Raw genomic sequence first — 57,671 nt, 5'->3', positions numbered from 1 at the left:
TATACGCCGATCGGGCCGCTGGCATTGATGTCGGAAAAAAACCAGCTGTATACGTTCAACATCAAGCTGAACGGCCGGAATCCGGGGCAATGGCAGGCAACGCTCAATGCCATAGCGGAGCAATGGCGCGATTTTTACCCCGCGCATGCATTTGAGTACCGCTTCTATGATGAAGCATTGCAGGCGCTGTACCAGCAGGAACGGCAGATTGCCAAGCTGATCAACCTGGCAACGATGATCGCCATCTTCGTCAGCTGCCTGGGGCTGTTCGGACTGGCAACGCTTACCGCCTTCCAACGCACCAAAGAAATCGGCATCCGCAAGGTTCTGGGCGCGTCCGTGGCAAGTATCGTCCGATTATTTTCCCTGGACTACGTAAAACTTATTGCCATTGCGCTGGTCATCGCTTCACCCATCGCGTGGTGGGCGATGAGTGAATGGCTGGAGGATTTTGCCTACCGAATCGACATCGCGTGGTGGATGTTTGCCTTGGCTGGTTTGTCAGCGGTCGTGATAGCGCTGTTTACCGTAAGCTGGCAGGTGATTCGGGCGGCCGTGGCCAATCCGGTGGATGCACTGCGGGATGAGTAGCGTCATGCAAGGCGGAAATCCTGTTTCTCCTGAGGCGAGACCGGGATAGGATAGTTTGAAAGATGGATGATGAGATGAATTAGTAGATAAAAAATCAGTTTCTTATGAAAACGTTAAGAAAAATCATGACTTGCCTACTAATTGGAATGGCAAGCCATTACGTCGTTGCCCAAGATATCCCCTACGGAAGCAACCCAGAGGCTGGGCACTATCTGAATGTTGGTGATGCCAATATTTATTATGAGGTATATGGCGAAGGACAACCACTCGTGATGCTTCATGGAGGGGTTTATGGCTACATCGATGAATTCACCCCACTTATTGTTAAGTTGGCCGATCATTTTCAGGTTATCTGTATTGGTATCCGGGGCCACGGTAAGTCGGAGATCGGTAATACACCTTATTCCTATCAGCAACGGGCTGACGACGCGTATCAGGTAATCCGTGCGGTAACCCAAGACAGCGTAATCGTAATCGGTTTCAGTGATGGTGGACATAGTGCGCTGAAATTGGCAGCTTTATATCCACAAACCGTAAAAAAAGTTGTAGCTATGGGGATTGGAGACAAACCAAAGGACCGAGAAGAGAATCAATTTAACTATACCGCAGAATCGTTAATGGCTTCCGACTCCACTTTTTTCGCCGGTCGGCTCAAACTGATGCCAGAGCCGGAAAGATGGAACGAATCACTATCCATGCTCTCGGATATGTACAATAACGAATATATGAGTAAAGAGACGTTTGAAAAAATTCAATGCCCGGTATTGCTTATGAATGGGGACAATGATGGGTATAATACCTTGGATGCGTTTATCCAATGCTCCAAGTACCTTTCGCAGGCGCAGGTCGCCGTCATACCCGGATGCCACCATGTTATATTCTTCTGCAATTTCCCAGCGGTCTGGGCCGGTTTGGCGCCCTTTCTGGGTTTACAGCATCCTTGATGAACAAAAAAGCTGCATCGCGAAGGTGCGCTGACACGAAAATAAACGTCATGTTATACAACTTCTTCAAAACCGCCTGGCGCCAGTTATGGCAAAACAAGTCTTTCGGGTTGATCAATGTCGTTGGATTAGCTTTGGCCATGGCATGCTGTCTCATGATTTTGCTCTGGGTACAACACGAACGGAGCATCGACAATTTCCATGACTACATCGGGCAACGCTATACCGTTTACCAAACCATCAAGTCAGGTGAGCAGGTGGAAGGTAACTACAGCAGCCCCATTAAGTTCAATTTCGAGGACAACACCCGCATGTTCCTGTTGGACGAAGCGAAGGAAGACATACCCGTGGTCATCGCTTCCCCCATCGCTTGGTGGGCAATGAACAAATGGTTGCAGGACTTTGCGTATCGCATCGGCATCCAGTGGCAGATGTTCGCCGTGGCGGGACTGGCGGCCGTAGTGATTGCGCTGCTCACGGTTAGCTGGCAAGCGATACGGGCAGCAACAGCCAGTCCGGTGGATTCATTGAGGGATGAGTGATTAATGGAAGTTTTCTAATGGCCAAAACATGATCAAACCATCTGACCGAAAGGGAGGAAAGCTGTAATAAGGATCAAAAACAAATTATAATGTTACAAAACTATTTCAAAACCGCTTGGCGGTATCTGGTAAAACATAAATTCTATTCGGTCATCCATGTACTGTGCCTTGCGCTGGGCATCACCTTTGCTATGGTCATCGGTATTTATGTGCTGAACCAATATGCAGTTAACCGCTCGCTCAAGAGCGTAGACCACCAGTATCTCATCAAGAGCGATTGGGGGGAGGCCGAAGGCGGCGGACTTGACATCACCACGCTGGGTCCGTTGGCCAAGACGGTGTACGAGGAGTACCCGTCTTTGGTGGCCAATTTCTATCGTTACAACCCGGTAACCAATGTCGTTTCGGCTGGGGAAAACCACTTCATGGAAAATATAGCCATCGGCGATACCACGCTTGTAAACATGTATGGGTTTCCGGTATTGTATGGCGACAAACAACACCCGTTTACAGACAACCATTCCGCCGTTATCACCGAATCTGTAGCAATAAAGCTTTTCGGGAAAAAAGATGCCACGGACGAAACCATCAGCATCCACACCACGGTCAATGGGGTCAAGCAAGATTATGTGGTATCGGCAGTGATTGCCGATCTGCCCTACAACTCGGTCACCCGACTGACCGGTGATGTCCTTACCATTTTTGTCCCGGCAGCAGGAAGTTTATATTACGGTTCCGGCGAACCGTTGTCAAATTGGAACAATCCCTTCGAAATCGGTTTAATCCAGCTGCAACCGGGTGTCGTTCCGGCAGATCTAACCCGTCCCTTCCGGCAAATACTTGCCACGCATACCCCGGAAAATATCCAACAGAACTTGACCGTCGAACTGGCAGCCCTGAAAGATTACTACTTGAATGACAATAACGGCGCTGCGCGGAAAATGATCATCATCCTATCTGCATCTGCTCTGTTTATCTTGTTGATGGCTATCATCAACTTCGTCAACATCAGTGTTGGTACCGCAGCAACTCGGCTCAAAGAAATCGGCCTGCGCAAGGTGTTCGGTGGCGCCAAAAAACAGTTGGTGGCCCAGTTCCTCGGTGAAGCACTCTTGCTGACGGCATTTGCCGCGACCCTGTCCCTACCGCTTTACGAGGTTTTACGGCCGGTGTTCGATGAAATCCTGAACACCCAGCTGACATCGGTATTCCACTTCGGCTGGGGGCCGGTGTGCTTCTTGACGGCATTGGTTGCCCTAACGGGACTTGCCGCGGGAATTTACCCTGCATTTGTACTGAGTACGGCCAATATGGTCGTGGCCGTCAAAGGCAAGATCGACACGACCAAGGGAGGCTTGTCGTTGCGGAAATCCATGTTGACGGTACAATTCACGCTAGCCATTGCGGCATTCATCGGAGCTTTGACCGTATCCCGTCAAGTGCGCTTTATTTTCGCCAAAGACATCGGCTACGACAAGGACCAGGTGATGGTCATTACAGCCTTCCCAAAACAGTGGGACGACGAAGGCGTCCATAAGATGATGGCTGTGCAACAAGACCTGTTACAATTGACTTCGGTTAAGGATGCCACACTGTCCTTCGAGGTACCCAATAGGCAACCCCCGAATGCTTTTAGCTTACAGGTGGCTACCGGCGAAGGACCGAAAGCACCTATCATTTCCATGGGAGCTGATGAGCATTATGCGAGCACATTTGGCATGACCATGTTGACGGGTAGCTGCTTTGCGCAATCGGGTGGCTATATCCCCGGCCAGATTGTATTGAACGAATCGGCGGTGAACGCCCTCGGGCTGACCGTTGAGTCGGCCGTAAACCAGAAAATCCGCGATGTAGCATCAGGCAATGAAGTCATTATTGCGGGAGTGGTCAAGGATTTCAACTATTCGAGCCTGCAGGAACAGATCGAGCCGATTGCGTTTTTCCATGTGCGGGACTTCAGGTCATACCGATACCTATCATTGAAACTCAACACGACGGATATGGCCAACACCGTGGCGCTCATCAAAAACCAATGGAACGAATTACTGCCTAACTCGCCGTTCGAGTTTACGTTCATGGATGAGCAGTTTGCCTCATTGTACCGTTCGGAGATGCAACTGAAGCGTGCCGCGGACGTCGCGACCGTGCTGAACTTCGTCATTGTTTTTATGGGAATCTTCGGCATGGTGACCTTCACGTTGAACAAACGGATGAAGGAAATCGCAGTTAGGAAAGTACTGGGTGCGCGGATACGACATATCACCCTCCTGTTCATAAAGGATTATGCATGGCTGATTGTCTTGGCGACTGCAATTGCCTGGCCATTGACCTACCTGGCCGCCGACAAATGGCTTGCAAGCTATGCCTATCGGATAAACCAGGATGCCGGACTTTATATTGCCGTGGCGGTCATTATCTTCGCCGCTGCCTGCTCCTTAATCACAGTGCTGTGCGTGAGGGCCGGCCGGGCCAATCCGGTGGATTCATTGAGGGATGAGTGACTTTTTTGCTATGATCAAGAACTATCTCAAAATCGCATTTCGCAACCTTTGGCGTTACAAAGCATATTCGCTCTTGAATATTTCCGGGCTATCCATCGGTCTGTTATCAAGCATCCTGATACTGCTATGGGTTGCCAACGAACGGAGCTACGACCGTTTCCACGAAAACGCGTCGAAAATCTACCGGATTACAAGCAGTCTATCCGAAGACTTCAGGGCGGCGGTGGCGCCTCCCCCGCTTGCGCCGGAGCTGATCGAAAAGCTGCCCGCTGTCGACAACTACCTGCGGTTTAGCCATCCGGTAAAGTACACGTTTGAACATGAGGGCAATCGCTTTGAGGAAAAAGGGGGCTTTTACGTCGACAGTACATTCTGGGACTTTTTTTCATTCGCATTGGTAGACGGAGAAAAACAACACTCGTTCAACATGCCAAACGCCATCCTGATCACGGAAAGCATGGCCAGGAAGTATTTTGGGCATACCGAGGTCGTTGGCCAATCCTTGATACAGGAAAATAAACGGCCGTTGACCATCACGGCAGTACTCGCCGACCTTCCCAGCAACTCCCATCTGCAATTCGCCTACCTGCTCCCGATGGAACAGATCGAACACGGCAGCTGGATGCACGAAGCGAAACAGGATTGGCGGAATTTCGTCAACTATGCATACCTCAAGATGGATGACTCGTTTGTCCATACTGAAGCTTCCGTTGATCACATCGAGCGGCAAGTACAGGAAATCTTCTGGGCACACGTGGATGGATCGATGCTTAAAACAACGTTCAAACTACAGCCCTTGGGCGACATCCACCTGCACTCCACCAACCTACAGGTAGACTTGGCAGGACGCAGCAACAGCCGGTATGTGGATACTTTGTTCATGGTCGCCGTCTTCATGCTGGTCGTTGCGTGCATCAATTTCATGAATCTCTCCACGGCGCGATCGGCCCGCCGAGCAAAAGAGGTGGGGTTAAGGAAAGTCGTCGGTGCCGAACGGGCACAACTCATCGCCCAATTCATGGGAGAATCGCTTCTGATCACGTTCGCGTCTCTTTTCATTGCAATAGGGTTGGTGTGGTTGGCATTGCCCGGCTTCAATACACTCATCGGCAAGACGTTGGAAATCCGCCTGTTTGATATCAACATATTGGCCGCTATGTTAGGCATCGCGCTGCTCACGGGATTGATATCGGGAAGTTATCCGGCATTGTACCTATCGGGCTTTGTCCCGCGAGCGTACTCAAAGGCGCGCCGACTGCGGGCAAAAATGGTCATATCGTGTTTAGAAACACGTTGGTGGTTGTGCAGTTTGTCGTGTCCATATTCCTCTTGGTTGGAACAATCGTCATCTATAAACAGCTCAGCTTTGTGAAGAACCGAAACCTTGGTTTTGACAAATCCAACTTGGTCTATATAGAAATGAACGGTGAAGTGTGGGGTAAGCAGGCTGCCTATAAAGATGCATTGGCCAACCATCCGCTAACATCGGATTTCACCGTCATTGATATGCTGCCATCGAATCTGAAAAGCGGCACCGTAGACTTTCAATACGAGGGAAAGGATCCCGATTCGGAGCTGATTGTGCCCATGATGGACGTAGGGGAAAACTTTATCGAGGTATTTGATATGGAAATGGTAGCAGGGCGGCCTTTCTCCAAACAGCGTAACGACTCGAGCAATTACATCATCAATGAAAAATTGGCGGGCATTATCGGATATGCTCCTGAAGAGGCGATCGGCAAGCCGTTCGCTTTATGGGGGAACAAAGGGCAGATCATCGGGGTGGTGAAAGACTTCAATTTCAAGCCCGCTACCCAAGCGATCGAACCCCTGATACTTTCTTATAACAATTGGGGCGGAATGTTTGTGGTCAAGGCACAACCGCAGCAACTGGAGGCTACCCTCGGCGCATTGGAGAAAATCAACGCTGATATCAATCCGAGTTTCCCTTTTTCGTACGGGTTTGTTGACCAAGAATTGGATAAACTATACGAAAGTGAACACCGGCTGAGCAACCTGTTTTACCTATTTGCCGCGTTGGGTGTTTTTATTTCCTGCCTTGGCCTGTATGGGTTATCTGCTTTCATGGCCGAAAAACGCATCAAGGAAATCGGTATCCGTAAGGTATTAGGGTCGTCGGTCACTGGCATAGTCTATTTGCTGACAAAAAGTTTCATCGGCTTGTTGGCTTTGGCCGTAGCCATCTCGATTCCCTTGGCATGGTACGGTGCATCCAAATGGTTGGATAGCTTTGCCTATCGGATCGATATCAACTGGACGATTTTCGGTTTAGCAGCTTGCTTGGCTTTCATCGTCGCGCTGGTGACTGTGGGTTATGAATCCATAAAAGCTGCAACGGCCAATCCGGTGGATTCGTTGAGGGATGAGTGATGAAATGGGATAAAGAATAGGAAAACCATCCGCCAAGGCGGATAGCTAAATACCAAAAAATAAACAAAATGCTAACAAACCACTTCAAAATCGCCTGGCGCAACCTCGTGCGGGGCAAGATATTTTCCGCCATCAATATTATGGGCCTAGCCCTTGGGCTAACCGCCTTTCTCTTGCTTGCGCTATACGTAAACGACGAGCTGAATTATGATCGCTTCCATGAAAAGGCCGACCGGATTTACCGGGTGTCCCGGGAGTTCCTGTCCGACGATGGGTCGACAAGCTTGCACCTGGCCCAGCTGGCCCCACCTTATGGGCCGTTAATTGCGCAGGATTTCCCCGAAATAGAACGCGTGGTGCGGACGCTGCAGACGAGTGCAACCATTCGGTACGGCGAAAACGTGTTCAACGAAGATCGGATATTTTTTGCCGAGGATGGCTTCTTTGACGTTTTCACCGTGGATGTAACCCAAGGGGATGCCCGTACCGCCCTGAAAGATCCCTATACCATACTCATGTCGGCTCCCACGGCCAAAAAATATTTCGGCGACACGGATCCTGTAGGTAAGACCGTGCGCGTAAACAATCAGGCGGAATTCATGGTATCGGGGGTCTTCGCCTCCCTGCCGTCCCAGTCGACCATGCACCCTGATATGCTGATATCGTTCGCTACACTGAACGACGAGGCCATCTACGGCACGGAGAACCTTCGGACCAACTGGGGCAATAACGCCTTCAACACCTACCTGCTGCTCCCCGAAGGGTACGACCCCCAGCGATTAGTCGATGCCTTTCCGGCCTTTCAGGACAAACATATGGGCGAACACACGTCGAAGTATTCGCTATTGCACCTGATGAAGCTAACGGACATCCACCTACATTCGCATACCGACTCGGAAATCGAACCGACATCGGATATCCGGTACGTATATTTCTTTTCGGCCATCGCGCTTTTCATCCTCATCATCGCCTGCATTAATTACATGAACCTCACCACGGCCCGTTCGGCCAAGCGGGCCAAAGAGGTGGGCATGCGCAAGGTGGTGGGCGCCCTACGCGGCCAACTAATTCGGCAGTTTCTGGCCGAATCGCTCTTGTACACGATTATTGCCTCTGCGCTGTCGGTTGCGTTGGTGGCGATTGGTTTGCCGTTGCTGAATGACCTTTCGGGGAAGAGCCTTTCCTTTGCCGAGGTGCTGACCCCCACCTTTGCGTTGGTCCTCCTAGGCATCTCGGCGTTTACCGCGCTGGTCGCGGGCAGCTATCCTGCTTTTTTCCTCACGGCTTTCCAGCCGATCAAGGTGTTCAAGGGCAAAGTGGCTACGGATGTCAAGAAAGGCGTGCTGCAGCAGATACTCGTCACCGTTCAGTTTTCCATAGCCGTGCTGCTGATCAGCTGCACCATCATTGTATACCAACAGATGCAACATATACAAGATTTCAAGCTGGGCTACTCCAAGGAACAGGTGGTGCTGATGCCCGCTGCCGGCGACTCGACGTCCTTTGAGTCCTTCAGGCAGCAATTGCTCCAGCATAGCACCGTTATGGATATCGGCCGTTCTTCACGCATCCCCACCGGCAGGTTGCTGGACGGCCAGGGGGCCTCGGTATCGCGGGGCGGCGAGCTGGCGCCGGTAGGTGCCATCATCAAGGGATTGGCCATCGATGAGCGGTTTATTCCCACCTACCGAATCGAGCTGGCGGCTGGGCGCAATTTCTCGGATGCGCGTCCGTCTGATCGAACCGGCGCCTTCCTGCTCAACGAAGCGGCTGTGAAAATGCTGGGATGGGCTACCCCCGAGGAAGCCATTGGGAACACGTTTGTCTATGGCGATGCGAAGGGTACGATTATCGGCGTGACCAAGAATTTCCATTTCGAATCGCTGCACCAGCAGGTGGTGCCGTTAACGATGGGTATGCAAACGGCGGGCTATTCCTGGTGGTCAGTTCGTCTCACGGAGGGTGACGCCAGAACCGCCCTGAGCCATCTGGAAGCCGTCTGGAAGGCCCACTTTCCGGACAACCCCTTCCGCTACGAGTTTCTGGACGACCGGTTCGGCGCGCTGTACGAACGGGAACAGACACAGCAACTGCTTTTCGGTATTTTCGCCGGTATTGCCATCTTTATCTCATGCCTGGGGCTGTTGGGATTATCCATGTACATAGCCGAACTGCGCACCAAGGAAATCGGCATTCGCAAGGTGCTGGGCGCTTCTGTAAGCAGTGTCGTGCAGTTGCTCTCGAAAGATTTCATTAAGCTGGTGCTTTTTGCCATCGGCATAGCGGCCCCTTTGGCTTGGTGGATCATGAGCAACTGGTTGCAAGATTTTGCGTACCGCATCGATATCGAATGGTGGATGTTCGCCGTGGCGGGACTGGCAGCCGTGGCGATTGCGCTGTTCACGGTAAGCTGGCAAGCGATACAGGCAGCAACAGCCAATCCGGTGGATTCGTTGAGGAACGAATAGTTAACGGAAAAAGACGAAAAAAGAACAAAGAGTACGGACAGATTCGCCTGTTATCATATCAAAAAATGTTACAAAACCACCTCAAAACCGCGTGGCGGAACTTATTACGCTACCGAACAACAACGCTGATTAACATATCAGGGTTAGTTATCGGGATGACAGCCGCTTTTTTTGTATTCCTTTGGGTGAAGAATGAGTATGCTTACAACGGCTATCACCAAGACGTGGAACGTGTATACCGCCTGAAAACCTACCTGACAATTGACAAAGACAACACCTGGATATGGGAAAATTCCCCTTACCTGCTGGGCGAGGAGGCAAAAAAACAACTACCCGAGGTGGAGGCGCAAACCCGCATGCGCGCAATGCGATTTGACATGCCGACCATCACCATCAACGGACAGCGGTTGAAGGAGAAGGCGGCCGCACAAGTGGATGACCAATGGTTCAGCCTATTTAATTATGATTTTTCCGAGGGTAGTCCAAGGGCTTTCAACAGCCAACTTCACAGTGTCATCTTGACCGAATCAGGCGCACGCCGGTATTTCGGTAACGGCCCAGCACTTGGGAAAACGTTGCGTATCGACTCGGCCGACTACCAGGTACAAGGCGTGATCAAGGATTACCCGACTAACTCCAGCTTCCGGTACGACATGTACCTCCCCATTGCCGCCCGGCTTGCTGACCCGAAAACCAGCCAAGGCGATATGGGTTGGGGAAACTTCCGTTACCTGACCTTCATCAAGATCGATCCCGCGGCAGACCCTACTCATATTGCTCGTCAATTGCAGGATATCCTCGCTTTCCATCGGAATAAAGAAAAAGACGATACCCGGATCGGACTCGTCGGACTCAAGGACATGCATTTCGAAAACGATCTTCAATCGTCGTCTTTTCCGCACGGCAACCGAAAGACGGCCGGGGCGTTTATGGTGCTGGGCGGTATATTGCTTGCTATCGCTTGCATCAATTATATCAACCTGACTACCGCCCGCGCGTCGTTGCGTGCGAAAGAAGTCGGCATCAAGAAAATCGTAGGCGCCAGCCGCCCTTACCTGCTCACGCAGTTTGCCGTTGAAGCGTTTATGACCAGCTGCTTGGCCTTATGCGGCACCCTTCTGCTATCGTGGATCGGCCTTCCTTTTTTTAATCAGCTCGTCGACAATCATTTCACGATTTCACTCTCCGACGCCACATTATGGCAAATATTAGGCGTTACATTGTTCGCCAGTACATTGCTGACAGGCGTTTACCCCGCCTTGCTCTTGTCGTCATTCCAGCCTGCAGCAATTTTCCGCGGGAAAAATATGTTGGGGATGCAGGATTCGGCTCTCCGCAAATTACTGGTGGTCGTCCAGTTTACTATTTCCATTGCCCTAATAATCGGCACCGTCGTTATTTACAGGCAAATGCAGTACATCCAATCGACACACGCCAGCTATGACCATTCGCAGGTCATGACCTTGAATGTCCACTGGCAGTATTGGACAGCTGATTTCCGTGCAGGACGCTCCGACATCCGGGATGTATTGCGGCAGAAACTGGCTGCTGAAAGCAGTGTTGAGCGCATATCGGTGATCAACGGGGGTTCGGTTGTCAATATGAGCAACAACGCTTCAGGAGGGTTTGACTGGGAAGGGCGTGCTGCGGACTTCAATCCGCCCATTGCGCCTTTCGAGGTAGACACCAACTTTAAGGCTTTGGTCAACCTGCAACTGGTGGAAGGGCGCTGGTTTACCCCGCACAGCCAAGCAGATGAGCAAAATGTGGTCATCAATGAAACCGCCGTACGTGAGCTCGGCATCCGGCAACCTGTCATCGGGCAGCGCTTTGTAAACCGCGGAGATACCGGTGTGATTATCGGCGTGGTTCAGGATTTTGTTTACAAAAGCATGCATGAACCGATAGGGTCGGCGGTGCTTAGCAACAATCCGGGGCATTCCTCCACATTTTTAGTCCGCATAGCCGCCGGAAGGCACATGGAAGCCCTCAAGGCTGCTGAACGCATTTGGAAGGAGTTGATGCCTGATGTTCCCTTTGAATACCAATTTGCAGACGAAGAGTTCGAGGCCTTGTATCGCGCCGACCGGAAAGCGGCTTCATTGATTTTGGTGTTTTCCCTATTGGCTATTTTCGTCGCCTGCCTCGGCCTCTATGGCCTGGCGGCCTTCAATACCGAACGCCGGCACAAAGAAATCGGTATCCGCAAAGTTTTGGGCGCTTCGATAACTGGTGTCGTGCGATTGCTTTCTACGGATTTTGTCAAACTTGTGTTCATTGCCGTGGTGATCGCCTCGCCCATCGCCTGGTGGGCGATGAACAAGTGGCTGGAAGATTTTGCGTACCGCATCGACATCCAGTGGTGGATGTTCGCCGTGGCGGGACTGGCGGCCGTGGTGATTGCGCTGCTCACCGTGAGCTGGCAGGCGATACGGGCGGCAACGGCCAATCCGGTGGATTCGTTGAGGGATGAGTGATATTTCAGCTATTGCGCTCCGCTGCCGTATACTAGGCCGTGTGCGCAAGAGGCGGAACAGTGGTGCAGGAAAATAAAGAAAATGGTTATCGCAACAAGGAACAAAGACTGGTGAGCCTAATGTTTGATGTCTAATATCTCTTATCTAGCGTCTAAAAAATGATCAAGAACCACTTCAAGACCGCGTGGCGGAACCTTTGGCGCAACAAGGCGTTCAGCCTGATAAATGTGATCGGGCTATCTTTCGGATTGGCAAGTATATTATCCTTAACATTACTTGTGAATCAATATTTCACCCGCGACGAGTTTCACGAGCGGAAAGACAGGATGTATTACCTGAAAACATTCTCGCCGGATGGAAGCGGGCACCAGCAGACCACCTTTCCGCTGCTCTACGAAATCGAAGCGGCCTGCCCCGAAGTGGAGGCCATCACCCACTGGCAGAGCGGGTATAACCCGTGGCTGTCGGTTGGCGAACATACGGTCCAGGCGAATGGCACTTTCGTGGATCCAGGTTTTCTACAGCTGTTTTCGTTTGAAGTGATCGAAGGGAAACGGACGAATGCCTTGCAGGGAAAGCAATCGTTGGTGATCTCAAAACGCCTAAAGACCCAGTTATTCGGTGACAAACCGGCACTGGGCGAAACGGTCATCGTATCGGATAGCATTCCGCGTACCGTAACAGGGGTAGTGGAAATTCCGACGGCCTCTTCCTTGCAGGCCGATGTGTTTTTACCCGTTCAGTTTTTATGGGATTACATGGATGACTTTGAGGAAATCGCTAACTGGTACAACGTCTTTGCACCGGGGTATCTGCTGCTCCGGGAGGGGACCGACGTGGAGCTACTGAACGAAAAAATAGCCGGAATCGTCCGGCAGCATTACGTCGAGGAAAAAAAGAGCAGCGTGGTAAAAGCGGTGCCTTTCACGCAGCTGAAGAAGGAGCTGGGCGACACGGTGCACAAAATTATCATCGGAGCCATCGCAGCTGCCATTTTTGTCTTCTTGATTGTACTGGTTAACCTGGTTAACCTCAACATGGCTACCGCATTAACGCGGACAAAGGAGCTTGCGGTGCGGCGTACGATCGGGTCTTCGAAACGGAACATCATCATGCAATTCTGCATAGAGAACGGGTTAGTCATGGCTATATCGCTGATATTCGGATTCGCCATCTTCCGGTTGGTGCTGCACGCCTTGGTCAATGAGGTCGTCGGGCAGCGCCTGGGCGGACTGGACCTGGCACACGGGTATGTGATGGCCGTCTTGGTTCTGGGGATTGCGGCCGGGGTTGTAATCCTTGCCGCGGTCATTCCTGCCGCACGCTTGAACAGCCTCAAGCTGACAAACGCCCTAAAGGGAAAGATCAGCGACAGGATGGCGCTGGGGGGTGTTAGAAGCGCCTTCATTACCGCGCAATTTGTACTGGGCATCACGGTTCTATGCATGGCAATGATCCTGAACAGCCAGATCCGCTACATGAAAACCGCATCACTGGGTTTCAATACCGAAGACGTTGTGGTGGGGATGCTGGATCTCGGCTTCGAGAATCCCGAACAGGCAGACAGCCATTTTGACGTTGTCCTCCAGGCGTTGAAAGCGGATCCTTCCGTAAAAGCCGTTTCCACGACACAGGAGATACCCACCGCCTATTCATATAATTCCAACGGCTTTTCCGACGTTGAAAGCGATAAGGAAGTTCACATACAGTACGCCCGAGCCGATGCGGGCTTTGCCGAGGCCTATCAGATCGCCATTGTTGCAGGGCGCAATTTTGATGACCGCCTTCAGGCAACCGAAAGGGATAAAGTACTGCTTAACGAAACGGCAGCGAGCGCATTTGGCTGGACTGATCCCGTTGGGAAAAGGCTCCGGCAAAAAGGATCGGATCAGGTAGTGACCGTCATCGGCGTCATGAAAGATTTCCATTACCACGGTCTGAACCACTCGATAGCCCCTATAATGCATTTTTATGGGAGCGAATCCGGTCTCGCATCCAACAGCTACCTCAGTATTCGCATCGATGCCCGCCACAGGGAACAAGTGATGGCCAAACTGGCAGACTCGTTCGAGCAGTTGCCCTCCAAAAAAGCGTTCAGCTACCAATGGATGGATGAACGCGTGGAAAACCAATATACGCTATTGGATGGGATATTGAAGGTGACCAACTATGTGGCGTTATTGATTCTGCTGATCGCCAGCATGGGGCTGCTTGGGCTCTCCATGATTTTTGCCCAGCAGCGCGTAAAGGAAATCGGTATCCGCAAGGTACTGGGGGCGACCGTAACTAGTATCGTGGCGCTATTGTCTGCAGATTTTGTGAAACTTGTATTGGTGGCCGTTGTCATCGCTTCGCCGATCGCATGGTGGGCGATGGACAGCTGGCTGGCCGATTTCGCTTACCGCATCGATATCCGATGGTGGATGTTTGCCGTGGCCGGCTTGGCTGTGGTGGCGATTGCGCTACTCACCGTGAGCTGGCAGGCGATGCGGGCGGCTGTCGTCAACCCGGTGGAGTCGTTGCGGGATGAGTGATGTGCAAGTTTCAGCCTGTTTCGCCTCGTCTGGATCCAGGGCGCTTCGCTACTGTATCCTAAGCCGCCGTCGCAACAGGCTGAAATGGTTGCGGTGTAAGGAGATTGCAGGATGAATGATTAATGGAATAAAAATAAAAAAGAGCAAGGATAATGATGCATAACCTGAAAATTGCCTTTCGTGCGCTATTGAAAGGAAAGCTGTACACCGCTATAAATATTTTAGGGCTTTCAGTGGGATTGGCGTCTTGCCTTCTGATCGGCGCGGTCGTATTTGACGAACTGTCTTATGATTCCCATTGGAGCCACTCGAAAAACTTATATAGACTGCTTTCCGTCCGGCCAGACGGTGGAGACTACGGCCAAAAGGGCGGAACCGTATTTGCCACACTCGCTCCAACGCTAAAACGCTATTTTCCGGAAGTGGTAGATTACAGCGAAATCTACCCGGCACCTATCCACCTTAAAGTCGATAGAACAGACCCACTACCGCTCAAAGCGACGATGCTCCATGCGGATAGTGCCACCATGCAACTGCTTGACATCCGGGTCTTTTCCCATCATGACCTGACGCCGACCCGGGACATCAAGAAAATCGTCATCTCCGAACAATTCAGCAACACCCATTTTTCGGGCAAGAACCCCTTGGGTAAGCGCATCTATGATGTACCCCAGTATGGCGAGAAGCCCAATGAATATGTCATAGCAGGAGTAATGAAAGACCTGCCGCCGAACACCCACCTACGTGCGGATGCACTTTTGCTGCATGCACGCACGGAGCAGGAACTGACGAACGGCGGCCGCGGTACGCACTATGCGAGGCACTACATCTTGCTGCGCGACGGGACCGATCCTACGGAATTTGAGCGGAAGATCAATGCTTGGTACCGGGGTATCCCCGAGAACGACAAGGGACTGCAGTTCGGATTACAGCCGATGGAAGACATCTACCTGAAAACCGATTTTCCCGCCTACCAATTGGTTAAGGGCAACATCAGGCACAGTTATATCTTTATGGCCGTTGCGGCCATGCTGCTGTTGATTGCCTGTATCAATTACATCAACCTAAGCACGGCACGTGCCAGCAGTCGGCTGAAGACAACGGGCGTCCATAAAATATTGGGTGCATCGCGACGGCAGATCATGGGACAATCATTGATTGAGTCGCTGCTCACCTTCAGTGCAGCGGGGTCAATCGCCTGCTTGTGTTATCAGCTTGCGCTTCCTTCATTGCAACATTTCATTGGACATCCGCTGGCATTCCGTTTTGGTGCGGGCTGGCCCTACCTTAGCGCCGCTTTTTTAGTGTTCTTACTGATTTGCTTATTCAGCGGATTATATCCTGCGTGGCTGGTATCCGGATTCCGCGCAGTGGGTAGCATCAATCAGGTACTGAAAGGACGCAGCACGAACAAAAAGGGGCTGCGCGAAGCATTGGTGGTAACACAGTTTGCCCTATCCGTCGGAATACTGGCAGCCCTGTTTGTGGTACAGCACCAAGTAGACTTCTTGAAAAGCAAGGACGTAGGCTTCGACACGGAAGGATTGATCAGCATCAATCATGTATCGTGGGACAATAAGGCCAGCGCGTTGAAAGCCGAATTTGCGCAACACCCCGACATTCTCTCAACGAGCTTTAGCACGTGGCTCCCTACCGATGGCACCGGCTACATGACCAGGCTCATTGACGACCCGCGCGACCCCGGGAATAAAATTGACCTCTGGTATATTGCAGGCGATCCGGATATGGCTCAAACCCTGGGCCTGCGGCTGAAAGAAGGGCGCTTCCTGAGCGAATCGAAGCCCGGCGATGCCATTGAAGCGACAGACCTGGAAGCCGAGTTCAATAGCATGCGCCCCTGCCTAATGGCGGCCAGCACCGCGCATTTGCTCGGCGCAACACAATTGAACGTACCGCTGCATGAAGCCAGGATCATCCCCGTGGGTATCATTGACGATTTCAACAGCGAGTCGCTGCATAACGCCACGGTGCCCACCGTGATCGTCGGGCAGCGGAGTCCCTCGTACGGCGCGCTGCTCATTCGCACTCGGCCGGGAACATCGCAGCGTGTCATGGAGTCGGTCGCGGCAACATGGAAAAACCTTTACCCCGACAAATTACTCGATATGCAGATCGTCAGGGAAACGCTGGCGAAACAATACAAAGCCGAGGAAAAGCTCCAGAAAATATTTGGCGGATTTAGCCTCCTCACCATGCTATTGGCGGCACTCGGCATATTTGGACTTGTGGTACATGCCACCAGTTTGCGTGTAAAAGAAATCGGTATCCGCAAAGTGCTGGGTGCCTCCATTTCAAGCATCGTGCGGTTGCTCTCGGCTGACTTCGTGAAGTTGGTATTAATCGCCATTGTTATCGCCTCTCCCGTTGTGTGGTGGGCGATGAATAAATGGTTGGAAGACTTCGCTTACCGCATCAGCATCCAGTGGTGGATGTTTGCGGCGGCGGGTGCAGTGGCTGTGGCGGTAGCGTTAGCGACAGTAAGTTGGCAGGCTATCAAGGCGGCTGTGACAAATCCGGTAAGATCATTGCGCGACGAATAAATCGTGAAGTAGCACCATTAATATTTGGTGTGCTGGCCATAGGCATGGCCGTAGCTGCTTCGCTACGGCCAACCGCTTAGCTCCGTTTTAGCAAAAATGCAATATCATCACTGTGGCATCTGCAGGACCCGCCATTCGGCCAATTGGAACAGCCCGCCGCTCACGACTGCGGTTACCGATACCCGATAAAAGTGGTAAGCAGTACTGTTCTCAAACGTGTATGTCTTCGTCAGAAAGCGGCTTTCGAATACCTCGTCTGTCCTTTCATCCAGCAAAACCCAGTTTTGGCCGTCTAAGGAACCCTCTACTCTCCAGTTTTTGGGGTCCCGGTTTGGCGCATCGTTTGCCGACCTAAAGGTATATCCTCCCAAAATCACTGGCTCATAATATTCGAGTTGCCACCAAAGGTCGCCCGCGAAGCCTCCTTGTAAGAACTTGGTCTCCGGGTTATTGTCAATGAGTTTCAACGAACCCTCCCCTGCGAATTTCCCGCCATCGTTGTCACGTGACACGGTGAATTGTCCATGCTGGTCTGTCATATCCCTGACGATGCCCAGATCGGTCAGCAGCCTGCTGATTTCGGAAACAGAACCGTTGGGGGTTTTAATGCGGAGCGTATAGTTTTCAAACTTGCCCGTTCCGACCGCGATGTTCAGCAGCTCATCGTTGCCAAGGAATTCTCCGCCGACGCCCACACCTTTGTACCAGAAGACGCTGTCGATCTCCATGTCACTATCCACTGTCAGGTCAATGCTGCCATCGGCTTTCGGAGAGACAGCTATTTCCATGAGACTATCCGGACGAATATTAATCACAGTTTCGCTTTTCGCCCAAAATCCTTCACTATTTTCTGTATGCAACGTCACCCGGTAATCGCCGGTCCGCAGGAAAGTATGCGAGGGAGAGTCATCCAGTGACACGCTGTCGTCACCGAACTCCCACCGCACTAGCGAGTAGTTCGTGCCTTTGTTGGTAAAAGCATATGAAAACGGATCATTGGCAGCGATCTGTTCATGTTCGAAAATTGCTGTAGGCTTGGGTTCTTCTATTTTGGGCGGGGGCGCATCTTCTTTACTACATGCGCCTGAAGCCAAAATATAACCCGTAATTCCCAAAATCGTGGCGATCTTCGTATATCGTTTGCTTAGTTTCTCAATCATGACTTGTTTTTCCAATTACGATGGTTTCCGTTAATTACCTTGTTATGGATTAAAATCCGCTGGTGGGTACAACAACGATTTCGGCACAACCCGGCGATCTACCCCGGCCGACCGGACTTCGAACTCCAATACAGCTTGCTGGCCACCGACATTCTCGCGGTGGTGTGCCTCAATGGGATACCGCTGACCACGCTCCAAATGGATGGTACCGAAGCGGGACGGTTTATCCCATTCGGTAGTGAAGTCGTCTATGATCCACTCGCCGTCAATTTTTAGGCGAGATCCGTCATCCCATCGGGTTTGGTAAAACGTATACTCGCCCGTTACCGGAGCAAAGAACTCGCCCGTCCATCGCGAAGACCAGTTGTCGCCCACCGGCAAGGGCTGCCAGCCTACGAAATTAATCTGCTCATCAAGGCGGACCAATCCAGGTGCCCGGCCGTCGGAATCCAGAAACTGTCCTTCGAAATATTCAGCCTTCAGGCCGACACCATTGCCTTCGAGGTACGAATTATTATCCAAATTGACCGAGGGGTCGATCTGGATAACTACCACATGGTCCGACGGATGCAATACGTGCCGAGACGGGTTCCGCAATTCCACCACCATTCCTATGGGCGATGAGATATGTCGATCCATAACTGCCCAGGGGATGCTGAGGGAAAGCTCTTTGCTGGTGGTATTGCTGGTAACGTGAACTAACGTATCCAGCGTATACTCGTCGATCGCCAATGTTGCCGTGTTTGCCGGCAAGATGCCATTTTCGGCCAGTGTCGCCACGGCGTCGTTGTTGACCCGGGTTCGTACCGTGAACGCCGGCCCTGGCACACCATTCAACGAGATGCCTAATGGGATGGTTACACCCGCCGAAGTGACCGTGTAATTTTGTCCCTGCGTCAGTGTTAGCATACCTCCGCCGCCGTTGGTGATAGACAGGTAGCGGATTTCAGCCGGATCAAGGATTTCAGCAGTGTTCAACACCACAACGCCACTGTTATTGGCCGGGTCGAGTTCATTGTGCTTGCTCGGATTAAGCAGGCGGTAGGCAAACGCAATGTTACGGCCAAACTGACGCTCTGCAAAACCGAGGTTGACCGATACGGTAAATGTGCTGCTGTCAGCTCCAAACGGCACGGTTACTGCATTGGGTGCAGTAATCTGATCAACAGGTATACCTACGGTATTTTCCAGCGTACCGTTTGCCACCAACTGCGCTATGGTGTCAGGAATAAGCTGCAATTCTACCTGAAATGACTTTCCGGCGGGGTGTGACAGGTCGATCTTTAATGGAACATGAATATGTTCGCCTTCCTTCCGTATACCAAGCGGGGTGTTGTTTGACGACACGACACTGGGGTCTGATTGCTCGAAACGGAAATTCTCCAGTTCCTGCCGGGAGCACGCTAGGCCGAGCAGGGCAAGGGCCATAGCTCCCCAACGTGATTTCGCTTTTATCTGTTTTGCTATTTGCATTGTTGAACTATTATCGGTCTAACCATACACGCCCATCCAGCTCCCAGTTTTCTTGCCGCGGAATTTTTAACCACGTGAGTATCTGAACAGGGATGTCGACATTGCGGGGAACCGTCCGGCTAAGCTCGGACGAACCTGGAGCACAGACGTAGTCTGCCTGAGCCTCCCTCTCGACATCATTACCACCCAGGGTAATGTGGCTACCAAACGGGCCTTCGTCCAGGATCGTATTGTTTTCAGACCCTACGACGGGCCATAGTCCGGCGAGGAAATCATAGTAGGGATGGTCCTGCGGGACACTAGTTTCGCAGGAATACTGAGCGATCACATCGTCGGGCAGTGCCACTTTCCAAAAGCGTACGTCTGCGATGAAGCAATCGGCCTGGCCGTTCTCGTCCCGGCTACCCAAGATCAAGGGCAAGTCATTTTCAATACTGCCGTAACCGGTAATGTCCACCTCGTTGTTGAACTGACCGTTGGTATAGGTACGGATATAACGGCGGTCTTCGCGCAAAACACCTACTACGGCAATGCTATTCCATGTCGCATTAGCCAATGTACCCCCGCGCGTCTGACCGACATTTCCTCCCAGACCGCGAGCATTGAACATCCAGAAATTATCCTCCAGGAAGATCGTCCAGCCGACATCATCCCAATTCCAGCGCGCACGTTTCGACAGGAGCGCAGGGAAACGGTATTGATAGTTATTATTAGGCCCTGGATTTTTCTTCACCTTCAACTCAATCGTAAACGCCGTACTGTCCGGATTATAGTAGTCGTTGTCACCAGCAGTCACCTCTCCGCGGAGCTGGCCCCGAAAGCGTACGAAATCGCCTTGGAAGCGCATGCCCAGAAACGGCTTGTTAATGATTCGGGTAATGTACCGGCGAGCATGAAAGATAGTGAAGGTATTCACTGAAGGATTACTGAATATGGTGTTGTCATTTTCCTCTTCGGGAATATCGTATGCTCCGCCCCTGCTGGAGGTGATTACGATCATCCAGTTTTCCTGATTATAGTCGGGCCGATCTTTCAATGCCGTCAGTAGGTCGCCCACATAAGCATCGAATTGTTCCAAAGCTTCGGCATACTGAGGTACAGAAAGGTCGTATCCATATTGCGCGCCCACCGCATCGGCCCCGTTGAAGTGGGCCGTCACCATTGTGATGGTATCCACGCCAAGGGCGGCCACGGCAGCCGTTTTTACCGATTCATCATCGCTCAGCAGTTGGCGTTCATCAGCACCGGCGGTCAGGTGGTCGAAGAAGGACTGAGAAGCGGTATACGTCCGCAGGTCGCTATTCGGCAACGCTGTTTGGATACGTTCGAAGATCAGCGGAAAGCGCTCTAAGTTTGCGGCTGAAAAATCATCACCGACGATCCCGTGTTTATCCTTTTGTACCCCTGTGAGCATACTGGCCCAGTTTGTGCCATTTTCCGGAGTGGTTTCCTCATCAGCAAGCGACTCCCAGGAATAGATCGACTGCGGCAGCAAGTTCGAAATCGCCGGAAAATTGCCATCGCGCAGCGATTGCCCGCGTACGCCATCGGCAATGATGTACAGCACTTTGGGTTGTCCGAAGACGACATCTATTGAATCCTCCGGCTTAGCGTCGGGGATTACGCGCGCAAACTCTGTGTTACACGCCGAGATCCCGAGGCTCAGTACAAACATCACTAGCTGTACCGGCGCTTTATTGATATATGGTTTTTTATCCATCATGCGATATTGATTGTATCTATATATTAAAAAGCCCCACTATTCAATGATTACCTGGATAATGTTATTTGCAAACCTACTATCGAATGTGGTGAAGTAGCCATAAATCAGCAGTGCACGTTGGCCATTGGCGGCCGTTCTCTCAATAATGTTTTCTATTCGGCCGCTGAATGTACCCGTCGCGTTGTATCCGGGGATTAGATTTCCCTGTTCATCCAGCACCATAAATCCGTTTCGAGCAATACCGGCATAGGTTTGGAAATCGCCGCTCACGACGATCTTTCCATCGCTCAGCTGCTTGATAAACGAGGGGCCGCCCCCTCCAAATTCTTTGGCCACGAACGATTCGTCCAGTGAACCATCCTCATTCAGCACTGCCAAGCGGTTGGCGGGGCGCCCATTATACGTTCGGAAATTTCCGGCAATCACATATTTCTGCGTTGCTGGGTTATAAAACGACTTGGTTATCAGCTGATCAGCACCGGTGCCGCCCGGATTGAACGTTTCATCGATGGTGCCATCAGCGTTTAGGCGAAGAATGTAGCCTTGTTGTTGCCCGTCAAATTGGGTAAACGAGCCATAAACCAATAATTTCCCCTCATTTGGTCCGCCCAATATCGGGCTCATCCGGGCCTCGCCGTTGCCGCCGGCCCAGCTACGGCCTGCAGCCGAATCAAACCGATAGGTGCGATCGAGACTTCCATCGGAATTCATCCGGGCAAACTGCCTGATCTCCACACTATCCAAAATCACGGAATCCCGGGTTTCCAGCCTATTAGGCTGGTCGTACCGACGGCTGATGTAATAACGGAAACTGCCATTTGCGATCACTTTGTCACCCTGAAGATACAGCGCATCTACCCATTGATCAAACCCACCGTTGAATGACGGGTAGTATTTGATGGTATCCAATTGGTCCGGCCTACGGAACGGACGAACGCCCATTGTGTCAATGGTACCGTTTCCGTTGATATAAGTAACGTTGCTGATGTCGGAACCCCGCTGTGCATACCCGTTGAACGCACCTGCAATGAGGTATCCGCTTTTAAATGGCATAATACTGCCTATTACACCGTTTGCCCCAGATCCCGAGCGCAAACTCGCGTCGTAGGTGCCGTCTGCAAACGTACGAGCGATCCGGTTGATCGGACGGATAACACCTTTGTTATCAAAGTTGGTAAAAGCGCCAACCACCAGCATACGGCCATCCGCGGCAGTGATCACCTGCTCTACACCACTATTTGCCCCCTGGGTAACCTGGAAGTTCGGGTCTATACTGATTTTCCCTGTTACGGAAAAAATAGGGCCGAACACCACCACGTCACCAACAGAAATGGTGGTAACCCCCGTACTGGCAAAATCCGGCACTACAACTTTGATCTCACTGTCTGTGATGTCAACCACCTCCGCCCGTTCGCCATTAAACCGGAAGACCAGCTCATCCTTAAAGGGCAATAAACCAAAGGCGCTGACGGTTACCTCAGTACCGGGCAATCCAAGGGATGGCGAGAGCCCATGGTTTACAATTTCAATACCTAAAGGCTTCTTTCCCGGCCCGTACGGCTCTTCCAGCACTTCGTCTTTGGCACATGATCCTAAACACAACGCGATAACCAATAGGGTGTATAAGTAATGTATTGCCTTCATATCCATTGTTCCGTTCATTATCGTTTGCTTTGTATAATATCCTCAGATACTTCGAAGTATTGAAAACCGAAGCTACTTCTTGTAAAGTCCAAGACATGCACCACGCCATTGTTCGGTTGGATATCCGAAGAGGCGACATGTGCAGGATCGACCCATACATCGGGTTGGGATAGATTGGGGATGTATGAAAGGTGCAGCTGTCGGTAGCCCTGGTACTTCAGCCGGGTTTCTGTGGGCTTTCCAGCATCGGTCACCGCATCGTGAAACACCACGCCAATGTTGCTCACAGTATTGTTATAGGCATAGTAATTCTCTCCGCCGAAAGTGGAGAGGATATCAAAATCAATCTGTGGGTAATCTTTCAACAATTTCCTCCCTCGGAACATGTGCCGCTCCAAATACTTTCGCCAGATGGCCGAATCCACATCCGCCAGCGTCTGAAGGGTGTCCAAGCCCAAATTGTATAGACGCTGATTTACGCCGCCCATCAAGTGCGGATCATTACCGGTATAATTGACCAGTCCGATAAGATCTCTGATGGTCTCATCCCGGGGCGCGAAAAACGTCAGCTCGTGCGTGTTGAATTCCTCTTCCAGCCCAGCAAGGCGTATGATCTGAGCAATGGTGTCAAACTCAATTGGCCGAGATTCTAAATATTCCAACATGGTGCCATTAAAATAGGGGTTGGCAAGACCACCGTCGGTGTAGTAATCATCCCGTTGGCACGATGAAAACCACATGGTACCGACCAGCAACGTCAGCCCCAATATGCGGTAACTTACCGCAAATCGCTGTTTCTTGTTCATAATTCCTTGTGTGTCCATCATCTTTGATTAAACATTGGTAGCTATCGGCTTAGCCAGTATTCATTAAGCACGATCTTCGGGTTGTTGTTGCGCGCCGACTGGGCAATGGGCCAGGTCCATGCCCGCCGGTTGTATTGATCCGAATTGAGCGGATTGCGCGCAAAGCTGGGATTCATGATGCGTTGTGTCCGAACCAGGTCGAAATAACGATGTCCTTCGCCGAACAGTTCACGGCAGCGCTCCCAAAAAATAAAATCCTTTAGTTCCTGCCCTCCGCCCCCGGTGTATGGAGTAGCTTCCGCCCGATCACGAATCATGTTAAGCGAGGCGATGGCTTCGTTGTCCCGCGATAGTTCAGCCAGCGCCTCGGCATGCAGTAAAATTGCACCGGCATACCTGAAGATCATGAAGGTATTATCCGGATTGCGATCTTCGTTTCCGGACGCATATACGTTGAAGGCAAATTTCACGGCGATAAATTGCCCGCTGTTGGACAACATGTCTTCGAACCAGAAGTCCGCCCGTTTATCGGCCACGGCAGAAGGAAATAGTTTAGCCATGTACGTATCGATAAAATAACAGTGGCTGATCTGGTTATTGAAGCGGGGAAATTTGTAGGGCCAGCGAAGGAAGTGGTCGCCAAAAGGAGAGAGGGGCGCATTATTGTCACTGTAGTTGATGCTCCGGTAAAACTCGAACAGGCTCTCGTCGGAACGACCTTTCATGACGGTGCCCCAGCCCTCTTCCGTAAGCGGATAAAGACGGTACGCATTGCTTTGGATAAGCTCGCTACCCAGGTCTGCTACTTCGCGGTAGTAACGCTCGCGGTTATTGCGGTCAAACCCGGCGTTCCACATATTCATGTGCATCAGCAGTGCGATGATGCTGCCCCGGGATGCCCGTGCTCCTTTGAGTGCGGGGTCAGCGAATGTCCAAGGTAGATTGTTCTTGTGCGGCTTGAGATCTGCGATGCATTTGTTCAGTACATCTACCATGGGCTCGCGAGGCAGCGACTCGGCATTATACGGCGAAGTATAGTAGACGACATCGCCATAAAGCCGTACCATCCACCAGTACGTGAAGCACCGGATAAATGTTGCTTCAGCGATATAGCGCTGTCTGTCAATGTCGCCGATACCGGCGATGCCTTCCTCCAGTTTGTCGATCAGGATATTGGCCGTTTGGATGACTTGGTAGTACCGGGTCCAATTGGCCACCTGTTGGTAATTGTACCAGTTCCAGGGTGCACCGGAATCCATCGCATACAGAAGATCATTTTCCCCCAGCACCTCCACTACCCGCCTTGCAGCACTGCTGTTTGCTCCAGGGGAGACAAAAATTTCACCCGACCGGGCTTCTCCGATGCCGCCGATGATCCAGCCTTCGTTGATCTTATCGAAAAACATGCTGTACATGTTGGCCACATTGCTCTCCACGTCATCTTTCGACAAGTAAAAGTTGTTACCCGTGAGCCGGTCTACCGGTTGTACTGTCAGGAATTCTTTACAGGCCGATGCCAACAGCACCAGCGCCACGGTGGCTATGGACCTGATCAATTGGGAATAGCCTTTTATTTGTCTTGCTGTTATCCTGTTCATCATCTTATTAAAATTCAACGTTTAGTCCTAAGTTATAAGTGCGGGGTACCGGGTAACCGGAAGAAACATCGCGTCCCATGTTCGTCACGTTTTCCGGATTTGGCCCAGAATAGCGCGAAAAGGTGTGCAGGTTTTCACCGGACACATATACCCGGAGGTTGGCCAATCCCCACTGGCGTATCCAGTCGCGATTGAATCGGTAACCCAACACAATGTTGTTAATTTTGAAATAGCTGCCATCCTCCGCCCAAAGACTTTGGTCAAACCTAAACGGCTGGATGGAGCCGTAGCGTCTGTAGTCATAGGCATACGGATAGGTCGCGATATCGCCCGGCTGCCGCCACATATCAATATCATTTAGCGGCACCACTGCCCTATCGCCAAATGGGTCAGCCATAAGGCCGAGGCGTTGCGCCAGGGCATTGTTCAAGATCGTCCGCTTACCGGTGAAAGAACCGTTGAGATTAAAGGTGAAATCTTTATATGTGACCATTACCGATGCCCCTCCCGTAAACAACGGTTGCGAATTCCCGGTTCTTGCGTAATCCCTTTCGTCGAGGATGTAATCGCCGTTGAGATCGCGCAGGATAGGATCGCCGCCCTGGAAGAACCGGCCATTGGTCTGGTAGGCGAGCCCTGTTACCGGATCCACCGGTACATCGGCATCGGTGCGGTATACCCCGTCATTGATACGCAAATAATTAGCTAGCGTAGAACCGCCCACACGGAGGATGACGTGCTGCCGCACGGCATCGCCGTCCCAGCGGATGAACTGCCCGTTGTAATGTTCAGGTAGTGTGAGTAAAATATCTTTATTGTATGCACCGTTTACCGAGAAAGACAAGGTAAAATCGCTGCTTACGGGAAAAGGCCGCATCATCAAGAACAACTCATGCCCATAGTTTACGATACCCGCTCCGTTGCTGAACAGTTTGTTAAAACCAGTGGTATTGGGTAACAGCTGTTCGAAAAGCTCATTTTCAACCTTTTTGTAATAAGTGTCGTAGATGACTTCAAATTTGCCTTTTAAAATCGAGAAATCAAGCCCCAGGTTATACTGGGTGTTGGTTTTAGGAGCGAGGTTTGGATTTGGAATCTGGTCAAAATTCAGCCCTATGCCCTGCCGTCCGTTATAGTTTCCTGTGATGTCAAACCGGCCGTATATCCGCTCCAATGTACCTGTGGGAATGATATTGACCCCCCAGCTTAGCCGGACGGAACCGTAGTCAAGCCAATGTGCATTTTCCAGGAACGGCTCTTTCTCGAAGTTCCAGCGGAGGCCTATGGCAGGATTCCGGGCGTAAAGGTTCTCAAAGCCGTTGGCAGACGATCCGTCGAGCCGGTAAGAGAGGTCCACGACGTATTTCTTTTTAAAGTCATACGATGCGGCAAATGCGAATGAGGCCGCGCGTTCATCGGTATAGTCATTGAGCAAGCCACCACCGCGGGAGGCAAATCCGTCATATCCGAGGGGCCCCTGCAGCTGGTCGTTCGGGCTTCGCTCCTGACGCGATATCGAGCTTTGCCGTCCGGCGATGCGAAATTCATTAAAAAAATTGAGAAACAGGTTATGGTCTTCGTTAAAGGCCTTGGAATAGTTCAGGCTATTCCGGTTGTACAACTGCGTGGTACGCCCATTGTAAGAATATACCCGCGCAAACTGGTTGTTGGCGACGGCGGGGGTAAACGTGTCTTCCGTTTTCGACTCAAACTCATAACTCAAGTTTGCGCTTGCCCTGAGCCCTTCGATAAACATATAGCTCGCTTCCAAGTTGGAGCGGATCAGCCGCACGGCGTTGTCATTGTCAGTAGCCAACGCCGAGGTATGGCTGCCACCAGCCTGGTAGAATGAAGGCGGAGGCAGGAGTGTAGAGGATAGCCCGTTTGAAGCCACACCGGTTTGCAGCATCCCGATGCCATCGCCTACACTTTGCTTGCCCATTTGCGCAAATGCAGCGCCGATGACTTGGAATTTACGGTTTTCCGGTTGGTATTCCATGCGGAGATTGGCATTATAGCGGCTAAATCCAGTGTTTTTAATAATACCCTGATCGGAAAAATATCCTACGTTTGCTTTATAATTGAACAGTTGGTCGCCGCCGTCTATATGCAGGTTGTGGCTTTGATTGTACTGCGTGCGGTAATAATAGTCTTGCCAGTTGGTCGAATTGTTCCAATAGGCATTGAGGCTATCTGACAAAAAGCCGGTTTGGGAAATTCTCCAAATATCTTGTATGTCTAACGCATTTTCGTAAATCTGTTGCAATTTCAGTGCGCGTTCGAGGTTTCCACCCAGCGTCTCCCTAAGTTTGGGTGGGGTGCGGACGAACGAGTTGTGGGTATACCGTACACGGGGTATAGGCGAGTTGCCACGTTTCGTCGTGATGATGATGGCACCGTATGCCGCCATTGAACCGTAGAGCGACGTGGCCTGGGCGTCTTTCAGGATTTCGATGCTGGCAATGTCTTCCTGCGGAATCATGGAAAGCGGGCTGATACCGGGTCCCTGTTGCTGGAAGCCAAATTCCGTTGCCCTATCGGCATCCATCGGTACCCCATCGATGACATAAAGCGGTGATGTTGGCTGTAGGAACGACCGGTCGCCCGACCCGGTCATCGATACGGTGGATAAGCCGCGGATTTGCGTGGAGCCACGGAAGCCCGGTGCGCCTGTGTTCAACTGGGTGTTCATGCCCGGAACACGCCCCTGAAGTAGACTTTCAATGTTTGCTACTGGAACATCGGGGAGGTCCTTATCGGTAAGGCTGAACGAAGAGCCGGTACTCAGTTCCTTGGAGCGCTTCTGGTAGCCCCTGATGACTACCTCTTCCAATGTGCTCGCATCCGGCGCCATTTGGACACGCAAACTGGTACGTCCGCCTTCAACACTTTGGGAGCGCTCTTGGTAGCCGATAACCCGGAATACCAGTGTCGCATTAGCCGGAACCGTCAACCGGAAATTACCGTTCTCATCGGTAGTGCCCAACGCACGCAATGGCCTGCCCGTGAAAACGGTAACGCCGGCCAGCGGTTCCCGGTTTTCATCGATCACATTCCCCGTCACCGTCACATTTGTTTGTGCGTAGACCTGATTGAACGTGAGACACCCACCCAGGAGTAGTATCAGGGATATTGTCTTCATGTTGAAGGTAGTTTTCATCATCAGCTTATTCATCTTCAAACTTTGGTAGTTCATTTCTAAAATGGAATACGATTTCCCAGTCGCCCGCCCGGTAGATGTTGAAGTCTAAACCAAACGATGCGGTTACCCGATTTCCACCGAAGCCCCGGCGCGAATAGCGGAAGCGTGCTGAAGCACTGCCGCCGTCGCTGGTGGTATACGGGGTTTGAAGGCGAACCAATGGAATTGGGTATGCCACATCGTACTGCACATATTCAGCTGTTTTTTCGATATTAAAGCCATGCACCAGGTTATTCCAGGTTGTCTCATTGAAGACATCCGGATTCATGAATGTGCCATCGGGTGCCATGAATTTAAACCGCAGTTTGCGGCCATTGCCTCCTTCAAACGGACGAATATAAACCACCACATCCTTCCGTTCGTTATTACTCACGAGTTGGTTGTTTGTACTGGCCCCGACCACGCCACTCAGCACCGGTCGGATATAGTCCTGCTTATTTGGGTTCCTGGGGTCGGCCGGATCCGGGGCAGGTTCGCCGGTGTACGGGTTGATGTCGTTGTCCGGAAAATACGGCCGTTCCCGCCAGGGAATCAGCCGGAAATCAGACAAATATACTTCCCCGCCGGAATTGGTCACTTTCAGGTCGAAATGCCGGATCTCCTGTACGAGATTGCTGGTATCCGAGGGCCTGGGCTCGACCAGTTCATTGGTTGACGAACCCCAGAAGATGAACTGTCCGGATTGTCGCACCTCAAACAACGGACGGTCTTCCAATCGTCTTTTAGTTTCGATCTCTTCCAGCGACTTTTCTTTGCCATCGTATGTGTCGATCCAAACGTAGGTGGGTCGTACCTGGAAGAGATCTGTGACCGGCCGTCCATCGCCATATCGTGCGTTGACAATCTCGAACGTCAGGGGCAATGAAGAGTTGTCCGAGTTCAAATTCCCCATGAGGTTGGTACGGCCAATGATCGGTTCGAGCAGTTTGGATCCGTAATTCATGTTTTCGCTGATGAACTCTTTTTCTTCGGGTAGGTTCAGTGCCTTTTCGCACCCCGCCGTAAAGGCCGCTCCTGCCAGCATGGTTAGTACCGCAGCTTTATATCGTTTCCTGATCATGTTCTTCGTCATGTCGTTTAATTTAGTCTACTGGTTCTTCTTCACGCGGGGCGTTGACAGACCAATCTGCCATTTGGAAGGCGTCACCGCTCCGGTTGCGTAAGACGTTGAGCCGATAGAATTTGAATGCCCTTCGATTGTTTATGTGGTATACTTTCATTTGGAACCGGTTTTCGAAGATTTCACCTGCCCGGGCATCCAGTGTCGTCCAGTTTTCATCGTCGTTCGATCCCTGCAGGTTCCAGTCAATGGGGTCGCGCTCGGGGAAGTCATTTGCTGATGTGATGGTATACGCACCGGCCACTGCTGGAGTATCTAGCTCGAACTTAAGCCACGCTCCGTTGAAGCCGCCCAGCAGAAACTTCGTCTCACGATTACCATCAAATGCGTACTTTGCGGCCTCCACCGCATTGGGGCCACCTCCGTTTTCGCGTTCCGTACTCCAGGTCCCGCCAATGGTATGGAACAGATTGGGCGGCGGTGGGACGAACGTAAGCCTGCTGACGAAATCGCCGAAGCCAAACACGTGGTCGTTGCTGATGACATGCACGAATGCGTTATCCGTGGCAATGTTGATGGATCCGGTGTTGGTGCTGATCCAGTTGCGCCGGAATTGGCTTTTCTTCGTATCACTGAAACTGATGGTTGATGGACCGCCGCCGAGGAAGCCGGACGACGTAGTATGAGCCAATTGAGCATGCATCGGGTACCCATGCCGCACAGCTTCCAGGGCAATGCCATCCTGCAACATCATCGAGTCCGTTGGGTATTTGCCCCGAATGATGTATTGTGTGATCATCGTGTCCAGGTGTCTGGCGTTAATGGTCGACAGGTACTCCGACGGGCGGTCTGCCAGCAACCGGATATTATTAAGGTTGGTGATGGCCAATTGGAAACTTTCGTTGGTGAGTGCAAACAATGTGATGTTGCTATCGCGTAGCGTCGGTTCCAGTTCCATACGGTCGATTACCCGGAGGAGGGAATCGTAGACCCCAGGCTTACTTTTCAGGTAGGTGTACGTATCGCCGTCGAATTGATTTTCAACGGCCGTAGGGCGGTAATACCCACTGTCTTTGGCACACGCCGCAACCATCAGTCCGGCAAGCAGGAGATAACCGTATTGAAAAAATCGTTTGTTCATGATAATCAAATCGTTATTGCCAATATGCATTTTGTGTCAACTGATTGTTCTGTCTGAGCAGGTTTTGTGCTACGGGCCAGAAAATGCCGCCGTTGTTGATCAGCTGGCTGATGGCCGGATGGCTTGGCCGGATGCGGTTATAGCGCACCAGGTCGTACCACCGGTGCCCTTCGCCCATTAGTTCGCGCTGGCGCTCGAGGAATATGGTGTTGATCAGGTCGCCGTTGATATCTTCGTTGTATGGGTCGAGTCCCCGACGGGTGCGGATCTCGTTCAGCAAATCGATAGCTCCCTGGCGTTCGCCGAGCACGGCCAGCGCTTCGGCCCGCAATAAGACGATGTCTTCCAACCGCGTAAGGACAATGGCGCTGCTGAATATGCGGAATGACGGATCATTTACCCCCCCCATGATACATTTGACTTTACTGAAGATCGGATATTTTCCATTGTAGTTGGAAAAGTAACGGTCAGACACCGGGGTGCCCAAGGTGTCGAGCGCAAACCGTTCGTCGCCAGCTTCATTAAAGATCTTGATAATCGAATCCTTGGGAAGGTAAATATCCGGTATCTGTTTATTTACGACCGGCTCGGCCAGCGTTAGTTCTTCGAGATGGCCGGTAAACGAGGCATCCACATGGCCCCAGTCAAACGCAAAGCCGAACAACTGGTTGGTGCGTTTGTTGAAAAAGAAGCCATTTGCGTCGGTGAGGTGCGCCGTGGAAACGTAGCCCATAGCGGCCACAGAATGCATATCGACAACTATTTTACTGTAACTCGCTGCATCCGGATAGTTGCCCTGCCAGGCCGCAAGGTGCGCCAACATGGCATAAGCGGTCAGTTTTCTGACCAGCGCACCGTCCCATCGTGTTTGGTTTGCGTTATAATAATCACCTTGCTGCTGCGGATCTCCTGCACTGTAGCGCAATGGAAGATCGGCCGCTGCAGCTCGCATCTCCCGCTCGGCCCAGGCCAACACCTTGCTCTGGTCATCACGACGCCTGTCTTCAAAGCTACCATCGTGAGAAGAAGTAATCAGCGGTACATCTCCCCAAATGCGGGCCATGTAGAAATAGGCAAACGCCCGCAAGAAACGGATCTGCGCAACATCCACCGTCATGTTGTTTGCAGAATACCGCAAATCCTTTTCACGCACGTCGTGTACACGCTCTAAGAAAATATTGGCTGAGTTGATCACCGCATACCAGCGTCGCCAATTGGACAAGGCCTCCAATGCCGGGTATGATGCGGTAAGATCGTTGGCAATAATTGCCCGCAAATCCTGCCGATTTGGGCTTGTAAACTCGCCAGCGCGGACATCACCATACAGCCAATAAGCGTTATGATCCGCCAAGGCCGCCCTTACCAGGCCATAAGTTCCCAATAAAGCCGCACGGGTATCTTCTAGCGAATTCCACATGTTTTTTTCACCCACGATACGCGATGAGTCGACATCCAACATTTTTTTGCAGCCTCCTAAAAACAGGGCCAATGCCATCAACGCTCCGATTGTTTTATGTCTATTCATAATGATCCTTCGTACTTTGCTTCGTCTTTTTTACAAATTCATCCTAATGCCCAAGGTATACGTCCGCGGAATTGGTAAACCATAACCCGTATCATAACCCATGAAATTCACCAGTTCCGGATCTCGGCCGGAATATGGCGTTAGGGTAAATAGGTTATGCCCGGTGCAGTATACATACAGCCGTTCGATGGCTGACGAGCGGCTCTTTAGCCAGTCACTCAGGTCGTAGCCCACGGATAGGGTACGCAGTTTGACGAACGAGCCATTTTCGAGAAACAAATCCTGATCGGTTCGGTAGGGGATGACGTTGCTCCATGGGTTATACAATGGATACTGGCTGTAGTCGCCGCGCTTTTCCCAAAAGGTGATTTCCTTTACAGAATTCATATTCACCGTGCCTTCACGGTTGATAAAGTCAAACCGATTGGCCATTTCAGCATTCAGGATATTACGCCCGATGTTAAAATGGAAGTTGGCATCGAGGTCCCACTTGCCATAGCTGAATCGGTTGATGAAACCGCCAGCAACCTTTGGAAACATGTTTCCCATCAGCGTTTTATCCGCATTGGTGATCGCATTATCGCCGTCAATGTCGACCCAGCGGGGATCGCCTGCCCGCAAGTCGATGCTGTTGAAATGCCGCCGACTGCCATCCACAAGCGGCACTTCGGAATCGGCGAGGTAAATTCCTTCGTTCTGAAGTAGCCAGAAGCGATCAACGCGTTCCCCGACACGGAACATCCGGTTGTCAATAACAATCTCATCCAGTCCACCCGGGAGTGCAGTAAGTTTGTTTTGATTATAGTTGACCACAATTGCCGGGGTCCATGAGAAGCGCCCTTCTGTGTTGCGGACAACGTCTGCGCTGAGTTGCATTTCCACACCCGTATTATTCACCTCCATACCAACTTCGTAAGACTGACTATAGCCATATTCAGCATACGATGGGACACCAAGCAATTGATTGCGGTCGTATTTCGTGTACCCATCGATGTTTATTCGGATCCGTTCGTCTGCGAAGCCAAGATCCAGTCCGATATTCAATTGGTCGGTATATGACCATGGAATCCCATAACCCGACCAGCCGAATTCGTATGGACGGCTAAGCACGCCGAAACCGTTATAGCCTGCGGCAATGACGTTGCCCGTATAACCGATATACGTCGAGTAAGACGGTCCCTGTGAAAAATTGTCAAATACGTTTAGCCGGCCCATTCGCCCGGCGCTGGCGCGTAAATTGAATGTCGAGAATGTTCGATTATCCGCTAAGAGGTCGTTTTTGATGTTCCAGCCCGCGGAAAGCACAGGGGCAAAAAGCCATCGGCTGGTTGGCTGGGCATTGGACGATCCATCTGAACGCAATAGCAAAGACACCGTATACCGGTCATCGAAATTGTAAGTTCCGCGTCCGTAGAACGAAACCAAGTTCTGCCGGGTATAATCAAGAAATTTGTAGACCAGTTGCCGGGGAAACGCTAAGGGGTTCAGATAGTTCCCGTCATCGGGGTCAGACTCCAATAAGTTGATTTTAATAAAGTCGTTGATGCCCTTGTACGCATAGGCATAATTGTATTTGTAAGCATCCCACTGCAATGAAGCGCCAGCCTCAAGGAAAAATGCTTGCCGGGCTCCCAAGTCCACATCATAGGTTACGTGGTTATCAAAGATGACCCGTTGGTTATATCCATAATAATTGGATGCGTAACTATTCTCTTCCATGAGTGTGCGCGGATAAAACAGGTCGCGGTACCCCTCATTGTAGTCAATGGCCAGACGAGATGTCACCTTCAACCGATTGAAATCGAACACCAGCTTCGCGTGGCCCTCCACGATGTTGGTGGCATTGTTGTCGAAACTGTTTTCAAACTGCTGGAGATAGCTTTTATAAATGGCATTGTTAGGCGCCAGCGGAGAAGATAAATCCGGAATATAGGACATCGTGGCAAAGCGATCGCGCAATGAACGGTTGCGGTTGCGCAGTAGCCTGTTGCCATTTATCATCGCTGAAAACAGCAACCATTCCGTGGGTTTCATATTGATGTTGAACAAGGCGTTATAGCGCGAGAGCCCCGTTTCGTCTGCCACGCCCTGGTTTCGCATATGCCCCACGGCAAAGCGGAAGTTTGCGCGATCACCTCCGCCTGATATATCGGCATTTGCCGAATAAACCAGACCGTTCTGGTAGTAACTATCCGACCAATCCGCCGCCCCATAGTACGCAGTATTGAGCGAATCACTCAGGTAGAGCGGGTACGTATCATCTGCCGAATACCGGCCTGTGGCCGTATAGCGGTCATAAAACTGTCTTCGGAAATCGTTCTCGTACGCCCCATTTATGGTGGTGACGATTGGACGCTGGGCTACGCCCATGTATGAATTGAAGCTGATTTTGCGTGAGGTACCCGGCTGCTTGGTGGTAATGGCAATGACGCCGTTTGCTCCCAACGGCCCATAAATCGCCGTGCTTGCCAGATCCCTCAGCACCTGCACGGAGGCAATGTTATTCATATCGATGTTGCTCAGCAGATTAGTGGCCGGCCCGATGCGATTATAGTCGTACTGCTGGATATCATAAGCAAACGGGTGCTCGCCGATTAACGGGATTCCGTCCAGTACTACGAGGGGTTGTGATTGGTAAACCTCCTTTTGAGAAAGAATGGGCATCGGCAGGCCACGGATATACATCTGCTGCACTGTGCCGGGTTCGCCCGAGGTTTCCTGCACATACAGCCCTGCAACACGGTCTTTGAGGTATTGCTGTAACGATACCGCCGGAAAACGGGCTATATCGTCCGGCTCGCCGGTTAACGAATGGCGATTTATATCGGTGAAAACACGGTGGTCGCGACCCAGCGATACCACTTGCACAGCACTGGTATCATTCGTCAGGTTATTCGCGGCAGACGACTGCGACAGGGTGTCGGTTAGCTGCCAGGTTACAGCAGACGTACTCGTGTTACTATAGAAACATAGCGCAGTAGTACAGCATGAAATTAAGATCCAAACCGGGGTCTTGTTATGCATCATGTTGATGAGTTGTTAGATTTTATGTTCGATGATCAAATAAATTAATCGTAACAGATTAACTTAACGGCAACGCCCTTATACAATTGGCACAAATGACGCATTACAGGCAATCAATATCCTGCTGCACTCAAATGAGTGCGGCATTGATCGAAATGTAATGTGATGACGAACATACAGTTGCATGAACCGTACGTTATGTGGTCGTTTAAGTAGTGATAGTTGGATGTTTTGCCATAATCTAAATCTGGTTACGTTTTAATCGGTTACTAAATTAGTTACTATATATTGGTTTATCAACGGCTAAGGTATGAACAAAAATCGTTTTAGCAAATTTTTTTTTATTTTTTATTTAAAAGCAATTGGAGTTATCATGTATACGCCTTAAGTTTTGGCAATAGCCGGACTATCGAAAAAGTTTTTTGTGAGAATACCATCTGTTCAGCGCAAATAACTGGTTAAGTGCGCTCGGAGATGTTTGTCCGCAACTGAACACCCAGGTGTTCGGTATCGTACACCTCCGCCACACGATGAACACATAAATTGCTAATAAGTAAACCGTTACGATTTTGGCGCAGAAAATGTCATCGTATTGATATAAGCTAAATATGTTAACGAACTATTTCAAGAGCGCATGGCGCAACTTAGTGCGCAGCAAGGTATTCTCAATCATCAATATCATTGGACTGGCCATCGGGCTGACCGCATTTCTGTTGCTTGCCTTATATATCAAGGACGAATTAAGTTATGACCGTTTCCATGAAAAGGGGGACAGGATTTACCGGGTATCGCGTGAGTTTTTGGACGACAACGGAGCCACTAACCTTCATTTGGCGCAGCTGGCTCCACCGTATGGGCCGCTTATTGCGCAAGATTTTCCGGAAGTGGAGCGGGTAGTGCGGATGCTGCAGACGAGTGCGACGATTCGGTATGGCGACAAGCTTTTCAATGAGGATCGGATATTTTTTGCCGAAGAAGGGTTCTTCGATTTATTTTCGGTTCCTGTCGTGCAGGGCAACGCGCATACCGCACTTCGAGACCCTTATACGCTGATGTTGTCTGCACCGTTAGCCAGGAAATATTTCGGCAATGAAGATCCATTGGGTAAAATGGTCCGGGTCAATAATCAAGCGGAAATGATGGTAACCGGCGTTTTCGAACCACTACCCGCCCAGTCGACCATGCACCCAGAACTGCTGATATCGTTCGCTACACTTAATGACGATAACATTTATGGAGCTGAAAATTTGCGGTCTAATTGGGGTAATAATGCATTCAACACTTTTCTGTTGCTTCCCGAAGGGTACGATCCGACACGGTTGGCCGACGCTTTCCCAGCGTTCCAGAACAAGCATATGGGCGAGCATACCTCGAAGTATTCGGTTTTGCACCTCATGAAGCTGACGGACATCCACCTGCATTCTCATACCGATTCGGAAATCGAACCTACATCCGATATCCGCTACGTTTATTTCTTTGCAGCCATCGCGCTGTTCATTCTTATCATTGCCTGCATCAATTACATGAACCTGACCACTGCGAGATCGGCCAAACGGGCGAGGGAAGTGGGCATGCGGAAGGTTGTGGGCGCGCAACGTGGGCAGCTCATCAGGCAATTTCTCATGGAATCATTGTTATATACTGTCATTGCCCTGCTGGTGTCATTTGCGTTTGTCTATGCCGCGCTTCCGTTTCTGAATGATTTGGCAGCTAAAAGCCTCAAGTTTAACGGTCTCCTAAATCCGTCGTTCATCGGTATCATTGTGAGCGTGACGCTATTTACTGCCTTCGTCTCTGGCAGTTATCCGGCCTTTTTTCTGACAGCTTTCCAGCCGATAAAGGTATTCAAAGGTAAGGTGGCTACCGACGTCAAAAGAGGAGTATTGCAACAGCTGTTGGTAACAATCCAATTTGCCATAGCCGTGTTATTGATTATTTGTACCACGGTGGTGTACAGCCAAATGAGGCATGTGCAGGACTTCAAGTTGGGCTACTCCAAGGAGCAGGTTTTGCTGATGCCTGCGGCGGGCGACTCAATTGCCTTTGAATCGGCAAGACATCAACTGGTCCAACATCCGGGCATCGTGGACGTTGCCCGATCATCACGCATTCCTACGGGACGGCTATTGGATGGGCAGACCGCATATGTGATGCGCGGTGGCCAATTAGCACCGACAGGAGCGATCATCAAGGGGCTGGCCATTGATGAACAGTTTATTCCCACTTACCAAATCGAAATGGTAGCAGGAAGGAACCTGTCGCGCGAGTATCCTACCGACCGCATGGAAGGATTCATTTTGAATGAGTCGGCTGCAAAGATGCTCGGGTGGCGTAGTCCTGAAGATGCGATTGGCAATACCTTTGCTTACGGCGGCCAAAAGGGTCAAATAATCGGTGTAACAAAGGACTTCCATTTCGAGTCCCTTCACCAGCAGGTCGTTCCATTAGTGATGGGCATGAACGGCAGTTATTCCTGGTGGTCTGTGCGAATCACTGGCGGAGATATTCCGTCTACGCTCAACCACCTCGAAGCTGTCTGGAAGGCGCGTTTCCAAGACAATCCCTTCACCTATGAATTTCTGGACGATCGTTTCGGTGTCATATACGAAAAAGAGCGAACCCAACAGGTATTGTTCGGCATCTTCGCAGGTATAGCCATATTTATTTCTTGTTTAGGTCTTCTGGGTTTGTCCATGTATATGGCGGAGCTTCGGATGAAGGAGGTCGGTATCCGAAAGGTACTGGGCGCATCCGTAGCAGGCATCGTACGGCTGCTATCCGCAGATTTCCTGAAGCTGGTGCTTATTGCCATTTTTGTAGCGGCGCCCATCGCTTGGTGGATAATGCGTACTTGGTTGGATGAGTTCGCTTACCGGACAACCCTCCAATGGTGGATGTTTGCCGGAGCCGGTTTGGTCGCTGCTGCGATCGCCTTGCTGACCGTGGGCTGGCAGGCGATACGTGCAGCAGTGGCCAATCCGGTGGACTCGTTAAGGGATGAATGATTACTCGCTACCCATTTCGTCTGCGCTCGGCCCGTAACTTCCCGGTATTGGAATATCCAATAGCCGCAAGAAAACACCCAATTGCGCACGGTGGTGTATGGTTTGGCTAAACGCATGGCGGACCATGCCGTACTTCGTGGTGTCCAGGTAAACCGCCTCCCCGCCCCGCATGATCCATGGCTTGTCCAGCAAAGCTTCCGACAAGCGTCGCAAAGCGTTCTTTCCTGATCGGTAAGACTTCTCAAACAAAGCCATAAGCTCGGCGTTGCTGGTAATCGAGGTGGGCTGATAAGCGCCTTCATTGAAGTCCAGCTCATCCTGATCAACGGCCAGCGTATACCAAGACGGGATCTCGGCCAAATGTGTAGCCAATTGTATCAGTGTCATGCTTTTGCGGTGTGGTGCCCAGTCAAACCGGTCTTCCGGCACAAGGGCCAGCATTTTGCGGGTTATTGCGCCCTCGCTTTCCAATTCTGCCAAAAGTTCTTTAATGATATCCATTTCAATATGTGATTAATTGTTTGTAGCGGCAAAGCTATCCGTATCCACTGACAACCCTATGTCAGGGTATATAGTACCACTAAAATAATATGACGGGGTTAGGAAATTTGTTTTCAGCTGTCCGTATGCGAACACCCACTGTTCGGAATCGAACACCCGATGGACTTGAAACCTCCATATTTTTCTTACTATCAATAGGTTATATTTTTGGCGTCATAACTGTATCTGTCCCATGCCAAATCAGCTTTTAGCTTATTCGGCACGTGAGCACACCGATAGCAGTCGACGCAGGCGCTTCGTGGAGCCAGTACCATTTGACAGCGCATTATTATAAGATCAATGATACCCCATTCTATCAAAACCACCGTCCGCCACCTATGGCGAAACCGATTGTTCACCGCGTTGAATATACTGGGGCTGTCCATAGGCATCAGCGCTTGTTGGATCGTCTATCGCATCGCGGATTACGAACTGAGCTACGACAAACAACATCCTGATGCTGAACAGATTTACCAGTTGGTGGGACGATTTAAATCCGATGGAAAAGAAAGCGGTTTTGGCGGCGTGCCGTTGCCGTTGGCCCCCACGTTGACGGAAGACGTCACCGGAGTGGAGCTGGTCGTGCCTATTTACGACCAGTATATCGAAAAGCTGATTGTGCCAGCTTCAGGGCAATCGCCGGAAAAGACAGTGGCAGACCCCCAAGTCGTCGCCACCTTACCAGCCTATTTCGAGCTGGTGCCGCATCGCTGGACAGCGGGAAATAGGCAAACAGCGCTTGACGCCCCCGACAAGGTGGTCTTAACCGAATCGCGTGCTGCGGAATATTTTCCGGGCCTTGAGCCGGAGAACATACTTGGTAAGACATTGTACCATGATACCGTAGCCCGGGCGATCACCGGGATCGTCGCAGATTTAGACTATCCCAGCAGTTTTAAAGAAAAAGAGTTTATAGCCGTCTCCGCAGAGGAGTGGTCGTCAGACAATTGGCTCGAATCAAATTCCGCCCATATTGTATTTATCAAAGTTGCCAAGGGTAAATCAATTGATCAGATTGTGGACTTTGCTACCAACCGGCGGCTCGACTTTGCAGCTAAACTACAGCAGGAGCATGGGTTTGAGGCTTGGTTTGAAGCACTGCCACTTCTCGACAAACATTTTGCGGGTGAATACGCCACCGGCACCCGGTCGGCCAGCATGACAACACTTTATGGGTTGATGGGCATCGGCTTTTTCCTGCTGATACTCGCCTGTATCAACTACATCAACCTGAGTACAGCCCAGATACCGCAACGAGCCAAAGAAATAGGCGTGCGCAAAACGCTCGGCGGCACGCCTCGAGTGCTTATCGCCAACGTTCTGGTGGAGACATTGGCCATCACCTTCGTGGCATTGCTGCTGGCCATCCCGATAACAAGCTTGTTTTCGGCGGTTTTCCCGGAATTTATCCCAGCGGGTCTGACGGATTTTCAAAACCGCTTCGGGCTGACGATGTTTCTCCTCGCCTTACTCATCACGATCACCCTTGCAGCTGGTAGTTACCCCGCTTGGCTCATCACCAAGGTACGCACGGTGCAGGTGTTGAAGGGACATGGAGACAAAATGGTATTAGGAGCGCGGCTCAGCCTTCGAAAAGGCTTAATCGTCTTTCAGTTCGTTATTGCGCAGGTATTTATCGTGAGCGCGCTGATCATCGGGCAACAGCTTAACTACACCTTGGATAAAGACCTCGGCTTCACGCATGAGGCCGTGGTAAACATCGGCATGCCATACCGCTCAGATCAGGGCGCGGATATCGATCCCTTTATCTACAAGCGGGCGTTGGCGCAGCATCCAGAATTCGAAGGCATCGCAGTGGGGCATGAACCGCTGAACAACAACCATTGGGGTACTACCTTTTACTACGCCGCCGACACGGGTCAGGTACGCCTCAACATGCCCCGCAAATACATTGATGCAGACTACCTGCCGCTCTATCAAATTAAGCTGCTGGCAGGCACCAACATTCAACAGACCGACACGCTACGCGACCTTATCATCAATGACGCCGCGCGTAAGGCATTTGGTTTCAATTCCCCGGAAGCTGCTATCGGCCGCTTTCTGACCTTCGAGAACAAGCAACATCCCATTGTAGGGGTGGTTGCCGATTTTCACCAAAAAGACTTCCGTGTAGCGATTGAACCCATCGCTTTGGGAACTTCCAACCGAAGGAGTTCTTTGCAAACCTTCCACGTCAAGTTACCTTCCGACCGCTCCAAATGGAAAAAGGCCTTCGCAGTGATGGAAGAGGAATGGAAGACCATTTACCCCGATGCGCCTTTTGACTACCGTTTCAACGACGAGCGTATAAAAGGATTGTATGAATCCGAGTACCGAATGTCTAAGCTGATCGGTTTGGCTACGGGTGTAACCATCTTTATCAGTTGCCTTGGTTTATTTGGTTTAGCTACGCTCACAGCCTTCCAGCGCACCAAAGAAATCGGCATCCGCAAGGTGTTGGGGGCAACGGTGTCTGGCATTGTCAGTTTGCTTTCGAAGGACTTCCTCACGCTGGTGCTGATCGCCATCGTTGTTGCCTCCCCCATCGCTTGGTGGGCAATGAACAGATGGCTAGCGGATTTCGCCTACCGCATCGACATCCAATGGTGGATGTTTGCCGTGTCAGGGTTGATGGCAGTGGTGATTGCTTTCGTGACGGTGAGCTGGCAGGCAATACAGGCGGCAATGGCTAATCCGGTGGACTCATTGAGGGATGAGTGATTTTTCAGCAATCGGAAACGAAACAGGCAGCAAAAGCAAAAAGACAGAAAAACACAATATGAAAAGCCATGATAAAGACCGATTTTAGAATCGCTTTGCGTAACATTAAGCGCAACAAATCATATGCCTTGATCAACGTGTTAGGGTTGGCATTGGGCATAGCCAGTGCTCTGATTATTTTTGCGATGGTAAGTTACCATCTCAGTTTTGACAATTTCCACCCTCAGCAAGACCGCATATACCGCTTGGTGACGGAGTGGCACGACGACGGTGTAAATCGCTCGGCTGGCGTGCCCCGGCCGCTAGGCAAAACCTACCGCGAAGATTTCAACTTTTCGGATTACACCGCGCGGAAGGTAGACTATCGCCGCGTGATGATTGCCGTGCCTGATGCAGGTGATGATAAACGGTTTGTTGAGGAATCTGGAATTGCCTATACAGAGCCGGAATTTTTCAAGATCTTCGATTTCCCGCTGTCGCGTGGCGATAGCAGCAAGGTGCTCCGGCAGCCCAACGAGATTATCCTCACCGAACGGATGGCCCAAAAATATTTTGGCGAGTCGGATCCAATCGGTAAAACGCTCCGAATCAACAATCGAACGGACTATGTGGTAAAAGGTATCCTTCAGGATTTTCCTGTCAATACGGACGTTCAGCAGGAGTTTTTCGTCTCCTACCATGAATTGACCCTCGACGGTATGGACACCAATTGGCTGGGTGTGTTCTCAGGTTCGAAATGCTATACAAGACTGAAAGATGGCGTAACGGCGGAGCAGGTTACTAAAGCACTGGTTGGGCTTTCCCACCGCATCTATGAGGGCCGTGATAAGGATATCTGGCAATTCAAGCTGCAGCCGCTAAGCGACGTCCACTTCAATCCCGACTTCGACGGCTATGTCAATAAAAGTTACCTGTGGGCACTGCTTATCATCGGACTGTTCCTCATGGTGACAGCAGCCATCAACTTCACGAATTTAGCAACCGCCCATGCAATTAACCGGGCTAAGGAAATTGGTGTACGCAAGGTGTTGGGTAGCAACCGCAAACAACTTTTCTGGCAATTTATGGCAGAGACAGCCCTCATCACTTTGATCTCCTTGGTATTTGCCTATGGCTTAGCGCTTGTTATCCTGCCCGGCATCAACGGATTGCTTGGCACCGAAGTACAACTGCACCTGTTCAGCAGCTGGCAACTACCCGTGTTCTTAGTATCGACAGCGATATTTATGGTGTTCCTTTCGGGTTCCTATCCAGGACTGGTTTTGGCGGATTTCAGGCCTGTACAGGCGCTTCGAAACCAAGTCACCCAACGCGAAATAGGCGGCTTATCGTTGCGGCGGGTGCTCGTTATCGGGCAGTTTGTCATCTCCCAAGTATTGATCATCGGTACGCTGATCATTGCCAGCCAAATCCGCTATACGCGGGAAACCGATTTGGGATTTGATAAAGAGGCCATCGTAAACCTATCCATACCCGACGCTGGAAATGCGGCGAAGATGAAGACATTACAGCATCGGCTTTCAGCTATCAACGGTGTGAAACATGTATCGCTCAATTTTCAGCCCCCCGCTTCCGGCTCCAACAACTCCACCGATATCCGCTACGACAACCGGCCAGACACCGAACGGTGGAGCATCAACATGAAATTTGCCGACGACAGGTACCTATCCACGTTTAACATCCCACTGGTAGCCGGCCGGAATTTCTTTCCGTCCGACACCGTTAAGGAGTTTTTGGTCAACGAGACCTTTGTTAAAAACCTCCACCTTGCCTCGCCCGAACAGGTTATCGGCAAACGCATCTCGGTCAATGGCGATGAAAACCAAGGAACGATCGTGGGAGTAGTGAAGGATTTCCATAATTATTCGCTCCACAGCGAGAAAGACGCGATATGCATCATGCCGTCAACGGCCAATTATTTCAATTGCTCTATTAAACTCCAAGGGCAGCAACTGGCATCTTCCATGGCTGCATTTGAACGGTTATGGAAAGAAACGTACCCTGACTATGTATATTCTTATGGGTTCCTCGACGAATCCATTGCCGAATTTTACGAACTGGACAACATCATGCTCAACCTCATTCAGGGTTTCGCCCTTGTGGCTATCTTAATCGGTTGCCTCGGATTATATGGATTAATAGCATTCATGGCGTTGCATAAAACCAAAGAAATCGGTGTCCGGAAAGTATTGGGTGCCACAGTGCCGCAGATTCTCTGGCTCTTCGGCCGTGAGTTCGCCAAGCTGCTGGTGATTGCTTTCGTTATAGCTGCGCCGATAGCTTGGCTGGGCATGGATAGGTATTTAGCGGACTTCTCCTACCGGATAACCGTCGGGCCAGGAATTTTTCTGTCGGCCATCGGTCTTACGCTAGCTATCGCCGCGCTGACGGTTGGATACCGGTCGATACGGGCTGCCGTGGTCAATCCAGTAGATTCGTTGCGACATGAGTAATTGATTTAGATTTTTCCCTCTCCTTTCTGGCGTTTTCCAAGATTGGGGGCGAAAAAGCGAAAAAGACCAAATTCTATGTATTAGCTCCTAAGAAATGATAAAGAACTATTTTAAAACCGCTTGGCGGACGATGATCCTCAACCGGACGTATTCGATAACCAATCTTATCGGTCTGGCCTTGGGGCTCACCGTGGTTATGTTTATTGCTTCTTTGGTGCTGGATGAATTATCCTACGATCGGCAATGGACACTTAAGGGAGAGCTATACCGCGTGCGATCGGTTCATAGTGGTCCAGATGGCAACGCACATTTCCGCACCAACAACGCACCGGTGGGACTCGGCAACGCGCTGACAACGCATTTTCCCGAGGTCATCGACTACACTGATCTAGATCTCCAGGGCAGGAAGTTGACGATAGATTCGATTTCACACCGCCATGTGGACCTCGATTTGCTGGAATCGGACACCAACTTTTTCAACCTGTTTGACACGCAGGCCATCACGGGTAACCCCAGGCAAATCATAGCCCACGCAAAAAACCTGGTGATCACTGAACGTGCACACCGGCGTTATTTCGACGGAAAAGAAGTGGTGGGAAACATTTATTATGACCTGCCGGAACAAGGCAAACCGGAACCCTATGTCGTTACCGCGATCGTGAAGGATTTGCCGCAAAACACCCATTTGCACGCTGACGCCATCGTCGTAGCCCCGCACCGCCAGTCTTTTGAACCCCATAAAGCCGGCGCCATGCGGGGACAGTACATCCGCGTCAAGCGCGACACCGATATCGCCACGTTGGCTTCCAAAGTAAACGAATGGTTCAGCAGGCAGCTGCCGGATCAACATCACACAAACACAACGTTTGAACTCCAGTCGATCAAAGACATCCACCTCCGCTCGGCGACCGGTTGGGACAGCCCCATGCGGGATCTGTATATCCTCGCCGGTATCGGCTTCCTCATTCTGGCACTGGTATGCATCAATTTCATTAACTTAACGTTTGCCCATGCCGTAAAGCGGACGCAGGAGACCGGAATCCGCAAGGTACTTGGCGCAGACCGCATCCACCTGGTTTCTCAGATCGGAACCGAAAGCCTGTTGCTTTTTGGGAGTGCATTCGCATTGGCTTACCTAGCTTATACACTCGCATTGCACGCGTTCGAAAAATACCTCGGACATCCGCTGACGTTGACATTTCACCGATCGCTACCGATGTTTGTGGGATTACTCGCTGCCTGGCTACTTATCGGTTTGCTCTGTAGCTGGTTCCCCGCATCTGCCTTATCAAAAACCAGAGCCGCCCACGAGTTGAAAAAGCGCCTAACGGTTTTGAACCTTCCCTTAAAGACCGGATTTACGCGCGGGTTGATTGCCGCGCAATTCGCTATCGCCATGATGGTTTTCATCTGTACGCTGACAATCGGTGCGCAACTGCGGTATATGGATAGGAAAAACCTCGGCTACGAACCGGAAAACCTACTCGTTGTGGCGATGACGGAATGGGAGGGCAAAGGCAATGCATTCAAAGAAAAGCTGCAACAGCACGCTAGTGTCGTCTCCGCCAGCCTTTCCCAATGGGCACCGTTCGGTGGAAGTGCGGAATTCACTCGGATTGAAGATCCATCGAATCCGGGAGAAGAAAAAGTAACCGCAATATTCCGCGGTGATTTTGATTTCGCCAAAACCCTGGGGATACAGCTCGTCGAAGGCCGGCAACTACAGCCAGGCCGTGCACAGGATATTGCGGTATATGATCCGGAGGCCATACAGCAGGGAATCTACAGCAACGTGCTAGTCACCGAATCGACCGCAGAAAAGCTGCGCCTGAAACTGGATTCCGGCTCCAGATTGCTATCTCAAACACCGGTGGGAATTGTCAAGGACTTCCATGCGGCCAGCCTCCATCATCCCACTGTGCTGACGGTCATAACGGCCGACCGGGAGTGGGATTACGGCTGTCTACTGGTACGGGTAGCGGATGGGCAGGAGAAAGATGCGCTGGCGGCTGTCACCAAGATGTGGAATGCGTTTTTCCCCAACCGGCTTTTACGTACTTTGTGGGTGGAAGAGCACGTGAAAGACCAATATCGAAAGGAACAAAGGCAGTATCAGCAACTGGCTTTTTTCAGCGGTATCAGCATGTTGCTTGCACTTTTGGGTGTTTTGGGCATTGCTATCTACACCATTGAGCGCAGGGTCAAAGAGATCGGTATCCGGAAGGTACTGGGCGCTTCAGTCAGCTCAATCGTATCGTTGCTCTCAGCTTCATTCACCAAGCTGGTGCTCGTGGCAGCCGCGCTGGCCTTCCCCATTGCTTGGTGGCTTATGCACCAATGGCTGGATAATTTCGCCTACCGGATTGATGTGCCACTGCATTTGTTTGCATTGACCGGCCTGTTCACACTTTGCTGCATGCTTACCGTGGTCGGTTTCCGGGCCTTCCGTGCGGCACGGGCTAACCCGGTGGAATCGTTGAGGGATGAATGAGTGGTGATTGGTGACAGCGCCGAAGGAAAAGGATGAAGGATAAAGGAGTTAAGATCCGGTGGATAGTTTGAGAGATGAGTGAACTCGCTTAGGGACGAATGGTCGGATCAATTCCCGGGGCTAGCCGAATAAAGACTAAATATTATGTATTATATTAGCTCCTAAGAAAATGATAAATAACCACTTCAGAATCGCTTGGCGAAACATCCTCCGAAATCGTGTCCACAGTACGATTGTCATGGCCATGTTTACGACCCAGCGGAGGGTAAAAGAAATCGGCATCCGCAAAGTGCTGGGCGCTTCTGTATCGAGCATTCTGACCTTGCTGGCTAAAGATTTCGTCAAACTGACATTACTTGCCCTCGTAGTGGCCTGCCCCGTCGCCTGGTGGGCAATGGACAGATGGCTGACCGATTTCGCCTACCGCATCGACATCCAATGTGGATGTTTGCCCTGGCCGGTCTGACAGCAGTTGTCATTGCCCTACTGACGGTGAGCGGTCAAGCCATACGGGCGGCGATGGTTAATCCTGTCAATAGCCTGAGGGATGAGTAAGTTTTGCCTTCAACCCATTCTATTGTTTTTCCCCTTCACTGGCCTTGGCCAGACACTCAAGGGCACCGTCAGGGACATGGAAACGCAGGAACCGCTACAATATGCCACCATCTCGGTCATTGGCCAGAATCGACGGGTCGTCACGGCGAGTGATGGGACGTTTACAGCAGACATTTCCCGGGAAAAAGCTTCAGATAGCATTACGGTTTCATACATCGGATATCGAACAGCGACCTTCGCGATCCGGGACAAACTAGCTGTATGTTCGTGTATTTTTTTATTTTAGAAGAAAAAATATCCAATACATGACCAAGCGCCGATCACTCTTTTCAAAAATCATCCAACTTTGGCTAGTGAGCTACGTCTTTCTTTTCATAGCCACCTCCCAGTTCTCTTTTTCGTTCAGTTTTTTCGAGCGATTCATCGAATGGTTCGGAATGACCGTACTGGGGCTGGCCAAATTCGAGAAAATACACCATACCGGCAGTGGCGATACCTTGTACAATTATGTCGTCGTCATGTTCTGTGTCATTTTTTCGTTGATCATCGCCATGGCTGTTTCGGCGATCAAGCGGCGCAAGGGAAATTTTGACGAACTCTACCAGTTTACCGTCGTGGTTGCCCGGTACTTCGTTGCTTACACCCTGGTGGTTTATGGATTTGCCAAAGTATTCGAGGGGCAATTTGCTTCACCCGGATATTTTAGACTTGAGCAAAAAGTAGGCGACATGTCGCCCATGGGGCTCGTGTGGACGTTTATGGGTGCATCAAGGCCGTACACGGTGGTTTCCGGCCTCCTGGAGTTGGCGGGGGGCGTGCTCTTGTTCTGGAGGCGGACCAAAACAATTGGCGCGCTTTTCAGCATGACCGTGATGCTGAATGTAGCGTTTTTGAACTTCTTTTATGATGTGCCGGTCAAGATTTTTTCGTCGCACATCATCCTGCTGTGCCTATTCATCTTGTCTTATGACCTGAGGCCGCTCGTCGACTTTTTTGTGTTTCATAGGCCTACCCGCCTCCCCTATGCGCCTTACAGCCCCCCCAAACGCTGGAAATTGATTACCACGCGGGTGATCAAGTATGCCTTTATCTGCGGTAGCATTGTAATGAGCTGTGCAGGATTGTGGTCTATGCTAAAAAAGGAACCGGTGCCCCACGAGGGGGCTTACCTCATTGACACCTTTGTGCTGAATGGCGATTCCATCCCCCCGAAGCGGGCGACAACCAACACGCTGGGCTGGAGCAAAATATTCATCTCGTCAAACCACCACTTCAACTACCTGGACAATGCCGAGAACAGGAAATATCTGCAAATGAATACCGATACATTGAAGAAGACCCTTTCCCTTTCCAGAGATGGCAAAGTGGTGGGAGTCTTGCAATACAGCTTTCAAAGGGACTCCGCCATCTTCACCGGCCACTTCGAAAACCGGGACATTTACATTAAAAGTCTGCGAAAGCAAAAAAAGGATTACTCGTTGATCAATCGCGGCTTTCATTGGATAAATGACTACCCGCCGAATTGGTGAGTCAGCTGGCCCGGAATACCGTCAGGGAAGGCCGGGTGGTACAGTGAGTTTCCATTACACCGTTTTCAATGTCACAGCTGGGCCTATCCGTGGACGATTCCGTCGAACATGAAGGCTAACCATTCTATAGGCGCTGCAGTGGTTGGTATTGGTTGCCTTCGTCATCGCATCACCTATTGCGTGGTGGGCCATGAACAATTGGCTGGAGGATTCTGCTTACCGCATCAACATCCAGTGGTGGATGTTTGTCTTAGCAGGTTTAGCTGCCGTGGTGATGACGCTACTTACCGCGGGCTGGCAGGCGGTGCAGGCTGCAACGGGGAATTTGGTGGATAGTTTGCGGGATGAGTGAGGTTGTAACCTAGGAACCCATTAAACCACCTTACTGTCCGATAGTGAACATTCGGTGTTCGATATCGAACACCTTAATGCATTGACCAGTTCATAACTCACAAATATGTAGACGGTTATCCGTTTGGCCTAATAGCTGCGTAATGCTATAAGGCGTATCCGAATAGCGATCTCGGTTCCCATGGCATGGTACGGCGCATCCAAATGGTTGGATAGCTTTGCTTACCGGATCGATATCAACTGGGCGATTTTCGGTTTAGCAGCTTGCTTGGCTTTCATCGTCGCGCTGGTCACAATCAGTTATGAATCCATCAAAGCTGCAACAGCCAATCCGGTGGATTCGTTGAGGAACGAATAATTAACGGAAAAAGACAAAAAAAGAGCAAAGAGTAAGGACAGATTCGCCTGTTATCAATATCTAAAGAATGTTGCAAAACCACCTCAAAACCGCGTGGCGGAATCTATTACGCTACCGAACAACGACGCTGATTAACATATCAGGGTTAGTTATCGGGATGACAGCCGCTTTTTTTGTATTCCTTTGGGTGAAGAATGAGTATGCTTACAACGGCTATCACCAGGACGTGGAACGTGTATACCGCCTGAAAACCTACCTGACAATTGACAAAAACAACACCTGGATATGGGAAAGTTCCCCATACCTGCTGGGCGAGGAGGCCAAAAAACAGCTACCCGAGGTAAAGCCATTTCAGTTATGCTGAGACCAAATCAAAGCTCAAAAATTCGTTCATCAACCTGAAGTGCTTATCAAAACTGAACAAGGTTATTTTTTCCTCAATGACTTGCTGGAGGATAATCAAGTCTGGTATACCTACTTTGTTAACACCGTTTCGAAGATTCATCAGTTGGTATTTCCGAATCAGTTCCCAATCTATTTGGAGCGGAACTTGTTCCAAGGCCAACAGCCCATCCAATATGTCATGCCGTTTATGGTGTACTAATACCGGCTGCAATTCCGTTAATATTAATTCATTGGTACACGCAAAGTCTTCTTCCAATAGCCGATCAAGGATAGGAATGCCGGCCGATTTGAAGTACTGAATCCAAACCGAGCTATCTATTAGTACTTTATATCTTGACATCTTCCCGTCCACGAAGTGTATCAAGGTCGATATTGAAGTCGAGCGTACCTTTCAATGCGATTAAGCGTTGTCTTTTAACCCGTTTGATATGTTCTTCCAATACCTCCTTGATCAATTGGTTCTTGGTCTTTGCCTTTGACAAGGTCATCGCTTCTGCAATCAATTTTTCGGGAATATCCAATGTCGTTCTCATCATTATCAATGCTTATTGCCATCATTATTTATGCAATAATAGGAAAAGTCTGCCAACTATCAAAACGTGAATGAAAGCCTGTCCGTTGGTGAACAACAAGTGTTCGACACTCCTTAGCACTCAACCCCGCTATTGTCATTGATAATCAAACCATCTTATTTTGGCTTAGTAACTGCTACCTCTTTTTGGTGGCATCGCTGAGGGATGAGTGGTGGGGAGATGGTGATCGGTTGTGGGTGATCATTGGTGGGTGGAAAAAGAGAAGTTACCGGAACAGAGATCGAGGAACAACGATAAATGAATAAAGCCATATAAACGACTATAGGCAACAACGGCAGGTCACCGGACACTTTTCACTGACCACCGAACACTGAAAACAATGATCAAGAACCACCTCAAAACCGCGTGGCGGAACCTTTGGCGCAACAAGGCGTTCAGCCTGATAAATGGGGTAGGGCTATCTTTCGGATTGGCAAGCATATTATCCTTAACATTGCTTGTGAATCAATATTTCACCCGCGACGAGTTTCACGAGCGGAAAGACAGGATGTATTACCTGAAAACATTTTCGTCGCAAGGTGCTGGGGGCGTCCGTGACCGGTATTGTCCGCTTATTTTCACTGGACTATGTAAAGCTGGTGGCGATAGCGCTGGTGATCGCTTCACCCATTGCCTGGTGGGCGATGAGCGACTGCCTGGCCGGTTTCGCCTACCGTATCGATATCGCGTGGTGGCTGTTTGCGCTGGCCGGCTTGTCAGCGGTCGTGATTGCGCCGCTTACCGTAAGATGGCAGGTGATACGGGCGGCCGTGGCCAATCCGGTGGACTCGTTGAGGAACGAATAAATCATTATCTTTGAGGTCGCTGCGTTGTATACAAGCACTGCAGCACCAATAAAAGATGAAGAAATGAGCAACCATAGATGGGTACGGCTTGTGGTCGGTGTGCTGCTGATCGCTGCCAATGTAAGCTGCGACCAGATTACCAAGGCTATCGTGAGAAAGGATATAAACCCCTACGAACAGATAACGGTCATCGACAACCACATCACGCTCACCAAGGTAGAGAACACCGGTGCGTTTCTGAGCTTGGGGCAATCTTGGTGGCCTCCGCTAAAAACGGCTCTGCTTATTGTTTTGCCTATTTTTGCGCTTGCGTTTGCTTGTTACGCCATGGTCGAGCGTTCGCGCGGTCCTTGGTTTGCTGTGGGGCTCGGGTTCGCTATTGGTGGAGGGATTGGCAATATGATTGACCGGATTATCCGCGGTTCGGTGACAGATTTCCTCCACCTAAAGGCCGGGATGTTTCAAACCGGTATTTTTAACATGGCCGATGTGTCCATCATGGTGGGCATAGGAATCGTTCTGGTCGATACCTTGGCTGTCAGGCGCCAACGGCTATTTTACTAACTTGCCGCTCCAAACAAGGGAACCATGCTGACGTTAGCAAATTTTGAGGAAAAGGCCCCCAAGGGCGCATTGGACGCTGGAAAGCTGATCTTCCAGCAGGATGATTTCGATGAATTGGTGGAATATGAGGATAATGTGTGGCTCGCATTGGTCCGAGATAAGGAAGTCTATCAGGTGGACGTCATATTGAGCGGTGACGCCATTACCATCCATGAATGCCAATGCCCCGGCGGAAACAAATTATGCAGGCATAAGGTTGCTGTATGGCTAGAGCTCCGCAAACAAAAAGGTATCGTCGCCCAGGAAAACACCCTAAAACCCGCAGTACCCAAAAAGCGCCGAAACCTCAAAAAGTTGGTGCAGGATGTCAGCCTGGAAGAGTTCCGCCAGTTTGTGCTGGACTATGCCGCCCGCCACAAAGGATTCAAAGCGGATTTCGAACTGTATTTCGCAGGCCGCGAAGGCAGCGTGGATGCAGGCCAGCACTACGCGGATGCAGCAAAAAAAATAGTCCAGAAATACACCCGGCAGGGGTTCATCAACTACCGGGCTTCCGGCAGATTGGCCAAGGAACTGAGCAAGCTCGCCTCGGACGGGAAGCAGTTGCTGGAAAGAGGGAATATGCGCGATGCCTACGCATTGGTATCAGGAACCCTGCCAGTAGCAATGGATGCCGTCACCAAAAGCGATGATTCAAGCGGTTATCTCGGCACGGCCATTCACCTGCTGCTGGATTTGCTGGAAAGCCTGTCGGCATCGCCCTCGGCGCCCATCGACCTCAAACAGGAGCTTTTCCGCCTGGTGGATCAGGAACTGCGCAACCCCATTTACCACGAATACGGCGATTTCTATCCCAGGGCATTCAGGGTGTTCAAACAACTGGCCTTGATGTTTGGCGAGCATGACGCTTTCCTGGAGCATGTGGACGAACAATTGCCGCTGGCTGCGGGTTACATAACGGATTACCGGACGTCCTTTCTGCTTACCGCTAAAATCGATTACCTCGCTGAAACCGGACGGTCGGACGAGGCTGCAGGGTTGATTGACGGGCACCTGAATCTACCTGCCGTACGGATGAGAAAGCTTGAAAGGGTATTGGCGACGAACGATTTCAAGCAAGCCAAAACCTTGATAGCCGAAGGCATCGCGTTGGCTGAGGCTGCACGGCATCCCGGCGTGACGTCTACCTGGGAAACGCAGCTGCTCCGGGTAGCCCAACTGGAAAACGATCTGCCCACCATCCGGCAGCAGGCCAAGAAACTCGCGCTGGACGGCCGCGGGCTATCGCCCGAGCACTACCGCGCGTGGAAGGCAACTTACTCTCCCGATGAGTGGACGGCGGTTATCAACGAACACATCGAAGCGGTGACCCGGAAAGCTACCGAACAGTGGATGGCCATGCCCGCACACTACCGCACCGAAGCCCCGTTGCTGCTCATCCCGCTGGGCCGTATCTTTATCGAGGAGGGCTACTGGGACCGCCTCCTGCATGCCGTGCAGCAGGAAAACCGGCTGGATACCACCACCAAATACCATGAAGCTTTGCTGCCGCGGTATCCGGATGAGTTAGTGGAGCTTTACCTGCGCCAACTGGATCGGTTCGCCGACCAGGCCAGTAACCGCCGTCAATACCAGCAGCTAGTAGGCATTATGCTGAAGGTGGTTGAAGACATTCCCACGGGAAAGCCCCGCATAGCCGAATTGGCACAGGCCTTGTATCGCCATTACAGTTTCCGAAGGGCTTTGCAGGACGAGCTGGTGAAATTTCTGCAAGCCATCTAGGTAGAAATCTAACCTTATAAAGCCGCGACGGCGCTTTTCCAGAACACGCGGATATGCCCTGTATCTACTTTCATCCGAGCTTGAAACAGGTCGTAATTCTCCTGTGCCCGTAACCAGAATTCAGGAGTAGAACCTAAACCTGCGGCCAGCTTTATGGCCATTTCCGGAGTCACCCCCTGCTTCCCGTTAATGATAGCAGACAGGGTTTTCCGGGTGGTTCCCAATCCCTTTGCTACTTCCTCCAAAGGCAGTCGTTCGCCCGTTTCTTCACGTATGCCCTCGATCGTTTCCCGTATCAACTCGCCCGGGTGGGCAGGGTTATGCATAGCCATATTATCCTCCAATTAGTGGTAATCCGTGTAATCTAAATCTACTGCATTTTCGCCTTCAAACCGGAATATGATTCTGAAATTTTTATCCACTTTGACCGACCAAAATTCTTTCAGTTCTCCTTTAAGCCGATGTAGGCCATATCCGGGAACATTCATTTCCTCCACTGAGGTTGCGGCATCCAAACGCGTCAATATCAGTTTGATTTTACCAATGTGCTGCGCTTGAAGCTTGGAAGTATCACCTTTTTCATAAAATTGCTTCAGTCCTTTATGTTGGAAACTTCCAATCATGATGCAAATATAACGTGTAACGTGTCAGGTTCCAAACGAAACCGAATACAATGTGCGACGAATGGTTGCCGATTCGGTCCGGGATTTAGGTATATGCGATTTAAAAATCCTGTTGCGTTTATAGCCCCAAAGTGCGCCGCTTACTTAGAAGCGGGGATACAAAAAGACTTCAAACACATGAGAATTAAAGCTTGGTCACAATTTATCAATCAAATAATTTCAGTAAATCTTCCTTGTTCAGCGCTTTCAGCATATTGCCGTCCGTTTGAATCAGCGAACCGGCCAATTCCCGCTTGCCGGCCTGCATATCGAGGATTTTTTCCTCGATGCTGTCTTTGCAGATCATCCGATAGGCCATCACATGCTTATCCTGCCCAATGCGGTAACACCGGTCGATGGCCTGCGCTTCCGCAGCCGGATTCCACCACGGATCGAGGATATACACATAATCCGCGGCGGTGAGGTTCAGGCCCGTCCCTCCGGCCTTAAGGCTCAGCAGGAATAGCCGGCATTGCTCGTTCTCCTGAAATTCCGCCACCTGATTTTGGCGTTCATCCCCTGTCGTTTTTCCATCGAGGTAAGCGAATCCGATGTCCGCAGACACTAACCGGTCTTTCAACAAAGCCAGCATTGCGGTGAACGCCGAGAAAACCAGTATTTTGTGTTGGCCTTGCAGTTCGCCGATCTGGTCCATCAGTTCATCCAGCTTTGCGGATGCGTTCGGATGGCCGCCATCTTTCAGCAACGCCGGTGAGTTGCAGATCTGCCGTAATTTCATCAACCCTTCTATGGCCAGAAATTTTGACCGCCCGGTATTGCTCCCTTGCAGGCTGTCGGTAAGCTTACTCTTGAAAAGCTTCCGGTATTCATCGTAAAGCCGGCGCTGTTCCGGCAGCATGTCGCAGTATAGGAGCATCTCGGATTTATCCGGCAATTCGGTGGCCACCTGTTTTTTGGTACGGCGGAGGATAAAGGGGCTGATCACCCGTTGCAATTCCGTTTTGGTTTCTGCTGTTGCCGTTCCATCTGCGATACCCGGATAGGTCCTTTTGAAGTCCGCGAAGGTGCCGAAGAACCCGGGGTTAACGAACGACAGTTGCGCATACAGATCGCCGATACCATTTTCGATTGGCGTACCGGTCATGGCTATCCGGTAGTGTGCGTTCAGTTGTCCGGCTGCCTCGAAACGCTTTGAGTTCCGGTTTTTCACAGCCTGGGATTCGTCAAGCACGAGGTAGCTAAACTCCAAAGCGGCGAACAACTCCACATCGGCCGTCAGTGTGCCATAGGTTGTCAGCACTACCAGCCCTTCCGCATACTGCAGGGTTTGGTGACGTTCGGCACCATGGTGGATATATATTTTGCGGTGCGGAGCAAATCTACCCAGTTCGGCCTGCCAATTGAACAACAAGGTATTGGGGACGACCACGAGACTGGCTGGCGCATCGGGCTGTTGCTGATAGTGGTATTCCAATATGCTGATAACCTGCAGCGTTTTACCCAGTCCCATATCGTCAGCCAGGATACCGCCCCACCCAAATTCTCGCAGAAAAGCCAGCCAGCTCAGTCCGGCTTCTTGGTAATGGCGGAGCGTTGCTTGCACCGGATCGGGCTTCTTTATGGGCTGCATGGAGTCCAGGTCCATCAATTTCTGCCGTTTGGTTTGAATCGCCGCTTTGATGGACGCATCGGCGATATGGTTGGTATAATTAGCCAGTGTATTGAAATGGCTGGTGGGAATACGAAGCTGCTGTCCGTTGGTTTTTCCGAATGCCAGCAAGGGCAGAAGCCGCTTTTTATCCGCATTGCTGACAAATCCAAGGCTGCCGTCTTGCAGCTTGAACCAATTTTTCGACCGCCGCACCCTTTCACCCAGCTCCTCCAGCGAAATCGGGGTCGACCCCATTTTAGCCATGACATTCGCTTGGTAGTACGCCTTTCGCTCATCCGTAATGGCTAATTGCCAGTCTAACATGCGGGGGAAATAATTACTCCCTTCTTCGACGCCGGTAAGATCGAGCATAACTCCGCCGTTACGCAAGGTGGTCACGCTATCCGGCAACCAGGTTGATTTCTCGATGGCTTCCACCGGCAGCGAAAGGTAATCCTTCTGCCGTTGCTCACGAAATAACGGATGAAGCCCCTGTAGCATTGTCCTGAATTTACGCTCCCGGTCTTTATCCCGCAGAAGCACATAAAGGTTGTCCGCCCGTTGGCGCATCAGCAGATTTGCTTCCTGCATGGGGTTCACGGTAAACCCAACGGGATAGTACGTGGTTGGATGGAAAAGCAACTGACCGTCACGCTCCTCGATTTTCAGCCGGTGACTACCCTTTCCCAGTTTACGCTGTGAGAAAACACTGTTTTGTGGCAAGGCTTGCAGGTGCATCGGATAGCGGCTGCTGATGGGCAGGACAATCTCGTCGAAAAACGCCGGAAAATCCTGCGACAAAGCCGTGATGGCATAACCACTTTTCCGAAATCTGTGGATCATCGCTTCATCCTGCGCATCGGCTACGAAGTGTACCGTCCCGTCATCTTCCGCCGCGATAAAGCAGGAAAAGGATTGCCCATGGAATTTCGGGTCGGGAACATGTTTGCCGTTGACCATCAATTTCAGCGTTAGCTGGAACGATGAAAGGCGATCTTTGAGCTCAAACGTCAATTGTATCGTTGCTGCGCCTAATTTTTTAAAATGCCGCGAACCGGAAGACGGTTTGGTTGACTCGCGGGAGGACTGGTAGCCGTCGAAGAAAAGTACCTGAATACGCTCATGCAGCGTTGGGATAAACTCCGCCCAGTAATCAAACAATTGTTGCCGTCTTTGCAGTTTATCTTCGTCCGCCGGAGCCGGTGATTCAGTCAACACCTGCATCCTTCGGCAGGCGGCTTCCACGGCCTGTTCATGGATCGTGAGGCTCTCCGGCTCACCCTCGCCTGTTAAGAGATAACTGCGCTCAAAAGACGCATACGGATTGGTTTTAGCGGTTTTCGTTCCGGTTTTGGTCAGGTAAGGAATCAATACCGGATCCCGGAAATAATAAGACCCCGTGGGTATACCGAACACCAGCTTGGCCTCCCTTACTTTCGGAACGAACGGCTCCATCAGTTGGACGGGGTCGCTGAATGATTCCTTCGTGTAATCATCGTTATTTAGGTAACGGTAGATGCGACCGTACTCCGGATGGATTTTAAATGGCGCTTTGCCGTTATTATGATAATAGCTTGCCAGATTAAAGTTGAACAGCCGCTGCTGTTCAGGCGGCAAGGCGACGACGTCGGGCAAATAAAACCGCTCGAAGTATTGCTGATTGGACCTGACCTTGTACATCAGTACCGAGCATGCATGCTTGCACAATTGATCGACGGGTCTGTTGCAGGAGCAGGTTATTTCGAGGCCCTCGGGGAGAATTTTCACCGAAAGCTCTTTCTCGCGCATATTCTCCCCGTACAGTTCGACAATAAGGTTATTGCCTATCAGCGCTTTATTGGATCCCCAAAAGGGGTGGTTGTCGAGATTCGCCGTACCGGTGTAGCATGAACGCACATAG

General features: G+C 50.9%; 40 protein-coding genes (2 of these 40 running past the window's edge). 23 read left to right on the top strand and 17 right to left on the bottom strand.

The genetic code is table 11. From position 1 onward, the window contains the following. The 10 genes from ACFOET_RS00525 to ACFOET_RS00480 form a co-directional block, all read left to right on the top strand. On the top strand, positions 1-591 hold the 3' end of the coding sequence (locus tag ACFOET_RS00525; protein WP_379018449.1) for an ABC transporter permease. 1,845 nt of this gene lie to the left of the window's left edge; only the last 591 of its 2,436 coding nucleotides appear in the window; its start codon lies beyond the left edge, outside the window; its stop codon occupies positions 589-591. A gap of 104 nt (positions 592-695) precedes the next feature. After that, positions 696-1,535: an alpha/beta fold hydrolase gene (locus ACFOET_RS00520; protein ID WP_379018447.1), complete on the top strand. Its 840-nt coding sequence runs from the start codon at positions 696-698 to the stop codon at positions 1,533-1,535. Positions 1,536-1,585: 50 nt separating this feature from the next. Next, positions 1,586-2,077: an ABC transporter permease gene (locus ACFOET_RS00515; RefSeq protein ID WP_379018445.1), complete on the top strand. Its 492-nt coding sequence runs from the start codon at positions 1,586-1,588 to the stop codon at positions 2,075-2,077. Between the two features lie 89 nt (positions 2,078-2,166). Beyond that, positions 2,167-4,578, top strand: coding sequence for an ABC transporter permease (locus tag ACFOET_RS00510; protein WP_379018443.1), 2,412 nt, complete (start codon positions 2,167-2,169; stop codon positions 4,576-4,578). Positions 4,579-4,588: 10 nt separating this feature from the next. Beyond that, the gene (locus ACFOET_RS00505) at positions 4,589-5,950 is read left to right on the top strand and encodes an ABC transporter permease (RefSeq protein ID WP_379018441.1); all 1,362 of its coding nucleotides are present in this window, start codon (positions 4,589-4,591) and stop codon (positions 5,948-5,950) included. Then, complete coding sequence (locus ACFOET_RS00500; RefSeq protein ID WP_379018439.1) at positions 5,947-6,969, top strand: ABC transporter permease; 1,023 nt, start codon at positions 5,947-5,949, stop codon at positions 6,967-6,969. The genes ACFOET_RS00505 and ACFOET_RS00500 overlap by 4 nt, the downstream gene beginning before the upstream one ends. A 68-nt stretch (positions 6,970-7,037) precedes the next feature. Further along, the gene (locus tag ACFOET_RS00495) at positions 7,038-9,437 is read left to right on the top strand and encodes an ABC transporter permease (RefSeq protein ID WP_379018437.1); all 2,400 of its coding nucleotides are present in this window, start codon (positions 7,038-7,040) and stop codon (positions 9,435-9,437) included. After that, a complete protein-coding gene (locus ACFOET_RS00490; protein ID WP_379018435.1) occupies positions 9,320-11,914 on the top strand; it encodes an ABC transporter permease in 2,595 nt (864 codons plus the stop codon). Before ACFOET_RS00495 ends, ACFOET_RS00490 begins: the two co-directional genes overlap by 118 nt. A gap of 158 nt (positions 11,915-12,072) precedes the next feature. After that, entirely contained in the window at positions 12,073-14,448 is a 2,376-nt protein-coding gene (locus ACFOET_RS00485; protein WP_379018433.1) for an ABC transporter permease, read from the top strand. Between the two features lie 152 nt (positions 14,449-14,600). Next, the gene (locus tag ACFOET_RS00480) at positions 14,601-17,009 is read left to right on the top strand and encodes an ABC transporter permease (RefSeq protein ID WP_379018431.1); all 2,409 of its coding nucleotides are present in this window, start codon (positions 14,601-14,603) and stop codon (positions 17,007-17,009) included. Between the two features lie 107 nt (positions 17,010-17,116). On the opposite strand, the gene ACFOET_RS00475 is transcribed toward ACFOET_RS00480, so the two are convergent. The 11 genes from ACFOET_RS00475 to ACFOET_RS00425 are packed head-to-tail and all read right to left on the bottom strand — an operon-like array spanning position 17,117 to position 35,368. Next, positions 17,117-18,169 (bottom strand): PKD domain-containing protein, encoded by a 1,053-nt coding sequence (locus ACFOET_RS00475; protein WP_379018429.1) that lies wholly within the window; start codon positions 18,167-18,169, stop codon positions 17,117-17,119. A gap of 42 nt (positions 18,170-18,211) precedes the next feature. Further along, positions 18,212-19,642, bottom strand: a complete 1,431-nt coding sequence (locus tag ACFOET_RS00470) for a PA14 domain-containing protein (protein ID WP_379018427.1) — start codon at positions 19,640-19,642, stop codon at positions 18,212-18,214. A gap of 10 nt (positions 19,643-19,652) precedes the next feature. Next, on the bottom strand, positions 19,653-21,365 hold the full coding sequence (locus tag ACFOET_RS00465) for an alkaline phosphatase family protein (protein WP_379018425.1): 1,713 nt from the start codon (positions 21,363-21,365) through the stop codon (positions 19,653-19,655). A gap of 36 nt (positions 21,366-21,401) precedes the next feature. After that, on the bottom strand, positions 21,402-23,027 hold the full coding sequence (locus ACFOET_RS00460; RefSeq protein WP_379018423.1) for a DUF5008 domain-containing protein: 1,626 nt from the start codon (positions 23,025-23,027) through the stop codon (positions 21,402-21,404). Then, positions 23,027-23,815, bottom strand: a complete 789-nt coding sequence (locus ACFOET_RS00455) for a fasciclin domain-containing protein (RefSeq protein WP_379018421.1) — start codon at positions 23,813-23,815, stop codon at positions 23,027-23,029. Before ACFOET_RS00455 ends, ACFOET_RS00460 begins: the two co-directional genes overlap by 1 nt. A gap of 41 nt (positions 23,816-23,856) precedes the next feature. After that, positions 23,857-25,416, bottom strand: a complete 1,560-nt coding sequence (locus ACFOET_RS00450) for a RagB/SusD family nutrient uptake outer membrane protein (protein ID WP_379018419.1) — start codon at positions 25,414-25,416, stop codon at positions 23,857-23,859. Between the two features lie 4 nt (positions 25,417-25,420). Then, positions 25,421-28,555, bottom strand: a complete 3,135-nt coding sequence (locus ACFOET_RS00445; protein WP_379018417.1) for a SusC/RagA family TonB-linked outer membrane protein — start codon at positions 28,553-28,555, stop codon at positions 25,421-25,423. A 25-nt stretch (positions 28,556-28,580) separates the two neighbouring features. Next, positions 28,581-29,687, bottom strand: a complete 1,107-nt coding sequence (locus ACFOET_RS00440) for a DUF5007 domain-containing protein (RefSeq protein ID WP_379018414.1) — start codon at positions 29,685-29,687, stop codon at positions 28,581-28,583. A gap of 10 nt (positions 29,688-29,697) precedes the next feature. Continuing rightward, on the bottom strand, positions 29,698-30,816 hold the full coding sequence (locus tag ACFOET_RS00435) for a fasciclin domain-containing protein (protein WP_379018412.1): 1,119 nt from the start codon (positions 30,814-30,816) through the stop codon (positions 29,698-29,700). A 13-nt stretch (positions 30,817-30,829) separates the two neighbouring features. Beyond that, complete coding sequence (locus tag ACFOET_RS00430) at positions 30,830-32,341, bottom strand: RagB/SusD family nutrient uptake outer membrane protein (protein WP_379018410.1); 1,512 nt, start codon at positions 32,339-32,341, stop codon at positions 30,830-30,832. Positions 32,342-32,371: 30 nt separating this feature from the next. Next, positions 32,372-35,368 carry a SusC/RagA family TonB-linked outer membrane protein gene (locus ACFOET_RS00425; RefSeq protein ID WP_379018408.1) on the bottom strand — a complete coding sequence of 999 codons (2,997 nt, stop codon included), beginning with the start codon at positions 35,366-35,368 and terminating at the stop codon, positions 32,372-32,374. Positions 35,369-35,973: 605 nt separating this feature from the next. On the opposite strand from ACFOET_RS00425, the gene ACFOET_RS00420 reads away from it, so the two are divergent. Further along, positions 35,974-38,370, top strand: coding sequence for an ABC transporter permease (locus ACFOET_RS00420; RefSeq protein ID WP_379018406.1), 2,397 nt, complete (start codon positions 35,974-35,976; stop codon positions 38,368-38,370). Here ACFOET_RS00420 and ACFOET_RS00415 read toward each other — a convergent pair whose 3' ends face one another. Beyond that, complete coding sequence (locus ACFOET_RS00415; protein WP_379018404.1) at positions 38,371-38,871, bottom strand: DinB family protein; 501 nt, start codon at positions 38,869-38,871, stop codon at positions 38,371-38,373. It lies immediately after the preceding gene. Positions 38,872-39,210: 339 nt separating this feature from the next. Here ACFOET_RS00415 and ACFOET_RS00410 point away from each other — a divergent pair, with 339 nt between their 5' ends. From ACFOET_RS00410 to ACFOET_RS00370, 9 genes are all read left to right on the top strand, one after another. Then, on the top strand, positions 39,211-41,631 hold the full coding sequence (locus ACFOET_RS00410) for an ABC transporter permease (RefSeq protein WP_379018402.1): 2,421 nt from the start codon (positions 39,211-39,213) through the stop codon (positions 41,629-41,631). A 68-nt stretch (positions 41,632-41,699) separates the two neighbouring features. Next, positions 41,700-44,084 (top strand): ABC transporter permease, encoded by a 2,385-nt coding sequence (locus tag ACFOET_RS00405; RefSeq protein ID WP_379018400.1) that lies wholly within the window; start codon positions 41,700-41,702, stop codon positions 44,082-44,084. Between the two features lie 94 nt (positions 44,085-44,178). Further along, positions 44,179-46,575, top strand: a complete 2,397-nt coding sequence (locus ACFOET_RS00400; protein ID WP_379018398.1) for an ABC transporter permease — start codon at positions 44,179-44,181, stop codon at positions 46,573-46,575. A gap of 169 nt (positions 46,576-46,744) precedes the next feature. Then, on the top strand, positions 46,745-47,041 hold the full coding sequence (locus ACFOET_RS00395) for an ABC transporter permease (protein WP_379018396.1): 297 nt from the start codon (positions 46,745-46,747) through the stop codon (positions 47,039-47,041). Between the two features lie 81 nt (positions 47,042-47,122). Beyond that, positions 47,123-47,416: a carboxypeptidase regulatory-like domain-containing protein gene (locus tag ACFOET_RS00390; RefSeq protein ID WP_379018394.1), complete on the top strand. Its 294-nt coding sequence runs from the start codon at positions 47,123-47,125 to the stop codon at positions 47,414-47,416. A 19-nt stretch (positions 47,417-47,435) separates the two neighbouring features. After that, positions 47,436-48,659, top strand: coding sequence for a hypothetical protein (locus ACFOET_RS00385; RefSeq protein WP_379018392.1), 1,224 nt, complete (start codon positions 47,436-47,438; stop codon positions 48,657-48,659). A gap of 190 nt (positions 48,660-48,849) precedes the next feature. Continuing rightward, positions 48,850-49,011: a hypothetical protein gene (locus tag ACFOET_RS00380; protein ID WP_379018390.1), complete on the top strand. Its 162-nt coding sequence runs from the start codon at positions 48,850-48,852 to the stop codon at positions 49,009-49,011. 180 nt (positions 49,012-49,191) lie between these two features. Continuing rightward, positions 49,192-49,368 carry an ABC transporter permease gene (locus ACFOET_RS00375; protein ID WP_379018388.1) on the top strand — a complete coding sequence of 59 codons (177 nt, stop codon included), beginning with the start codon at positions 49,192-49,194 and terminating at the stop codon, positions 49,366-49,368. Between the two features lie 67 nt (positions 49,369-49,435). After that, entirely contained in the window at positions 49,436-49,732 is a 297-nt protein-coding gene (locus tag ACFOET_RS00370; protein WP_379018386.1) for a hypothetical protein, read from the top strand. Here ACFOET_RS00370 and ACFOET_RS00365 read toward each other — a convergent pair. Next, positions 49,724-50,113 carry a PIN domain-containing protein gene (locus tag ACFOET_RS00365; protein WP_379018384.1) on the bottom strand — a complete coding sequence of 130 codons (390 nt, stop codon included), beginning with the start codon at positions 50,111-50,113 and terminating at the stop codon, positions 49,724-49,726. The two genes, ACFOET_RS00370 and ACFOET_RS00365, sit on opposite strands and share 9 nt — an antisense overlap. Next, positions 50,100-50,309, bottom strand: a complete 210-nt coding sequence (locus ACFOET_RS00360) for a type II toxin-antitoxin system VapB family antitoxin (RefSeq protein WP_379018382.1) — start codon at positions 50,307-50,309, stop codon at positions 50,100-50,102. Before ACFOET_RS00360 ends, ACFOET_RS00365 begins: the two co-directional genes overlap by 14 nt. A gap of 575 nt (positions 50,310-50,884) precedes the next feature. On the opposite strand from ACFOET_RS00360, the gene ACFOET_RS00355 reads away from it, so the two are divergent. The 3 genes from ACFOET_RS00355 to ACFOET_RS00345 all read left to right on the top strand — a co-directional run bounded on the left by ACFOET_RS00355 (position 50,885) and on the right by ACFOET_RS00345 (position 53,497). Next, positions 50,885-51,151 carry an ABC transporter permease gene (locus tag ACFOET_RS00355; protein WP_379018380.1) on the top strand — a complete coding sequence of 89 codons (267 nt, stop codon included), beginning with the start codon at positions 50,885-50,887 and terminating at the stop codon, positions 51,149-51,151. Between the two features lie 63 nt (positions 51,152-51,214). After that, positions 51,215-51,715: a signal peptidase II gene (lspA, locus tag ACFOET_RS00350; RefSeq protein ID WP_379018378.1), complete on the top strand. Its 501-nt coding sequence runs from the start codon at positions 51,215-51,217 to the stop codon at positions 51,713-51,715. 24 nt (positions 51,716-51,739) lie between these two features. After that, positions 51,740-53,497, top strand: coding sequence for an SWIM zinc finger family protein (locus ACFOET_RS00345; protein ID WP_379018376.1), 1,758 nt, complete (start codon positions 51,740-51,742; stop codon positions 53,495-53,497). A 14-nt stretch (positions 53,498-53,511) separates the two neighbouring features. Here ACFOET_RS00345 and ACFOET_RS00340 read toward each other — a convergent pair whose 3' ends face one another. The 3 genes from ACFOET_RS00340 to ACFOET_RS00330 form a co-directional block, all read right to left on the bottom strand. Then, positions 53,512-53,829, bottom strand: coding sequence for a HigA family addiction module antitoxin (locus ACFOET_RS00340; RefSeq protein WP_379018374.1), 318 nt, complete (start codon positions 53,827-53,829; stop codon positions 53,512-53,514). Between the two features lie 12 nt (positions 53,830-53,841). After that, the gene (locus tag ACFOET_RS00335; RefSeq protein WP_379018372.1) at positions 53,842-54,120 is read right to left on the bottom strand and encodes a type II toxin-antitoxin system RelE/ParE family toxin; all 279 of its coding nucleotides are present in this window, start codon (positions 54,118-54,120) and stop codon (positions 53,842-53,844) included. Between the two features lie 205 nt (positions 54,121-54,325). Next, positions 54,326-57,671, bottom strand: partial view of a DEAD/DEAH box helicase gene (locus tag ACFOET_RS00330; RefSeq protein WP_379018370.1) — the 3' portion only. The gene runs 143 nt beyond the window's last position; 3,346 of the gene's 3,489 nt are visible here — the last part of the coding sequence; its start codon lies off the right edge, out of view — the gene reads right to left on this strand; it ends in the stop codon at positions 54,326-54,328.

It is taken from the genome of Parapedobacter deserti, assembly GCF_042646065.1.
Classification (GTDB): Bacteria; Bacteroidota; Bacteroidia; order Sphingobacteriales; family Sphingobacteriaceae; genus Parapedobacter; species Parapedobacter deserti.
The sequence above is the reverse complement of the archived record's forward strand: the minus strand, read 5'-3'. Positions and strand labels throughout refer to the sequence as shown.

Excerpts from the sequence above, each read along its gene's own strand:
- ACFOET_RS00520 (WP_379018447.1), top strand. The coding sequence starts at position 696 with ATGAAAACGTTAAGAAAAATCATGACTTGCCTACTAATTGGAATGGCA.
- ACFOET_RS00515 (WP_379018445.1), top strand. The coding sequence starts at position 1,586 with ATGTTATACAACTTCTTCAAAACCGCCTGGCGCCAGTTATGGCAAAAC.
- ACFOET_RS00510 (WP_379018443.1), top strand. The coding sequence starts at position 2,167 with ATGTTACAAAACTATTTCAAAACCGCTTGGCGGTATCTGGTAAAACAT.
- ACFOET_RS00505 (WP_379018441.1), top strand. The coding sequence starts at position 4,589 with ATGATCAAGAACTATCTCAAAATCGCATTTCGCAACCTTTGGCGTTAC.
- ACFOET_RS00495 (WP_379018437.1), top strand. The coding sequence starts at position 7,038 with ATGCTAACAAACCACTTCAAAATCGCCTGGCGCAACCTCGTGCGGGGC.
- ACFOET_RS00490 (WP_379018435.1), top strand. The coding sequence starts at position 9,320 with ATGGTGGATGTTCGCCGTGGCGGGACTGGCAGCCGTGGCGATTGCGCT.
- ACFOET_RS00485 (WP_379018433.1), top strand. The coding sequence starts at position 12,073 with ATGATCAAGAACCACTTCAAGACCGCGTGGCGGAACCTTTGGCGCAAC.
- ACFOET_RS00480 (WP_379018431.1), top strand. The coding sequence starts at position 14,601 with ATGATGCATAACCTGAAAATTGCCTTTCGTGCGCTATTGAAAGGAAAG.
- ACFOET_RS00475 (WP_379018429.1), bottom strand. The coding sequence starts at position 18,169 with ATGATTGAGAAACTAAGCAAACGATATACGAAGATCGCCACGATTTTG.
- ACFOET_RS00470 (WP_379018427.1), bottom strand. The coding sequence starts at position 19,642 with ATGCAAATAGCAAAACAGATAAAAGCGAAATCACGTTGGGGAGCTATG.
- ACFOET_RS00465 (WP_379018425.1), bottom strand. The coding sequence starts at position 21,365 with ATGATGGATAAAAAACCATATATCAATAAAGCGCCGGTACAGCTAGTG.
- ACFOET_RS00460 (WP_379018423.1), bottom strand. The coding sequence starts at position 23,027 with ATGAACGGAACAATGGATATGAAGGCAATACATTACTTATACACCCTA.
- ACFOET_RS00455 (WP_379018421.1), bottom strand. The coding sequence starts at position 23,815 with ATGAACAAGAAACAGCGATTTGCGGTAAGTTACCGCATATTGGGGCTG.
- ACFOET_RS00450 (WP_379018419.1), bottom strand. The coding sequence starts at position 25,416 with ATGATGAACAGGATAACAGCAAGACAAATAAAAGGCTATTCCCAATTG.
- ACFOET_RS00445 (WP_379018417.1), bottom strand. The coding sequence starts at position 28,555 with ATGAAGACAATATCCCTGATACTACTCCTGGGTGGGTGTCTCACGTTC.
- ACFOET_RS00440 (WP_379018414.1), bottom strand. The coding sequence starts at position 29,687 with ATGACGAAGAACATGATCAGGAAACGATATAAAGCTGCGGTACTAACC.
- ACFOET_RS00435 (WP_379018412.1), bottom strand. The coding sequence starts at position 30,816 with ATGAACAAACGATTTTTTCAATACGGTTATCTCCTGCTTGCCGGACTG.
- ACFOET_RS00430 (WP_379018410.1), bottom strand. The coding sequence starts at position 32,341 with ATGAATAGACATAAAACAATCGGAGCGTTGATGGCATTGGCCCTGTTT.
- ACFOET_RS00425 (WP_379018408.1), bottom strand. The coding sequence starts at position 35,368 with ATGATGCATAACAAGACCCCGGTTTGGATCTTAATTTCATGCTGTACT.
- ACFOET_RS00420 (WP_379018406.1), top strand. The coding sequence starts at position 35,974 with ATGTTAACGAACTATTTCAAGAGCGCATGGCGCAACTTAGTGCGCAGC.
- ACFOET_RS00415 (WP_379018404.1), bottom strand. The coding sequence starts at position 38,871 with ATGGATATCATTAAAGAACTTTTGGCAGAATTGGAAAGCGAGGGCGCA.
- ACFOET_RS00410 (WP_379018402.1), top strand. The coding sequence starts at position 39,211 with ATGATACCCCATTCTATCAAAACCACCGTCCGCCACCTATGGCGAAAC.
- ACFOET_RS00405 (WP_379018400.1), top strand. The coding sequence starts at position 41,700 with ATGATAAAGACCGATTTTAGAATCGCTTTGCGTAACATTAAGCGCAAC.
- ACFOET_RS00400 (WP_379018398.1), top strand. The coding sequence starts at position 44,179 with ATGATAAAGAACTATTTTAAAACCGCTTGGCGGACGATGATCCTCAAC.
- ACFOET_RS00395 (WP_379018396.1), top strand. The coding sequence starts at position 46,745 with ATGATAAATAACCACTTCAGAATCGCTTGGCGAAACATCCTCCGAAAT.
- ACFOET_RS00390 (WP_379018394.1), top strand. The coding sequence starts at position 47,123 with ATGAGTAAGTTTTGCCTTCAACCCATTCTATTGTTTTTCCCCTTCACT.
- ACFOET_RS00385 (WP_379018392.1), top strand. The coding sequence starts at position 47,436 with ATGACCAAGCGCCGATCACTCTTTTCAAAAATCATCCAACTTTGGCTA.
- ACFOET_RS00380 (WP_379018390.1), top strand. The coding sequence starts at position 48,850 with ATGAACAATTGGCTGGAGGATTCTGCTTACCGCATCAACATCCAGTGG.
- ACFOET_RS00375 (WP_379018388.1), top strand. The coding sequence starts at position 49,192 with ATGGCATGGTACGGCGCATCCAAATGGTTGGATAGCTTTGCTTACCGG.
- ACFOET_RS00370 (WP_379018386.1), top strand. The coding sequence starts at position 49,436 with ATGTTGCAAAACCACCTCAAAACCGCGTGGCGGAATCTATTACGCTAC.
- ACFOET_RS00365 (WP_379018384.1), bottom strand. The coding sequence starts at position 50,113 with ATGTCAAGATATAAAGTACTAATAGATAGCTCGGTTTGGATTCAGTAC.
- ACFOET_RS00360 (WP_379018382.1), bottom strand. The coding sequence starts at position 50,309 with ATGATGAGAACGACATTGGATATTCCCGAAAAATTGATTGCAGAAGCG.
- lspA (WP_379018378.1), top strand. The coding sequence starts at position 51,215 with ATGAGCAACCATAGATGGGTACGGCTTGTGGTCGGTGTGCTGCTGATC.
- ACFOET_RS00345 (WP_379018376.1), top strand. The coding sequence starts at position 51,740 with ATGCTGACGTTAGCAAATTTTGAGGAAAAGGCCCCCAAGGGCGCATTG.
- ACFOET_RS00340 (WP_379018374.1), bottom strand. The coding sequence starts at position 53,829 with ATGGCTATGCATAACCCTGCCCACCCGGGCGAGTTGATACGGGAAACG.
- ACFOET_RS00335 (WP_379018372.1), bottom strand. The coding sequence starts at position 54,120 with ATGATTGGAAGTTTCCAACATAAAGGACTGAAGCAATTTTATGAAAAA.